Origin of the sequence: Pseudonocardia sp. EC080619-01, assembly GCF_001420995.1 — a bacterium.
Lineage (GTDB): Bacteria > Actinomycetota > Actinomycetes > Mycobacteriales > Pseudonocardiaceae > Pseudonocardia.
In genome coordinates this window covers 347843-405513 of record NZ_CP012184.1, presented here as the reverse complement: position 1 = coordinate 405513, position 57671 = coordinate 347843, and the positions used below count along the sequence as shown (strand labels likewise).

General features: G+C 73.6%; 52 protein-coding genes, 1 pseudogene and 2 riboswitches (2 of these 55 running past the window's edge). Of the genes and pseudogenes, 37 read left to right on the top strand and 16 right to left on the bottom strand.

Annotation, left to right across the window (positions count from 1 at the left end; genetic code table 11):
* Nucleotides 1–1188: the 5' portion of a choline dehydrogenase gene (locus AD017_RS01820; RefSeq protein ID WP_060572485.1), read on the bottom strand. Its footprint begins 516 nt before the window's first position; the window shows 1188 of its 1704 coding nt (coding positions 1–1188); its start codon is at nt 1186–1188; the stop codon falls past the left edge of the window.
* 122 nt (nt 1189–1310) lie between these two features.
* On the opposite strand from AD017_RS01820, the gene AD017_RS01815 reads away from it, so the two are divergent.
* A complete protein-coding gene (locus AD017_RS01815; protein ID WP_145984091.1) occupies nt 1311–1910 on the top strand; it encodes a hypothetical protein in 600 nt (199 codons plus the stop codon).
* An 86-nt stretch (nt 1911–1996) separates the two neighbouring features.
* Here the strand turns inward: AD017_RS01815 and AD017_RS01810 are convergent, their stop codons facing one another.
* Nucleotides 1997–3334, bottom strand: coding sequence for a hypothetical protein (locus AD017_RS01810; protein WP_145984090.1), 1338 nt, complete (start codon nt 3332–3334; stop codon nt 1997–1999).
* A 254-nt stretch (nt 3335–3588) separates the two neighbouring features.
* A riboswitch (TPP riboswitch) is annotated at nt 3589–3701 on the top strand.
* Between AD017_RS01810 and AD017_RS01805 the strand changes: the two genes are divergently transcribed.
* The 3 genes from AD017_RS01805 (at nt 3695) to AD017_RS01795 (ending at nt 6197) form a co-directional block, all read left to right on the top strand.
* Entirely contained in the window at nt 3695–4714 is a 1020-nt protein-coding gene (locus tag AD017_RS01805) for an ABC transporter substrate-binding protein (protein WP_060572479.1), read from the top strand. It overlaps the preceding riboswitch by 7 nt.
* Nucleotides 4714–5463, top strand: coding sequence for an ABC transporter permease (locus AD017_RS01800; protein ID WP_082399462.1), 750 nt, complete (start codon nt 4714–4716; stop codon nt 5461–5463). Before AD017_RS01805 ends, AD017_RS01800 begins: the two co-directional genes overlap by 1 nt.
* Nucleotides 5460–6197, top strand: a complete 738-nt coding sequence (locus AD017_RS01795; protein ID WP_010233159.1) for an ABC transporter ATP-binding protein — start codon at nt 5460–5462, stop codon at nt 6195–6197. The genes AD017_RS01800 and AD017_RS01795 overlap by 4 nt, the downstream gene beginning before the upstream one ends.
* Before the next feature lie 3 nt (nt 6198–6200).
* Here the strand turns inward: AD017_RS01795 and AD017_RS01790 are convergent, their stop codons facing one another.
* Entirely contained in the window at nt 6201–6833 is a 633-nt protein-coding gene (locus AD017_RS01790) for a bifunctional 2-polyprenyl-6-hydroxyphenol methylase/3-demethylubiquinol 3-O-methyltransferase UbiG (RefSeq protein ID WP_060572477.1), read from the bottom strand.
* A gap of 261 nt (nt 6834–7094) precedes the next feature.
* Here AD017_RS01790 and AD017_RS01785 point away from each other — a divergent pair, with 261 nt between their 5' ends.
* Genes AD017_RS01785 through AD017_RS01770 form a run of 4 tightly spaced genes read left to right on the top strand, consistent with a single transcriptional unit; the run spans nt 7095 to nt 11726 of the window.
* Nucleotides 7095–8240 carry a sugar ABC transporter substrate-binding protein gene (locus AD017_RS01785; protein WP_050802351.1) on the top strand — a complete coding sequence of 382 codons (1146 nt, stop codon included), beginning with the start codon at nt 7095–7097 and terminating at the stop codon, nt 8238–8240.
* 24 nt (nt 8241–8264) lie between these two features.
* On the top strand, nt 8265–9041 hold the full coding sequence (locus tag AD017_RS01780) for an ATP-binding cassette domain-containing protein (protein WP_010229405.1): 777 nt from the start codon (nt 8265–8267) through the stop codon (nt 9039–9041).
* Between the two features lie 44 nt (nt 9042–9085).
* Nucleotides 9086–10543 (top strand): sugar ABC transporter permease, encoded by a 1458-nt coding sequence (locus AD017_RS01775; RefSeq protein ID WP_369821657.1) that lies wholly within the window; start codon nt 9086–9088, stop codon nt 10541–10543.
* A 13-nt stretch (nt 10544–10556) separates the two neighbouring features.
* Nucleotides 10557–11726, top strand: a complete 1170-nt coding sequence (locus AD017_RS01770; protein ID WP_010229399.1) for an ROK family protein — start codon at nt 10557–10559, stop codon at nt 11724–11726.
* Between the two features lie 19 nt (nt 11727–11745).
* Here AD017_RS01770 and AD017_RS01765 read toward each other — a convergent pair whose 3' ends face one another.
* Nucleotides 11746–12408 (bottom strand): haloacid dehalogenase type II, encoded by a 663-nt coding sequence (locus tag AD017_RS01765; RefSeq protein ID WP_060572476.1) that lies wholly within the window; start codon nt 12406–12408, stop codon nt 11746–11748.
* 18 nt (nt 12409–12426) lie between these two features.
* Here AD017_RS01765 and AD017_RS01760 point away from each other — a divergent pair, with 18 nt between their 5' ends.
* The 5 genes from AD017_RS01760 (at nt 12427) to AD017_RS35950 (ending at nt 18728) form a co-directional block, all read left to right on the top strand.
* On the top strand, nt 12427–13197 hold the full coding sequence (locus tag AD017_RS01760) for a cobalt-precorrin-6A reductase (protein WP_060572474.1): 771 nt from the start codon (nt 12427–12429) through the stop codon (nt 13195–13197).
* Nucleotides 13198–15086: 1889 nt separating this feature from the next.
* Complete coding sequence (locus AD017_RS01755) at nt 15087–16094, top strand: iron-containing redox enzyme family protein (protein ID WP_082399001.1); 1008 nt, start codon at nt 15087–15089, stop codon at nt 16092–16094.
* Complete coding sequence (locus AD017_RS01750) at nt 16091–17074, top strand: iron-containing redox enzyme family protein (RefSeq protein WP_060572471.1); 984 nt, start codon at nt 16091–16093, stop codon at nt 17072–17074. The genes AD017_RS01755 and AD017_RS01750 overlap by 4 nt, the downstream gene beginning before the upstream one ends.
* Entirely contained in the window at nt 17068–18306 is a 1239-nt protein-coding gene (locus AD017_RS35955) for an MFS transporter (protein WP_145982621.1), read from the top strand. The genes AD017_RS01750 and AD017_RS35955 overlap by 7 nt, the downstream gene beginning before the upstream one ends.
* A complete protein-coding gene (locus AD017_RS35950; protein ID WP_227012634.1) occupies nt 18303–18728 on the top strand; it encodes a GNAT family N-acetyltransferase in 426 nt (141 codons plus the stop codon). Before AD017_RS35955 ends, AD017_RS35950 begins: the two co-directional genes overlap by 4 nt.
* A 156-nt stretch (nt 18729–18884) precedes the next feature.
* Here the strand turns inward: AD017_RS35950 and AD017_RS01735 are convergent, their stop codons facing one another.
* Nucleotides 18885–19904 (bottom strand): alcohol dehydrogenase catalytic domain-containing protein, encoded by a 1020-nt coding sequence (locus AD017_RS01735; protein ID WP_060572467.1) that lies wholly within the window; start codon nt 19902–19904, stop codon nt 18885–18887.
* Nucleotides 19901–20368, bottom strand: coding sequence for a GNAT family N-acetyltransferase (locus AD017_RS01730; protein ID WP_157179014.1), 468 nt, complete (start codon nt 20366–20368; stop codon nt 19901–19903). The genes AD017_RS01735 and AD017_RS01730 overlap by 4 nt, the downstream gene beginning before the upstream one ends.
* Nucleotides 20369–20393: 25 nt before the next feature.
* On the opposite strand from AD017_RS01730, the gene AD017_RS01725 reads away from it, so the two are divergent.
* On the top strand, nt 20394–21080 hold the full coding sequence (locus tag AD017_RS01725; RefSeq protein WP_060572465.1) for a Pr6Pr family membrane protein: 687 nt from the start codon (nt 20394–20396) through the stop codon (nt 21078–21080).
* On the opposite strand, the gene AD017_RS01720 is transcribed toward AD017_RS01725, so the two are convergent.
* The 4 genes from AD017_RS01720 to AD017_RS01705 all read right to left on the bottom strand — a co-directional run bounded on the left by AD017_RS01720 (nt 21037) and on the right by AD017_RS01705 (nt 25695).
* Nucleotides 21037–22599 (bottom strand): precorrin-2 C(20)-methyltransferase, encoded by a 1563-nt coding sequence (locus AD017_RS01720; protein WP_060572463.1) that lies wholly within the window; start codon nt 22597–22599, stop codon nt 21037–21039. The two genes, AD017_RS01725 and AD017_RS01720, sit on opposite strands and share 44 nt — an antisense overlap.
* Nucleotides 22596–23234 (bottom strand): precorrin-8X methylmutase, encoded by a 639-nt coding sequence (locus AD017_RS01715; RefSeq protein ID WP_060576179.1) that lies wholly within the window; start codon nt 23232–23234, stop codon nt 22596–22598. Before AD017_RS01715 ends, AD017_RS01720 begins: the two co-directional genes overlap by 4 nt.
* Nucleotides 23231–24583, bottom strand: a complete 1353-nt coding sequence (locus tag AD017_RS01710) for a hypothetical protein (RefSeq protein WP_082539096.1) — start codon at nt 24581–24583, stop codon at nt 23231–23233. Before AD017_RS01710 ends, AD017_RS01715 begins: the two co-directional genes overlap by 4 nt.
* A gap of 92 nt (nt 24584–24675) precedes the next feature.
* Nucleotides 24676–25695, bottom strand: coding sequence for an NlpC/P60 family protein (locus AD017_RS01705; RefSeq protein ID WP_060572461.1), 1020 nt, complete (start codon nt 25693–25695; stop codon nt 24676–24678).
* Nucleotides 25696–25927: 232 nt separating this feature from the next.
* Here AD017_RS01705 and hisD (AD017_RS01700) point away from each other — a divergent pair, with 232 nt between their 5' ends.
* From hisD (AD017_RS01700) to AD017_RS01680, 5 genes are read left to right on the top strand one after another with little or no spacing between them, the layout of a single operon-like run.
* Complete coding sequence (gene hisD / locus AD017_RS01700) at nt 25928–27247, top strand: histidinol dehydrogenase (protein WP_060572459.1); 1320 nt, start codon at nt 25928–25930, stop codon at nt 27245–27247.
* Nucleotides 27248–27289: 42 nt separating this feature from the next.
* Nucleotides 27290–28606 carry an ABC transporter substrate-binding protein gene (locus tag AD017_RS01695; protein WP_060572457.1) on the top strand — a complete coding sequence of 439 codons (1317 nt, stop codon included), beginning with the start codon at nt 27290–27292 and terminating at the stop codon, nt 28604–28606.
* A gap of 52 nt (nt 28607–28658) precedes the next feature.
* Nucleotides 28659–29525, top strand: coding sequence for a carbohydrate ABC transporter permease (locus tag AD017_RS01690; protein WP_010236306.1), 867 nt, complete (start codon nt 28659–28661; stop codon nt 29523–29525).
* Nucleotides 29522–30418, top strand: coding sequence for a carbohydrate ABC transporter permease (locus AD017_RS01685; protein WP_060572455.1), 897 nt, complete (start codon nt 29522–29524; stop codon nt 30416–30418). The genes AD017_RS01690 and AD017_RS01685 overlap by 4 nt, the downstream gene beginning before the upstream one ends.
* Nucleotides 30419–30444: 26 nt before the next feature.
* Nucleotides 30445–31125, top strand: a complete 681-nt coding sequence (locus tag AD017_RS01680) for an alpha/beta fold hydrolase (protein WP_060572453.1) — start codon at nt 30445–30447, stop codon at nt 31123–31125.
* Between the two features lie 603 nt (nt 31126–31728).
* Here the strand turns inward: AD017_RS01680 and AD017_RS01675 are convergent.
* Genes AD017_RS01675 through hisD (AD017_RS01665) form a run of 3 tightly spaced genes read right to left on the bottom strand, consistent with a single transcriptional unit; the run spans nt 31729 to nt 34678 of the window.
* Nucleotides 31729–32592 (bottom strand): HpcH/HpaI aldolase/citrate lyase family protein, encoded by an 864-nt coding sequence (locus AD017_RS01675; protein WP_060572451.1) that lies wholly within the window; start codon nt 32590–32592, stop codon nt 31729–31731.
* A complete protein-coding gene (locus AD017_RS01670) occupies nt 32589–33350 on the bottom strand; it encodes an SDR family NAD(P)-dependent oxidoreductase (protein WP_060572449.1) in 762 nt (253 codons plus the stop codon). Before AD017_RS01670 ends, AD017_RS01675 begins: the two co-directional genes overlap by 4 nt.
* A complete protein-coding gene (gene hisD / locus AD017_RS01665) occupies nt 33347–34678 on the bottom strand; it encodes a histidinol dehydrogenase (RefSeq protein ID WP_060572447.1) in 1332 nt (443 codons plus the stop codon). The genes AD017_RS01670 and hisD (AD017_RS01665) overlap by 4 nt, the downstream gene beginning before the upstream one ends.
* A gap of 159 nt (nt 34679–34837) precedes the next feature.
* On the opposite strand from hisD (AD017_RS01665), the gene AD017_RS01660 reads away from it, so the two are divergent.
* The 7 genes from AD017_RS01660 (at nt 34838) to AD017_RS35115 (ending at nt 41712) form a co-directional block, all read left to right on the top strand.
* Complete coding sequence (locus AD017_RS01660) at nt 34838–35797, top strand: LacI family DNA-binding transcriptional regulator (RefSeq protein WP_168172837.1); 960 nt, start codon at nt 34838–34840, stop codon at nt 35795–35797.
* 94 nt (nt 35798–35891) lie between these two features.
* Entirely contained in the window at nt 35892–36887 is a 996-nt protein-coding gene (locus AD017_RS01655) for an ester cyclase (protein WP_010223863.1), read from the top strand.
* Nucleotides 36888–36914: 27 nt separating this feature from the next.
* Nucleotides 36915–38081, top strand: a complete 1167-nt coding sequence (locus AD017_RS01650) for a hypothetical protein (RefSeq protein WP_010223865.1) — start codon at nt 36915–36917, stop codon at nt 38079–38081.
* Nucleotides 38082–38094: 13 nt separating this feature from the next.
* On the top strand, nt 38095–38982 hold the full coding sequence (locus AD017_RS01645) for a nitrilase-related carbon-nitrogen hydrolase (RefSeq protein WP_060572445.1): 888 nt from the start codon (nt 38095–38097) through the stop codon (nt 38980–38982).
* Nucleotides 38970–40037: an ABC transporter ATP-binding protein gene (locus AD017_RS01640; protein ID WP_060572443.1), complete on the top strand. Its 1068-nt coding sequence runs from the start codon at nt 38970–38972 to the stop codon at nt 40035–40037. The genes AD017_RS01645 and AD017_RS01640 overlap by 13 nt, the downstream gene beginning before the upstream one ends.
* A 97-nt stretch (nt 40038–40134) precedes the next feature.
* Nucleotides 40135–41400, top strand: a complete 1266-nt coding sequence (locus tag AD017_RS01635) for an HNH endonuclease signature motif containing protein (protein WP_060572441.1) — start codon at nt 40135–40137, stop codon at nt 41398–41400.
* Nucleotides 41401–41541: 141 nt separating this feature from the next.
* Entirely contained in the window at nt 41542–41712 is a 171-nt protein-coding gene (locus tag AD017_RS35115; RefSeq protein WP_168170485.1) for a hypothetical protein, read from the top strand.
* Here the strand turns inward: AD017_RS35115 and AD017_RS01630 are convergent.
* Both AD017_RS01630 and speB read right to left on the bottom strand, forming a co-directional pair.
* Nucleotides 41694–43121, bottom strand: coding sequence for a sodium:solute symporter (locus AD017_RS01630; RefSeq protein ID WP_060572439.1), 1428 nt, complete (start codon nt 43119–43121; stop codon nt 41694–41696). The genes AD017_RS35115 and AD017_RS01630 overlap by 19 nt on opposite strands.
* Before the next feature lie 8 nt (nt 43122–43129).
* Nucleotides 43130–44071, bottom strand: coding sequence for an agmatinase (gene speB / locus AD017_RS01625; RefSeq protein ID WP_060572437.1), 942 nt, complete (start codon nt 44069–44071; stop codon nt 43130–43132).
* Nucleotides 44072–44150: 79 nt separating this feature from the next.
* Between speB and AD017_RS37305 the strand changes: the two are divergent.
* Both AD017_RS37305 and AD017_RS34275 read left to right on the top strand, forming a co-directional pair.
* A pseudogene (locus AD017_RS37305) lies at nt 44151–44486 on the top strand (PucR family transcriptional regulator ligand-binding domain-containing protein); the annotation flags it as partial.
* A 466-nt stretch (nt 44487–44952) separates the two neighbouring features.
* A complete protein-coding gene (locus AD017_RS34275; protein ID WP_060572433.1) occupies nt 44953–45720 on the top strand; it encodes a CdaR family transcriptional regulator in 768 nt (255 codons plus the stop codon).
* 13 nt (nt 45721–45733) lie between these two features.
* Here the strand turns inward: AD017_RS34275 and AD017_RS01610 are convergent, their stop codons facing one another.
* Nucleotides 45734–46504, bottom strand: a complete 771-nt coding sequence (locus AD017_RS01610) for an IclR family transcriptional regulator (protein ID WP_227012633.1) — start codon at nt 46502–46504, stop codon at nt 45734–45736.
* A 154-nt stretch (nt 46505–46658) separates the two neighbouring features.
* Here AD017_RS01610 and AD017_RS01605 point away from each other — a divergent pair, with 154 nt between their 5' ends.
* From AD017_RS01605 to AD017_RS01565, 9 genes are all read left to right on the top strand, one after another.
* Complete coding sequence (locus AD017_RS01605; protein ID WP_202968821.1) at nt 46659–47510, top strand: oxaloacetate decarboxylase; 852 nt, start codon at nt 46659–46661, stop codon at nt 47508–47510.
* A gap of 2 nt (nt 47511–47512) precedes the next feature.
* Nucleotides 47513–48781 carry an aconitase family protein gene (locus AD017_RS01600; protein ID WP_170918152.1) on the top strand — a complete coding sequence of 423 codons (1269 nt, stop codon included), beginning with the start codon at nt 47513–47515 and terminating at the stop codon, nt 48779–48781.
* On the top strand, nt 48778–49308 hold the full coding sequence (locus tag AD017_RS01595) for a 3-isopropylmalate dehydratase (RefSeq protein ID WP_060572431.1): 531 nt from the start codon (nt 48778–48780) through the stop codon (nt 49306–49308). Before AD017_RS01600 ends, AD017_RS01595 begins: the two co-directional genes overlap by 4 nt.
* A 38-nt stretch (nt 49309–49346) precedes the next feature.
* Nucleotides 49347–50666, top strand: coding sequence for an MFS transporter (locus tag AD017_RS01590; RefSeq protein WP_010225973.1), 1320 nt, complete (start codon nt 49347–49349; stop codon nt 50664–50666).
* A gap of 16 nt (nt 50667–50682) precedes the next feature.
* The gene (locus AD017_RS01585; RefSeq protein ID WP_060572429.1) at nt 50683–51288 is read left to right on the top strand and encodes a hypothetical protein; all 606 of its coding nucleotides are present in this window, start codon (nt 50683–50685) and stop codon (nt 51286–51288) included.
* A gap of 53 nt (nt 51289–51341) precedes the next feature.
* Nucleotides 51342–51417: riboswitch (cobalamin riboswitch) on the top strand.
* 91 nt (nt 51418–51508) lie between these two features.
* Nucleotides 51509–55102: a cobaltochelatase subunit CobN gene (cobN, locus tag AD017_RS01580; RefSeq protein WP_060572427.1), complete on the top strand. Its 3594-nt coding sequence runs from the start codon at nt 51509–51511 to the stop codon at nt 55100–55102.
* A 239-nt stretch (nt 55103–55341) separates the two neighbouring features.
* Nucleotides 55342–55728, top strand: a complete 387-nt coding sequence (locus AD017_RS34270) for a hypothetical protein (RefSeq protein WP_010225979.1) — start codon at nt 55342–55344, stop codon at nt 55726–55728.
* A gap of 2 nt (nt 55729–55730) precedes the next feature.
* The gene (locus AD017_RS01570) at nt 55731–57302 is read left to right on the top strand and encodes a GMC family oxidoreductase (RefSeq protein WP_060572425.1); all 1572 of its coding nucleotides are present in this window, start codon (nt 55731–55733) and stop codon (nt 57300–57302) included.
* Nucleotides 57299–57671, top strand: the 5' portion of a protein-coding gene (locus AD017_RS01565) for a YbhB/YbcL family Raf kinase inhibitor-like protein (protein WP_010225983.1). 173 nt of this gene lie beyond the right edge of the window; the window shows 373 of its 546 coding nt (coding positions 1–373); its start codon is at nt 57299–57301; its stop codon lies off the right edge, out of view. Before AD017_RS01570 ends, AD017_RS01565 begins: the two co-directional genes overlap by 4 nt.

Sequence of the window (57671 nt, the reverse complement as noted above, 5' to 3'; positions counted from 1 at the left end):
CCGCGCGTCCGAGGCCATGACGCTCACGTGCATCTCGAACCCGTGCCCGACCGGCCGGATGTCCGGCGCGAAGCGCATCGCGACCGGGGCGAACAGCATCATGACGTCCGGCACGCCCGCGGCGAGCGAGGTCGAGCCGAACCCGCCGATCTCGAAGTGGTTGCTCGCGCCGATCCCGGTGCCCGAGACGAGCCAGCGGGCCGCCGCGCCCGGGAGCCGGTGCGCCCGGCGCTGACCGGCCAGCGAGACCGGCCGGAGGCACGTGTGCTGCAGGTGGATGGCCAGGTGGTCCTGCAGGTTCGCCCCGACCCCCGGCAGCGCGGCCCGGACGTCGATCCCGAGCGTCGCGAGGTGGGCGGGGTCCCCGATCCCGGAGACCTGCATGAGCTGGGGGGTGGCGACCGCACCGGCGCACAGGATCGTCTCGCCGGCGTCGACGTCGTGGGTGAGCCCGTCCGGGGTGCTGTAGCGGACGCCGATCACGCGGGACCCGCCGGCGTCGAACCGCAGCTGGCGCACCTGCACCCCGGTCCGGACCCGCAGGTTCGGGCGGGACGCCGAGACCGGGTGCAGGTAGGCGTCGGTGGCGGAGTACCGCCGGCCACGGAAGATCGTCCGCTCGGTGCGGGAGAAGCCTTCCTGGCGGGGGCCGTTGACGTTGTCGAGCACCGCGTGCCCGGCCTGCCCGGCGGCGATCAGGAAGGCGTCGTTGAGCGGGCCGGACGCCGGTGCGCGCTCGAGGACCTGCGGCCCGGCGCCGTCGGCGTCGAGGGCGATGCGGTGCTCGGAGAGCCGCCGCTCCAGGCGCCGGAAGTAGGGCAGGCAGTGCGCCGAGCTCCACCCGGACAGGCCCGGCCCGGTGGCCCAGCGGTCGTAGTCACCGGGGTTGCCCCGCTGGTAGACCATCCCGTTGATGCTGCTGCTCCCGCCGAGCACCTTCCCGCGCGGGACGGCGATCCGGCGGCCGGCGAGACCGTCCTCGGGGTCGGTCGTGTAGCACCAGTCGTACCGCGGGTTCCCCCACGCCTGGGACAGCGCCGCGGGCATCCGGATCACCGGGTCCCACCGGTGGTCGGGCCGGCCCGCCTCCAGGACGAGTACCGTACGATCGGTGTCGGCGCTGAGCCTGTTGGCCAGCACGGCACCGGCCGAGCCCCCGCCGACGATGACGACGTCGTACCGCGCCATCCCGCTCCTCCTGTCCGACCGGTAGGTCGGTGATAGCCCGTTCGAGGGAGCAACCCCCCTTGCGTTGGTCGAGACTACGCGGCGAGCCAGGGTGGGTGACACCGGGCCGTACGCTCGGAAGGGTGACGATGGTGGGGGACGGATCCGGCGCTGCCGGTGCGGGCGACGCGGACACCGCGGACTCCGCGGACTCCGCGGACTCCGCGCTGGCCGCACTCGGTGCCGAGCTGGACGCGTCGATCGCGGACCTGGAGTCGGCCCGGCAGCGCGTGCTGGAGCTGCAGGAGCTGCGGTCCCGCGGCCTCGGCTGGCGGGAGATCGTGCCGCAGGAGAACCGCCCGCTGATCGTCGAGAGCGTCACCCGCGCGCTGGACGGCCTCGGCGCCGTCGGCGGCCGCTTCCGCCGGGAGGAGGCGGTGGCGCTGCACGGCGAGGGGGAGACGATCGCCGGGATCGGACGGCTGTTCGGGGTCAGCCGCCAGCGGGTGTCGGCCTACCTGCAGGAACACGCCCAGGTCGAGGCCGGACGGGCGGCCGGGCAGGCCGGTGCCGAGGACGTGGCCGGGGCCGAGGACGTGGCCGGGGCGGGAGACGTGGCCGGTGCCGGGGACGCGGCGTCGCCGAGCACGTCCGCGGAGCGCACGCCGTCGGAGCACGTGCCCTCGTCCTCGGGGCACCCGTCCGCGGAGCACACGCCCACCGGAGCCGGACCGCCGGTGTGACGGCGGTCCGGGCGGCCGTGGCCGGCACCGGTCGACCGGGCGGGCCGGACCCGGTGCGGCCGTCCGCCGCCTGGGCGGCGACGCCCTCAGTCGGACCGGCGACGGTGCCGGGCCCGGCGCTGCGCGGGGACCTGCGGGCCGGACCCGGTCCCGCCCGACCGGCGCGCCACCGGGATGAGGGCCGTCCGGTCGGCGCGCGGCGGCACGTCGTCGTCGTGACCGTCCGCCCCGTGGTCCTCCCGGTCGCCGGCCGCGTCGGCCGCGGGATCGGCCCGGGAGCCGATCCACCGGTCGGCCGGTGTCCGCGGGAGCGGTCCGTCACCCTCGCGGGGCCCGGGGGCCTGCGGTCGTCCGCCGAGCGGGCCGGACTGCCGGCCGCCGTCGCGACCCGGCTCCGCGGTGCGGCCGGAGCCGTTCCGCGGACCGTCCGCGCGTCCGATCCGGGTGCCACCGCTGATCGGGTCGCGCGGGGACGGCAGCCGGGCGGGGACCGGGCCCGCCTGCCCCGCCGCGGACGGATCCGCCGATCGGGGCGCCGGAGGGCCGGACGGTCGTGCGGGCGCATCGCCCGCCGGTGCGGGCCACGGGTCGCGCGGCCGGGCGCGGTCGTCGTCCGGTCCGTCGGTGCGCGTGCGCGGGTCCCCCGCCCGGGTGGAGTCCGATCCGGCGGCCCGGCCGCGACCGGGGCCCGGCGAACCGGGGCCCGACGGAGCCGACCGGCCCGGCGGACCCGTGACCGGGGACCGCCCGGCCCACGGGCTCGCGGCACCGTCCCGTGGGCCGCCGGGCCGGGCAGTCCCGCGCAGCTCGGCTCCCGGGGGCACCCCCGGGAGTGCGGACGGCGCACCGGGGAGCGAGGACGTGCCCGTCCCCGCCTCGCGGGCCGCCGCCTGCTCCAGCCTGGCGATCTCCCGGACGTCGGCGATGCGGGCCGCCAGCGCCGTCACGACCGCGCGCAGCGCGTCGGCCAGGTCCTCGGTGAGCCGGTCCTTCGGGCCGCCCCGGGCGAACAGCTGCAGGACCCCGCCGGTGCGGCCGGCGATCGGTACCGGGACGGCGAGCGACCGGACCAGCCCGCAGTCCGCTGCCGCGGCGGCGAGCTCGGGCGGCCCGGACCGGGTCAGGTCGGGGGTGAGCAGCACCCGGTCGCCGCGCTCGGCGGCCGGGCCCGGCCCGGCGTCGGCACGGCGCTGGAGCTCCCCGAGCCGGGTCGCGGCGGTGTCCGAGCCGAACACCCGCCGGCCCTTCGGGTCACGGGGGTCGGCCGGCTCACGGAGCAGCAGGGCGGCACCGCCGACACCTGCGGCGGGGACGAGCGCCACGCAGAGACCGGACAGCATCGCGGCCACGTCGACGTGGGCGACCGAGGTCGACCCGGCCTGCAGCGCCACCCGCACGAGGGCGGGCGCAGGATCGGGTGTCACGCGGCCGGCCGTTCCGGAGATCCACGGGGAGGCCGCCATCTCGTCCCTTCCGCGCCGCGTCGGACGGGTCCGCGGATTCGGATCCGGCCGGTCACGCAGCGTCGCTCTCGCGGAGCCCGAGGATAACGATCGAGCGGCGACTCGGTGACACCGGCTCGCGTCTCGCGCTCGGACGTGACGCAGGGTGATGACGATCAACGGTTGGTGATCGACGGGCGCGGCTCGCCCGGGCCGGTGTACCCGCGTAGGCTGACCGGCCGTACCGCGGGAGCCCGCGCACCGAGGCTGAGAGGGCGGCAGGACCGGCCGCCGACCGTTCGAACCTGATCCGGGTGACACCGGCGTAGGGAGGCCGCTCTCGTGCTCTCACGTGCCCGTCCGATCGTCCTGCTGCTCGCGCTCGTCCTCGCGCTGTCCGGCTGTGCCGGCGGCGACGGCGGGGGAGCGGACCGGGACCAGCCGATCCGCGTCGCGCTGGACTGGACGCCCAACACCAACCACATCGGCCTGTTCGCCGCCCAGCAGGCCGGGTACTTCCGCGACGCCGGACTGGACGTCGAGTTCCTGCCCTACAACCAGACGTCGCCGGACACGCTCGTCGGCAGCGGCGCCGCGGACTTCGGCATCAGCTTCCAGAGCTCCTTCACCTACTCCCGGGCCGCAGGGGCCGACATCACCTCGGTGATGGCGGTCCTGCAGCACTGGGCCACCGAGATCGCGGTCCGCGCCGACCGGGCCGACATCCGGTCGCCGCGCGACCTCGACGGCAAGGTCTACGCCGGGTTCGGCGAGCCCGGCGAGGTCGCGAAGATGCAGGCGGTGATCCGCAACGACGGCGGGCGCGGCGACATCCGCACCGAGGTGCTGAACACCGCGGCCTACGAGGCGCTCTACGCCGGGCAGGCCGACTTCACCGAGCCGTTCGTCAACGTCGAGGGCATCGAGGCGCAGCTGCGGGGCGAGCCGCTGAAGACGTTCCGGTACACCGACTGCGGCTTCCCGGACGCCTACAACGTGCTCCTCGTCGGCAACTCGACCTGGCTGCAGCAGAACCCGGACCGGGCGCGCGCCTTCGTGCAGGCCGCCCAGCGCGGCTACGCCCTCGCCGCGCAGGACCCGGCCGGTGCGGCCCGGATGCTGTCCGAGGCCAACCCGGGCGCCTTCACCGACGACCAGCTCGTCGACCGGGGCGCGACGATGCTCGCCGACGGCTACCTGCGCGACGAGCAGGGCCGCGTGGGCTTCCAGACGCCGGAGAAGTGGTCGGCGTTCTCCGGGTTCCTCTACGACACCGGGACGGTGGCCGGGCCCGACGGCGCCCCGGTCCGCGAGAAGCCCGACTTCTCCACCTGGTTCACCAACGACTACCTGACACCGTGATGCGCCGGCTCGCCCCCGCCGCGCTGCTGGTCGTGGCGCTGCTGGCCGTCTGGCAGGCGGCCGTCGCGGTCACCGGGGTCCGGCCGCAGGTGCTGCCCTCGCCGCTGCGCGTCGTCGAGCAGGGCTGGGCGTTCCGGTCGGTGCTGTGGGAGAACACGCTGCCGACGGTGCAGGTGACGGTCGTCGGGTTCACCGTGTCGCTGCTGGTCGCGTGGGCCATCGCGGTCGGCGTGGACTTCTCCCCGTGGCTGCGCCGGGCGCTGACCCCGCTGCTGGTGGCGTCCCAGACGCTCCCGGTCGTCGCGATCGCGCCGCTGCTGATCATCTGGTTCGGGTTCGGGCTGCTGCCGAAGGTGCTGGTCATCGCGCTGGTGACGTTCTTCCCGGTGACCGTCGGCCTGATCGAGGGGTTCGCCGCGACGGACCGGTCGGCCACGGCGCTGCTGCGGTCGATGGGGGCGAGCCGCTGGCAGCGGTTCCGCTACGTCCGGCTGCCCGGGGCGATGCCGTCGTTCTTCACGTCGTTGCGGATCGCGATCACCTACGCCGTCACCGGGGCGATCTTCGCCGAGTACGTCGGTGCCCGTGCCGGGCTGGGGATCTTCATGCAGCTGCAGAAGAACCAGTTCCGCACCGACCTGGTGCTCGCCGCCGTCGCGGTGACGGCGGTGCTCTCGGTCGCGCTGTTCGGGCTGACCCACGTCGTGCAGCGCCTGGTGACGCCCTGGTACCGGGGTGATCACCGATGAAGGTGGCGGTGCGGGACCTGTCGGTGTCCTACGGCGGCCTGGCCGTCCTCGACGACGTGTCGCTCGACGTCGCGCCGGGGGAGTTCGTCTCCATCGTCGGCCCCTCCGGGTGCGGGAAGTCCACGCTGTTCGCCGCGATGGCGGGGATCCTCGACGGCGCCACGGTGACCGGGGCGACCACGGTCGACGGCGATCCGGTGGACGGCGCCCCGTTCGGGCTGATGCCCCAGCAGGACCTGCTCTTCCCGTGGCGGACGGTCCTCGACAACACCACCCTCGGCCTCGAGGTCGCGGGCGTGTCGCGCCGCGAGGCCCGCGAGCGCGCGCGGGCGCTGTTCGCCCCGTTCGGGCTCGACGGGTTCGAGGGGGCGCGCCCGTCCGAGCTCTCCGGGGGGATGCGGCAGCGGGCCGCGCTGCTGCGGACCGTCGTCGGCGGGCGGGAGGTGCTGCTCCTCGACGAGCCCTTCGGCGCCCTCGACGCGCTCACCCGCACCGGGATGCAGGAGTGGCTGGAGTCGATGCGCGAGCGCTACGGCTGGACGACCCTGCTGATCACGCACGACGTCCGCGAGGCCGCCTTCCTCTCCGACCGGGTGATCGTGTTCTCCCCGCGGCCGGCGACGGTGGTGCGGGAGGTCGCCGTCGACCTCCCGCGGCCGCGGACCCGGGACGTCCTCACCGACCCGCGGCTCGCGGCGGTCGAGGCGGAGCTGCTGGACACCCTGCGCGCCTGAGCGTCACCCGTCCCGGCGCAGCACCAGGACGTGGTCGACGACGTCGGCGGTCTGCCCGCCGGGCCCGGTCGCCCGCCGCACCGGACGGTCGGCCCGCTCGACGACGACGGGTGCCGGCCCGATCCCGTCGAGCACCTCCTCCGGGGTGGGGAAGTGCGTGTCCGGGTCCTGGTTCCACGACCACGGCGCGGTCGAGCCGTGGTCGACGACGACCAGTCGTCCGCCGGGGCGCAGCGCGTCGACCGCCGTGCGCAGCACCCGGGCGCGGGGCAGGGCGAACGGTGTCTGGAAGTACTGGGCCGAGACCAGGTCGAACCGGCCGTCCGGGAAGGTGTCGGCCAGGTCGTGCCGCTCGGCGGTGATGCGGTCGCCGAGGCCGGCGGCGGCCGCGCGCTGTGCCAGCGCGGTGGTCGCCGCCCCGGCGATGTCGACCGCGGTGACCCGCCAGCCGCGGCGGGCGAGCCACAGCGCGTCGCCGCCGCCCCCGCAGCCGAGGTCCAGCGCGTCGCCGGGGGTGAGGGCCGCGGCGATCTCGTCGAGGCGCGCGTTCACCCGTGGCTCCACGGTGGTGTCGCGGCCGGCGTAGAGGGCCTCCCAGAAGGCAGCGGGGTCGTCGTGGTCGGGCATCGTGCTCATGGCGCTCCTCGTGTCGGTGTCGCCAGGGTCCCGGCACCCTGCGCCGGCCGGCAAGAAAACTTGCCGGAGCGGCAAGAGCGGCTGGGCCGGGGCGGCAACAAATGACGCCCGTCGTGATCCGATCGTGACCGTCCGGCACATACTTTCTCGATTCACCCGGCTGTCGATCACGACCTCCGGGCGAATATGTTGGCGCTCGCAACATTCACTCGGCCGTGCAGTGCGGCCGGTGATCCACAACGTCGTGGAGGGGATGTGCCGATGAAGGTGCGGGAGACGGGGCGTGGGTCCCGGTTGCGGCGGGCGGTGACGGCGGCGGGTCTCGGCCTGCTGCTCGTGGTGGCGGGCTGCGGTCAGAACAGCGCGGGCGGCGGCCAGGAGGACGCCGGCGGCGGCGACGCGGGGGCCGGCGGGACGAAGGTCGGGGTGATCCTCCCGGAGACCGACACGTCGGCCCGGTGGGAGGGCTTCGACAAGCCGATGCTGGACAAGGCCCTGCGCGCGCAGGGCCTCGACCCGGACATCCAGAACGCGCAGGGCGACGAGCAGAAGTTCTCGACGCTGGCCGACGGGATGATCTCCAGCGGGGTCAAGGTGCTGATCATCGCCTCGATCAGCGGCGACGGCGGCAACGCCGTCGCGCAGAAGGCGAAGGCACAGGGCATCCCGGTCATCGACTACGACCGGCTCAACCTGGGCGGCACCAGCGACTACTACGTGTCCTTCGACAACGAGAAGGTCGGCGAGCTCCAGGGGCAGGGCCTGGTCCAGGGGATCGGGGCGAAGCCGGGCGCGCAGATCATCCAGATCGAGGGCGCCCCGACCGACAACAACGCGACGCTCTACAAGAACGGGCAGCTGAAGGCCCTGCAGCCGAAGTACGACTCCGGCGAGTTCGTGCTGGCCGGTGACCAGGCGATCGACAAGTGGGACAACCAGGTCGCCGGGACCACCTTCGAGCAGCTGCTCACCGCCAACGGCGGCAAGGTCGACGGCGTCGCCGTCGCCAACGACGGCATGGCCGGATCGATCATCACGGTGCTCGCCAAGTACGGCCTCAACGGCACCGTCCCGGTCACCGGCCAGGACGCCACCGCCGACGGGCTCGCCGCCATCCTGCGCGGTGACCAGTACATGACGGTGTTCAAGCCGATCCAGGAGGAGGCCGACGCGGCGGCGAAGCTGGCCGGGGCGCTGGCGACGGGCGACACCGCGGGCGCCGACGCCGTCGCCACCCAGACGGTGAACGACCCGAAGGGCAACCGGGACGTGAAGTCCGTGCTGCTCACCCCGCAGCTGATCACCAAGGACAACGTCAAGACGGTCACCGACGCCGGCTACATCCAGCCGTCGGAGATCTGCACCGGTCCGGTCACGGCCGAGTGCGGCCGCCTCGGCATCCAGTAGCCACCACCACCCGGAGGTACGGCCATGGCCGAACCGATCCTGTCCCTGCGCGGGGTGACGAAGAGCTTCGGCGCGGTGCGGGTCCTGCACGACGTCGACCTCGCGGTCCGCGCCGGGGAGGTCACCGCCCTCGTCGGCGACAACGGCGCCGGCAAGTCCACGCTGGTCAAGTGCGTCGCCGGCATCCACCCGATCGACGGCGGCGAGATCGTCTTCGACGGCGATCCGGTGTCGCTGGACGCGCCGTCGGACGCGGCCCGGCTCGGCATCGAGGTCGTCTACCAGGACCTCGCGCTGGCCGACAACCTCGACATCGTCCAGAACATGTTCCTCGGCCGGGAGCGCGGCCGCTCCTGGATGCTCGACGAGGCGTCCATGGAGCAGGCGGCCCGGGACACGCTGGCATCGCTGTCGGTCCGCACGGTCACCTCGGTCCGGACACCGGTCGCGTCGCTGTCCGGCGGGCAGCGGCAGACCGTCGCCATCGCCAAGTCCGTGCTGTGGGACTCCCGGGTCGTGCTGCTCGACGAGCCGACCGCGGCGCTCGGCGTCGCCCAGACCCGGCAGGTGCTCGACCTGGTGCGGCGGCTGGCCGAGCAGGGCCTCGCCGTCGTCCTGATCAGCCACAACATGGCCGACGTCTTCGAGGTCTCGGACCGGATCGCCTGCCTCTACCTCGGCCGGATGGTCGCCGAGGTCCCGACGTCGGAGGTCGACCACTCCCAGGTCGTCCAGCTGATCACCGCCGGCCGGTCCGGCGAGCTGGGCCTGGCCCGGCCCGAGTCGGCGGCCGCGCAGTGACCCGCGGCGACGGCCCCACCCCCGACCCGGAAGGAGGAGACACGGTGACCCGGACGACCCGGACGACCAGGACCGACGAGCCGCCGAACGCCGCCCGGCGGGCGAACCCCGGCAACCGGGCCGCCGACTTCGGCATCGACACGACCGCGCACAGCACCGGCGAGGCGATCACCGGCTACCTGCGGGGACTGCGCTCCGGCGAGCTCGGCTCGCTGCCGGCCCTGCTGGGGCTCGCCGCGCTGTTCGTGCTGTTCACCGTGCTCGACACCGGCGGCACCTTCGGCAGCCTGCTGAACCTGGCGAACCTCCTGCAGCAGGGCGCCGGGCCGACCATCATCGCGATGGGCCTGGTGTTCGTCCTGCTCACCGGCGAGATCGACCTGGCGGCGGGCACCGCGTCCGGGCTGGCGGCGGCGCTGATGGCGCTGCCCCTGGTGAACGACGGCAACGTCCTCGGCGCGACCGGCACCGTCGTGTTCGTGCTGCTCGTGATCGTGATGGTGGTCGCGGCCGGGCTGGCCGCGCTGGTCCGGGTGTGGGCCGGGACGGCGATCAGCCTGCTGACCGCGGCGCTGCTGGTGATCGGCGTCCCGGCGACGGCGTGGACGGTGATGGGCCTCGCGCTCGGCGTCGGCGTCGTCATCGGCTGCCTGACCGGGTTCCTGGTGGCCCGGGTCGGGATGCCCTCGTTCGTCGTCACCCTGGCCCTGTTCATCACCTGGCAGGGCGTGATCCTGCAGCTGATCGGCGACGGCGGCACCCTGGCCCTGCGCGACCCGCTGATCAACGCGGTGGCGAACGGCAACCTGTCCGTCACGGGGTCCTGGGTACTGTTCGTCGTGGCCGCGGGCGGCTACGCGGTGGTCCAGCTGGTCCGGCAGCGGTCCCGGCTGCGGAGCGGCCTGGTGGCCCGGCCGACCGGGCTGGTGATGATCAAGATCGGGGCGGTGGTCGTGCTGGGCGGGCTCGCCACGTTCCTGCTCGTGCAGGACCGCTCACCGGGGACGGTCGCGATCGCCGGCGTGCCCTACGTGGTGCCGATCGTGCTGGTGCTGCTCGTGCTGGGCACCTGGGTGCTGGACCGGACCCGGTTCGGCCGGCACGTCTACGCCGTCGGCGGGAACCGGGAGGCCGCACGCCGGGCCGGCATCGACGTCGTCCGGATCCGGGCGTCGGTGTTCGTGATCTCGACGGCGTTCGCCGCGATCGGCGCCATCGTCTACTCCTCGAAGATCGGCTCGGTGAACCCGGCGGCGGGCGGCGGGAACACCCTGCTGTTCGCGGTCGGTGCCGCGGTGATCGGCGGGACGTCGCTCTTCGGCGGGCGCGGGCGGATCTCCAACGCCGTGATCGGCGGCACCGTGCTGGCGACCGTGCAGAACGGCCTGGGCCTGCTCAAGCAGCCCGCCGCCGTCGTGTTCGTCGTGACCGGGCTGGTGCTGCTGCTGGCCGCGGCCGTCGACGTGCTCTCCCGGCGGCGCTCGGCGGCCACCGGACGGTGACGGCGGCCATCCGGTGAGCACCCCGACGGGAACCCGGCCCGACGACGCGCGCCGGCACAACAGGACCGCCCTGCTGCGCCGGCTGCACGTCGACGGGCCCTGCACCCGCGCCACCCTCGCCGGCGAGCTCGGCCTCAACCGCAGCACGATCAAGTCGGTGGTGGACGGGCTCGCCGGGGCGGGGGTGGTCAGCGAGGCGGTCCCCGCCCGGCGGTCCGGGGCGGGACGGCCGTCGCTGCTGGTGCTGCCCGACCCGCAGGCGGCGGTCGTGCTCGCCGTCGACGTGCGGGTGGACCAGGTCGCGCTGGCGATGGTCGGGATCGGCGGGCAGATCCTGGGCCGGCACAGCTGGAACCTGCACCGCACCACCCGGCTGCCCGGCGAGGTGATCACCCACCTCGCCGAGTCCGCCGAGCTGCTGCGCGACGAGCTGGGGGTGCGCGAACGCGGTGCCGGGGTGTCGGTGCCCGGCGTGGTCCGGCGCGCGGACGGGTTCGTGCACGAGGCACCGAACCTGGGCTGGCGCGACGTCGGGCTGGGGAGCCGGCTGTCGTCGGTGCTGGGCACGCCCGTCCAGGTCGCGAACGACGCCGAGCTGGGCGCGCTGGCCGAGCACGTCCGTGGCGTCGGGCGGGACGTGGCCGACATGGTCTACCTGTCGGCCGACGTCGGCGTCGGTGGCGGCGTCGTGTCCGGCGGGCGTCCGTTGCGCGGCACCGGCGGCTACGTCGGCGAGCTCGGCCACCTGCTCGTCCGGCCCGACGGCCGGGAGTGCTTCTGCGGCTCCCGGGGCTGCTGGGAGACCGAGGTCGGCGAGCCCGCGCTGTGCCGGGCCCTCGGCCTGCCCGAGGACACCGCGCGCGGGGTGCTCGTCGCCGAGCTGCGCGCGCTCGCCGCCGTCCCCGGCCGCGCCGAGCACCTCCTCGGCGGCTACGCCGGCTGGATGGCGGCCGGCCTGGTGACGATCGTGAACATGCTGGCACCGGAGCTCGTCGTGCTCGGCGACCTGTTCGGGGCACTGCCCGCGCCGGTGGTCGACCGGGTGCGCGCGGAGGTCGAGCGGCGCAGCCTGGTCAGCCGCGCGGTCGGCGGGACCCGGATCGCGGTCTCGCCGCTCGGCCGCGACGGCGCCCTGGTCGGCGCGGCCGAGCTGGCGTTCGAGCCGGTGCTCGAGGTCGTCTGAGCCGGTCCGGTCGCCGGGATCAGGCCAGCCGGCCCGCCAGCTCGGGCAGCGCCCGGACGGTGAAGGTCGGTGGCGTGAGGTGGCCGGGCCATGGCTCGCCGGTGCGGTTCAGCCACGCCGTCGCCATCCCGGTCCGGGCGGCCCCGTGCAGGTCCCACGGGTGCACCGCGACCATCACCGCCTCGGACGCGTCGATCCCGCAGGTGCGCAGCGCGTAGGTGTAGGCGGCGGGGGCGGGCTTCCAGATCCCGGCGTCCTCGACCGACAGCACCCGGTCGAACTGCTCACGCAGCCCGTGGCCGCCGAGGAGCCGCTCGGCGACGGCCGCGGCGCCGTTCGACAGTGTGACCAGCCGCAGGCCCGCGGCCCGCAGTGCGGCGACGCCGTCGTGGACGTCGGGGTGCACCGGCAGTTCCAGGAACCCGTCCAGGACCTCCCCGGCCCGGACGTCGGCCCAGCGCACGCCGTGCCGGCGCAGCAGCCGGGCCGCGGTGTCGGTCCCGATCTCGGAGAAGGTCCGGAGCTCCCCGCCCGCGGCCAGCGCGATGCCCTCCCGCAGGGTGGAGGCGAACCAGTAGGGGCCGAGCCAGCCGGGCACGCCGAGATCGGAGAACTTCTTCCCGAGCGGCGTGAGGTCGGAGAGGGTCTCGTTGACGTCGAACACCACGGTCGTGAGCGCCATCCACCTACCCTGGCGGTTGTGAGTCCTCTCCGCACGGTGCTCGTCCTCGGCGGTACGACCGAGGGGCGGGCGGCGGCCGCCGACCTGTCCACGCGGGACGGCGTCCGGGTGGTGTCGTCGCTGGCCGGGGCGGTGCGCAGCCCCCGCCTGCCCGACGGCGAGGTGCGGGTCGGCGGGTTCGGCGGAGCCGGGGGACTCGCGCGTCACCTGCGCGTCGAGGGCGTCGACGCCGTCCTCGACGCGACCCACCCGTTCGCCGCCGGGATGACGGCGAACGCCGCGTCGGCCTGCGCGACCGCCGGGGTGCCGCTGGTGGTGCTGCGCAGGCCCGGCTGGACCCCCGGGCCGGGGGACCGCTGGCACCGGGTCGCGTCGGTCGCGGACGCGGCGGCGGCGCTGCCCGGCCTGCTGCCCGGCCCGGACGGCCGGGTGCTCCTCACGACGGGTCGCGGTGGGCTCGCGAGCTTCGCCCCGGTGGCGGCCCGGTTCTGGATCCGGGCCGTCGACCCGCCCGGCCCGCCGCTGCCCGCGGCGCACACGCTGCTGCTCGACCGCGGTCCGTTCGACCTCGACGCCGAGCGGGCCCTGTTCGACGACGTGTGCCCGCACGTGCTGGTCACGAAGGACTCCGGTGGCGCGGCGACGGCGCCGAAGCTGACCGCCGCCCGGGAACGCGGGGTCCCGGTCGTGGTCGTCGACCGGCCGGCGCTCCCCGCCGGGGTGACGTGCGTGCCGGACGTCGCGGCCGCCGTCGGGGCGGTCCTCGCGGCGCCGGTCACGGCTCGATGACCACGACCTCGCCGGGTTCCGGGCGTGCGGCCAGCGCGGCGGGGGCTTCGTCCAGGGTGATTCGGCGAGACGACGGGCGCGGCGGCCAGCAGCCCCACCTGTACGAGGGTGCCCTGCCGGCACAGCGCCCGGACGCCCGGCGCGAGCGACTCGTAGCCAGTCCCTGATGGGGGGATCCCGCTGTGGCCCGGAACCGATCAGCTGCGGTCTTCGAATGCGGTGCGACCCTCAAGTGGCGGCACCGCTGCCGAGCGGGAAGGCAAGGGGCCACGCCCCGGCACTCACGGCACATCCGTAGTCTCGGAATCCTGGATCCGTCCGGCGGTGCGGAGCGGAATGGCATCCGGTCGCCAAGACCGCTTGGTCAACTCCGGCGTTCTGAGCAGGTGGCGCGGTATACCGGTGCGATGCGGAAGCTATCTGTCGAATACACGCCGCAGGGTCGGCTGCGTGATCAAGAATTCCCTGAGACATTTCGGTACGGCGGGATCGAGTTGGTCAAGCGCCGCAACCGGCTAGCGCAGGCGTCCGGGCCGCAGAGCAGACTTGCCGAGAGCATCAACGCAATACGGGACGGAGATCAGGCGTCGGTGTGCGATTCACCTGCCCGAAGTGCACGCGGTGTCGGAGTTCATGGACTGCACCACGCTCGTGGACTCGGAGCCTGCGCCAAGGTCCACCTATGGGCGACTATACCTGCATCGAGCGGGAACGCCGTCGGGCTCGGCCGCCGGGTCGGTGCGGATAGGCGCTGCTGTGCGGCCAGGGCGGGGTGGCCAGCATCGCGCGCATCAATGCAGGCCGCCAACGGGGGGCGGCTTCGAGTGGGTCGAAGTCAGCGTAGCGCCGCGCACGATGGTCAGGTTTCCGGATGTGTCCGGTACGGCAGGACAACGGTCGTACCGCGGGCGTCCTGGTCTGTCTTGGAACGCTGGATCCGCACGGGCAGTCCGTCGGTCGGATGGACGATCTCATTCGGCGAGGGGGAGGGCTGCGAGCTCGGAGTGGCGCCCTGGCGAATCTGGCCAGCAGCATGAAGACGTCGCGTGCGGCGGTCAGGCCGTCCGGTCAGGTCCCGACCTCCATCCGTGACAGCAGGTGCAGAGGTCGGCGAGGAGCGGCGGGTGCATCCGGTGCCAGATGTGGGCGCGGGCCTGCTTGATCCCGGCCAGCTCCGCCCCGATCGTCGGATCCAATGTCGGGGACGGAGGGCCCCAGAGCGGTGAGGTGGGGCTGGGCCGTGTCCACCGCTGCCGGCAGCTCCTGCATGCTTCCGGATCTGGTCGAAACCTGCCGATGAAGTACTTGGGTCGACCCCGGATGTGTTGTTCGGAAGTAGGACGGGCGGATTTCGAGGTGACGACTCCTGGGTCGTCGGCGATATGTGGATCTTAGTTGCTCTGGATCGCCTCAGCTCGCGGAGTCATGGATCCGGCACCGTCTTGTTTTCGATCTGGGATCGACCTTGACGTCACGCCGCCTGCCCTGTTTGCTCAACCCGCAAGCTAGCAGGTTCGAGCAGGTACAGGGTCGACCGCAATCTGGCTCGTCATCCTCATTCCTGTGTGGTGTCTAAGCAATGGTTCCGGCTTGAATTCGGTCAAGAGTCTCGTCCGACGCCTCGGAGTGTCGACGTCGCCAGGCCGGTCAAGCCCTCTACGTCACGCCAACGAGGTCCGGCGTGCGACGCCTGTCGTGTCCATCGGCGGGTGTGTGTCAATTCGAAATCGGTAGAAGGGGGTGAGCATTCGTGACCATCCGTTCGAAGAAGAAGGTCATCGTGGCCGTGGCCGTGCACCTCTGACGGCAGTGGTTGTCCCGGGGCGGCGATCGGCCGCTCCGGGGCAACCCGGCCTGCTACCGACCACGGGCAAACCCGGAGCGAGGACATGACAACACTCCCCACCCTTCCCCTACTCGCGGCTGCGCCGCCGCGGATCGTGGACGGCCACATCGAAATGACGCTGGGCGAGAACGTCTTCGTCGTGGAGCACGAACACCCTGACCAGCTGATGGCGCTACTCTTAGTCCTGGACGGACGACACCGCGTCGATGACCTGCCCGCCGCGAGCGGCCTCGATCGGGACGAGGTAGTGCAGGTACTGACCCAGCTCGACGCAGGCGGTTTCCTGGACGACCCGACCACACCCAGCCTCGAGTCCGCCTCTGGCGTCGGCTTCACGATCGAGGACGATCTGAACCGCCTGTTCGCCGATCAGATCGAGACGTCGCGGTTCTGGACAGAACTCAGCGAGTGCCCAGAGGCCGTGCCGCACAACGTCTACTACGGCATGGCGATCGAGAACTGGCACTTCTTATACCGGGAGCACCTGTTCGACTCAGCTGTGCTGAGCTTCCCCAACAGCCGTGAGGTGCGCGCCGCGCTGAACGAGTTCTACATCGAGGAGCACCGCCACGACGACATCGTGCTCAAGGCGTTCGGGGCGCTCGGCATCAAGCCGGACCAGATGCGGGCCGGGCGCCCGCTGCCGTCCACGATGGCGCTGGTCAACGGCCTGGCGTTCTGGGCACGCACGGATCCCCTGTTCTTCCTCGCCACGGTCAGCGTGCTGGAGGGCGGCCCCGGCGCGGGCGAGGACGGCACAGACAGCTTCCTCGAGGCTGCCGACCGCGCCGGGTTACCGGAGTCATTCCTGGGCCCCCTGCGTGAGCATGCGCGGATCAACGCCGGGCACGGGCACGGGCGGGTGAGCAGGGAGCTGTTCGACCTGCTGCCGGCCGTGAATCAGGCCGAGGAGGTGCGTATGCGGGCCCAATGCCCGCTGTTTATGGAGCTCTACCGCAACTTCTACGACGGGATCTGGGAGTACTGGTCGGACCCAGCCCGACCGCTGCTGCGCTGCCACTCCTACTTGACCCCGAAGGTGACGACATGACCGCCACGCTGCCACGACGCCCGGTGCTGCGCTCCGGCGTCGTACTCGAGATCGACGACGCACGGGCCGACCTGAGCTACCACAACGGCGGTTGCATCATCGATCTGGACGCCTCCACCGCGGACCAAGCCCGGCGGTTCCTGGAGGCGCTTCGCTCCGGAGAGAAGACCCGCGACGAACTCGGTGCAGCGTATCCGGCCCTGCCGGTCGGCGACGTGCTGGACCAGCTGGACGTGCACGGCCTGCTGACCGACGCCCCGCGCGCCGCGCCCGCCGGGCTGACCGGAGCGCAGGCCTATCGGCGTGCCAGGCGCTGCTACCTCGCGACGATGGCCGCCGCCGGTGAGCTGTGGCCGCGCCAGCTCTCCGCACAGTTGTTCGACGGCACTGTGACACGCGCCCAGTTGATCGGCTACGCAATCGAGTACTACCAGGTCGTGGCCTACTGCCCACGGGTGCTCGCCCCGGCCCTCGCCCAGGCCGACGACCACACGAGCATGATGCTGCTACGCCGGTTCTACCAGTCGGAGATGAACCACGACCGGATGTTGCTGCGCTCGCTGGACGCCGTCGGGATCGACCCGGTGGCGCGTCCGTTGCAGCCGTTGCCGTCGACCTTCGCCATGATGGCCTCGCTCGGAGTGCTTGCGTCGACGTTTCCGCTCGGGCTCAAGGCCGTTCTGTTCGTACTGGAGGAGCCGCAGCCGGAGTTCAACGAAGCGTTCGTCGCCGCGAGCAGACAACACGGTCTGCCCGAGGCGTTCGTCGCTCCGATCGCCCAGCATTCCGACGTGAACGAGGGCGAATCGCACGACGACATCAGTGCGGACCTGTTCGATCGCATCGGTTACGTCAGTCAGGAGGAGACGCTCGAGATCGAGAAGGCCGTCGCCGACATGGCGGAGCAGCTTGCCGTGGCCGGGCAGGAGATGGCGGGCTGGTACGGGGAAGTCGACGAACCGCGGTTGCGGACGTGGTGACACCCGACCCAGAGCCGCCCACCGTGACTTATCGGGCGCTGTTCGGGGTCGGCGAGTTCCGGGCGATCGGCGCGGCGCACGCGCTCTCGATCCTCGGCGACGTGGTCGGCGCGCTCGCCGTCACAGTGCTCGTGTTCCAGCAGACGGCGGCCCCGCTACTCGCGGCGCTTGCGTTCAGCCTGGTGTTCCTGCCGCACTTGCTCGGCGGCGCGCTCGTCCCGGTCGTGATGCGATTCCGGCCACGGCCTCTCGCCGTGGTCTGCAATGTCGTAAGTGCCGGTCTCGTCGGAGTACTCTCCCTGCCCGGGATCCCGGCCTGGGTGCTGCTCGCCGTAATGTTCGTGGTCGGGTTGCTCGCCCCGGTCTCAGTCGGCGTCCGCTCGGCGATGCTGCCGGACATCCTCGGTGAAGGACCGCTGTTCGTGCTCGGGCGCGGGGCGATTCGGCTGACATCGCAGTCGTCGATGGTCGTAGGCAACCTGCTCGGTGGCGCGTCGCTGCTGTTCCTGACGCCGCAGGGCGCCCTGCTGGCGGACGCGCTGACGTTCGTGGCTGCGGCCCTGCTGTTGCGGTTCGGCACCCGCGACCGCGGCTGGGTGGGCGCGCCGACTCCCGGCGACGACCGCGGTCTTGGAACGTTCCGTGAGATCTGGAGCTACCCGCCGGTCCGGCGGTTGTTGCTGATCGGTTGGCTGACGCCGTCGTTCGCGATCGCGTCGGAAGCTCTGGCCGCGCCGTACGTGGCCGCAGTGGGCCGCCCGGAGAGGGAGCTGGCTCTCATGCTGTCGGCGTCCGCTGCCGGGATGGTCGTCTCCGATCTGGCAGCGAGCCGGATGCTCAGACCCGTGGCGCAACGTCGGCTGATCGCTCCGGGGGCGGTGCTGCTATGTGCACCGCTGCTGCTGTTCGTGTTCTCGCCGCCCTTGCCGGTCGCGGTCGGGCTGATGTTCCTGTCCGGATTGGGCCTTGCCTACAACGCCGGGTTGGACTCGCTGCTCGCCGAACGCACGCCGTCACGGCTGCTCCCCCGCACGCTTGCCTACCAGTACGTGTTCCTGCTCGGTGTGCAGGGCGCGATCGCAGTCGGCTGGGGCGGGCTCGGCGAGCTGGTGGAGCCTGGAGCCGCCATCGCCATGGCCGGACTGGCAGGCGTCGTGGTGGTGTCCTTGCTGACCTTCCGGGTCGCGCGCCCGCAGCGGGCTCCCGCTGCCGCCGGACGGGAGTCGACGTGATCAAACTTCAACACGGCTACGAGATCGACGACGATCCCGCCCGGCTCGACCTCGACGCGATCTGTGGCTACCTGCTCACCGACGCATACTGGCACCGTTGGCGAACGAAAGATGACGTCGCCGAGCAGATTCGGTGCTCGTGGCGCTGCGTCGGCCTCTACGCGGCCGGAGCCGGCCAGGTGGGCTTCGCTCGCGCGATCTCCGACGGCGTCGCCCTCGGCTATCTCGCCGACGTCTACGTCCTCGCCCTGCACCGTGGACGAGGGCTGGGCCGCGCACTCGTAGCCGAGCTCGTCGACGGTCCGCCTGGCCGGCGGATGCGGTGGCTTCTGCACACCGCGGACATGCATAGCCTCTACGCCGGGCTCGGATTCGGCTCGCCACCAGCCACCGTCATGGAGCGGGAGGCAGTCCGGGAGTGACTGGCACGAGGTCCGTTGCTCGGGGTCTCGACGATCACCTCGTCAATCTCACACGTCACCCAACAGCCACATTCGCACCGGACTGACTCGCTTTGGGCTCGGTGGAGGTTCCAGGGCGGTCGTGACGTCCGGCACGGGCTGTTCTCGCGGCGCCGGTCACGGCTCGATGACTACGACCTCGCCGGGTTCCGGGCGTGCGGCCAGCGCGGCGGGGGCCTCGTCCAGGGTGATCCGGCTGGTGACCAGCCGGGATGGGTCGAGCCGGCCGTCGGCGACGAGCTCCATCAGCCGCGGGTAGCCGGCGGCGGCCATCCCGTGGCTGCCGCGCAGCGTCAGCTCCTTCGCGATCATCTCCGGTACCGGGACGACGGGCTCGGCGGCCAGCAGCCCCACCTGCACGAGGGTGCCCTGCCGGCGCAACGCCCGGACGCCCAGCGCGAGCGACTCCGCCCGCCCGGCCGCCTCGACGGCGAGCACGGCGCCCCCGTCGCCGACGGCGTCGCGCACCGCGTCGGGCCCGGCGGACGGGTCGACCGTCGCCACCGCGCCGAGCGCCTCGGCCCGCGCGCGGGCCGCGGGTGCCGGATCGGCGACGACGGCCCCGGCGCCGAGCGCGCCGGCGATCAGCACGGCCGACAGCCCCACCCCGCCGGCGCCGAGCACGAGCACCCGGTCGCCCGGCCGGATCCCGCCCCGGTCGACGAGTGCCCGGTACGCCGTCGCGACCCGGCAGCCGAGCAGTGCCGCGCCGGCGGCGTCGACGTCGTCGGGGACGCGCACCAGGTTGTGGTCGGCGTGGTGCAGCTGGACGAGCTCCGCGAACGAGCCGGGGTGGGTGAACCCGGGCTGCTCCTGGTCGGGGCACACCTGGGTCTGCCCGGCCGCGCAGTGGGCGCAGGTCCCGCAGCCGCAGACGAACGGCGTCGTCACGCGGTCACCGGCCCGGAACCGGGTCACCGCGGACCCGGTCTCCACGATCCGTCCGACCAGCTCGTGGCCCGGCACGATCGGCAGCTCGACGTCGTCGTCGTGGCCGGCCCAGGCGAACCGGTCGCTCGCGCACAGGCCCGTCGCCTCCACCCGGACGACGACGGAGGTCGGCCGCACCCGGACGTCCGCGAACGACTCGACGGTCGGTTCGACACCGAACCCGGTGACCAGCACGGCGCGGCTCACCGTGCCGCCCCCAGGTCGAGGCTCATCAGGACGAGCCCGGGCCCGTCGCCGTCCCCGCTCTCCCGGAACCCGGTGCGGGTGTAGAACGCCCGGGCCCGTGCGTTGTCCGGCTCGACCTTCAGCGTCAGGCTCCGGGAGCCGTGCTCGCGCGCCACGGCGACGACGGCGTCGACCAGCTCAGTCGCCAGGCCGGTGCCGCGGGCGTCCGGGCGGACCCACATGCCGTAGAGCAGGCCGTCGTCGTCGCCGGTGCGCCGCCAGCCGACGGTCCCGGCCGGCGTCCCGCCGAGGTGGGCGCCGAAGCGGACGTGCTCGGTGAGCACCTTCCGCCAGGCGGCCTCGGCGAGCCCGGCCTGCTCCCGGAAGAACTCGCTGGCCTCGCCGAACGCGTCCCGCAGGGAGGCGAGCCGGACCTCCCGGGCGAGCTCCCAGTCGTCCGGCCCGAAGCGGCGCACCCTCGTCACCGGCGAGACGTTAGCGTCACCGGGCGTGAGTACGCCCCGCGACGCCGTCGCCCGGACCTGGTACCTCGTCCTCGCCGTCCTGGTCGCGATCGCCCTGGTCACGCAGATCGTCCTGATCGTCCAGGGCGGACCCGACGTGAACACCGGGGAGGCGGCCCCGCTCGCCCCGGTGGGCACCCGGCTGGTGCGGCTGTTCAGCTTCTTCACGATCCAGTCGAACCTCCTCGTGCTGGCACTGGCGGTCGGACTCGCGCTCGACCCGGCCCGCGACGGCCGCGGCTTCCGGGTACTGCAGCTCGACGCACTCCTCGGGATCACGGTGACCGGGGTGGTCTTCGCCGCGCTGCTCTCCTCGGTCGTCACCGTCACCGGGGTCGCCTGGGCGGTGGACCTCGTGTTCCACCGGATCGCGCCGGTCGCGGTGCTGGCGGGCTGGCTGGTGTTCGGCCCGCGCCCGCGGATCGACGGCCGCACCGTGGCCTGGGCCTGCGTGTGGCCGGTGGCCTGGCTGGTCTACACCTTCGTCCGCGGCGCGATCGTCGACTGGTACCCGTACCCGTTCCTGGACCTGCGGGTGATCGACGCCGGCACCGCCGCGACGACCGTCGGGGGCGTGGTCGCCGGGGCGGTGCTGCTGGCACTGCTGCTGTGGTGGGCCGACCGGCGGCTCAGCCGGTCGTCGTCCCACCCGGTCCGTAGTGACGTGGGGTGAAGACGACCGGCTCCCCGCCCCGCTCGACGACCCGGGTCGTCGACGACCCGACGACGACGAGTGTCCGCATGTCGACCAGCTCGGGGTCCAGCTCGCCCAGCGTCGTGACGACGATCCGCTGGCCCGCGCCGCCGACGTCGCGGCCCAGCACGACCGGGGTGCCGGGGGAGCGGTGCTCCAGCAGCACGTCCCGGGCCGCCCCGACCTGCCACGGGCGGGCCTTCGAGCGCGGGTTGTAGATCGCGATCGCGAGGTCGGCCGCGGCGGCCGCCCGGAGCCGGTCGGCGACGACGTCCCACGGCTTGAGCCGGTCCGACAGCGAGATCATCGCGTGGTCGTGGCCGAGCGGCGCGCCGACGGCCGCCGACACCGCCTGCGCGGCGGACAGCCCGGGCAGCACCCGGACCGGGACGTCGGCGTACTTCTCCTGGGCGGCGACCTCCAGCACGGCGGTGGCCATCGCGAAGATCCCCGGGTCACCCGCGGAGACGACGGCGACCCGCCGCCCGGACGCGGCCAGGTCCAGCGCGTGCGCGGCCCGGTCGGCCTCGACCCGGTTGTCGGACGCGTGCCGGGTCTGCCGCGGGTTCGACGGGACCCGGTCCAGGTAGGGCCCGTACCCGACGAGATCGTCGGCCCCGGCCAGCGCGGCGGCGACCTGCGGGGTCAGCCAGTCCCGCCCGGCCGGCCCGGTCCCGACGACGACGACCTCCCCCGGCCCGAGCCCGGCGGCCGCGGCCGTGTCCGTGCCCGCGACCGGTTCCGGCCCGTCCGGCACCGAGGCCGCGACCTCGCCCGGCACCAGCGCGATCGCGAAGTACGGCACGTCACCGGGGTCCACGTCGGACAGGGCGCCGGTGCGCTGGCCGTCCATCGTGGCCCGCTCGACGTAGCGGGCACGGTCGAGCTTCCCGGCGTCGGCGAGCGCGTCGCGGACGGTGCCGAAGGTCCGCCCCAGCTTCATGACGGCCGCGGAGTCGGTGTCCGCGAGCCGGCGCGCCAGCTCCTCGCGGGGCAGCGTGCCGGGCAGCACGGTGAGCACCTCGTCGCGCTCGACGAGCGGCTGCCCGAGCGCGGCCGAGGCACCGCCGATCGAAGTGACGCCCGGGACGACCTCGGCGCGGAAGCGGCCGGCGAGCCGCTTGTGCATGTGCATGTAGGAGCCGTAGAAGAGGGGGTCGCCCTCGGCGAGCAGGACGACGTCGCGGCCGGCCTCGAGGTGGGCGGCCAGCCGGGCCGCGGCCTCCGTGTAGAACTCGTCGATGGCGCCCTGGTAGCCGCCGGGGTGGTCGGTGGTCTCGGTCGTGACCGGGTAGACCAGCGCCTCCTCGACGGCGGTGCCCGACAGGTGCGGCTCGGCGATCCGCCGCGCGATCGAGCGGCCGTGCCGGGCCGAGTGGTAGGCGACGACGTCGGCCTCCCGGATCAGCCGGGCCGCCTTGATGGTCGTCAGCTCGGGGTCGCCGGGGCCGAGGCCGACGCCGTAGAGGGTGCCGGAGCCGGGGCGCACGTCGCTCACGGGATGATCTCCTGCTCGTGGGCCAGCGCGTTCAGCGCGGCCGCGGTGATCGCCGAGCCGCCGCGGCGGCCGTGCACGACGAGGTGCTCCAGGTCGGTGCGCTCGGCGAGGGCCTGCTTGGACTCGGCCGCGCCGATGAACCCGACCGGGATGCCGACCACGGCGGCCGGTCGCGGCGCGCCCCGGTCGATGAGGTCGAGGAGGTGGAACAGGGCCGTCGGGGCGTTCCCGACGGCGACGACGGCACCGTCGAACCGGTCCGCCAGGAGCTCCAGCGCGGCGGCCGACCGCGTGTTGCCGATCTCGGCCGCGAGGCCGGGCACGCGCTCGTCGCGCAGCAGGCAGAGCACCTCGTTGCCGGCCGGGAGCCGGGCCGCTGTGACGCCCGAGGCGACCATCATCGCGTCGCAGATGATCGGGCCGCCTGCCTTCAGCGCGCTCCGGGCGGCGTCGACGACGCCCGCCGACGCGGCGATGTCCGCCGCGAGATCGACCTGCCCGCAGGCGTGGATCATCCGGACGGCGACGTCCTCCGTCCCGGGCGGCAGCCCGGACAGGTCCGCCTCGGCGCGGATCGTCGCGAACGAGCGCCGGTAGATCTCGGCGCCGTCGGTGATGTAGTCGTAGCCGCTCAGCGGTGGCTCCTCGGTCGGTCGTGCGGGGTCGGGGGTGCGGGATCCGCGGGCGGGCAGCCGCACGGTGGGGTGGCTGCGCGGGGCAGCGGGGGTGGCGTGGGCCCGTCCGGCCCGTCGTGGCGGGTGATCAGCGGGAGCGGGTGTGCGGATCCCGTGCCGTCGCGCAGGTAGGCCCCTGGCCCGGTGGCGACGGCGTCGGTGTGCGGGGTGTGCGGGGCGCCGCAGCGGCGGGCACAGCCGGAGACGTGCACGGTGGCCGTGTCCCCGGCCCGGAGCAGGGCGCGGGCGTCGCCGCGGACGTCGGCCAGCGACTTCGCGCACCCGGGGGTGCCGGCGCAGGCGCTGACCCGCAGGGCCGGGTGCCCGGGATCGACGACGAGCCCCGCGTCCCGCAGTGCCGTCCGTGCCGTCCGTGCCGTCCGTGCCGTCCGTGCGTCCGGGTGCGGGCCGGGGAGGACGAGGGTCCGCCACGGCGTCACGAGCAGCTCCGGGGCGTGCCCGGCGAGCACCTCCAGCTGGGCCACCGACAGCTCACCGAGCACCGGCGCCACCCCCAGCGCACCACCACCGAGCTCCCCGACCCGGCCGTGCCCGTGCTCGCCCACCCCGGTGCCGTCGCGCGTGGCGTCCGGGTGCCGCGCACCGCCCGTACGGGACGCCCGGTGGGGCCCGGACAGGGTGTCCGCGAGACGGCGGGCGGCGTCGGGGAGCTCGGCGGCGCGCCAGGCGCGGGCGGCGGGATCGGCGGTGTGGGTGTCGCGCAGCTCCAGGAACGCGGCCGCGGCGTCCAGCAGCAGGTCCGGGGCGTCGCCGGGGGCGCAGTGCAGGCCGGTACCGGTCCCGGCGACGACGAGCTCGCCCGCCGTGACCGAGACGGCGACCCAGCACAGGTCGGGGCGTTCCCCGGCGACGTCGCCGCGGCCGTCGTCGAACGCGATCAGGAACCGCCCGGGCAGCGCGGCGAGCTCCGGCCGGGCGCACAGGCCACGATCGAGGGCGGCGGCCAGCCCGCGGACGTCGGCGAGCCCGCCGGTGATCCCCGACAGCGGCGAGGCGAGGACGTTCCGGACGCGTTCGTGGGTGACCGACGGCAGCAGTCCGGCCGCGGCGAGCTCCCGCACCGGGCGCGGGTCACCGGGGTCGAGGCCGCGCAGCTGCAGGTTCCCGCGGGAGGTCAGGTGCACCGCACCGTCGCCCGCGGCGCCGGCCAGCGCGGCGACGGCCCGCAGCGCCGCGGCCGTGATCCGCCCGCCGGGCAGCCGGACGCGGGCCAGCGCGCCGTCCGCCGCGAGGTGCGGCGACACGACGCCCGGACAGGCGTCGGCGCGGGTGCGGGCGGTCGTCGGCACGCCGGTCACTGTAGGCACACCGGGCGGTCGCGGGCGCCCGCGCGCGGCGGCGGGATGGGTCACATGCCGCGCGGACGGCGGAGCCGACCCGCTCAGCGACCGTCGGGCAGGTAGCGGCGGGCGCCGGAGTACGCGTCGTCGAACCGGACCGGGGTGACCCGCACCGGCGTCGCGGCGTCGAAGGCCTCGATCATCCGGCCGTCACCCGCGTAGATCGCCACGTGTGTCGCGGGGGAGCCCCAGAACAGCAGGTCACCGGGCTGCAGGTCGTCCTTCGCGACGGCGCGGCCGCCGCGCTGCTGGTCGGAGGCGTCCCGACCGATCGTGATGCCGTGCAGGGCGTGCACCAGCCCGGTCAGGCCCGAGCAGTCCGGGGCGAATCCGGAGCGCCCGCCCCACAGGTAGGGGCGGTCGAGGAACAGGCGTGCGGTCCGCACCAGGTCCTCACCGGTCGGCGGGGCGGGGTCGCCGATCCGGACGTGCCGGGCGTCGGCCCACGCGGTACCCCCGTCGGGCAGCGCGAGCTGCACGCTCCCGGCCCTGCCCGCCAGGACGGGGAGCCGGGTCCCGGCGCTGATCTCGAGCTGCCGGCCGGCGCGGGCCACGTCGTCGTACAGCCAGGTCGTGGCGACGCCGTCGACGGTCCCGGCCGGCATCGCCGACGCGAGCCCGGCGAACGCCGCCCCGCCGGTCAGCTGCGCCGCGGGGATCCAGCCGGGGTAGCCTCGGCCGTCCTTGGCGCCGGGCTGGTCGGGCACCACGACCCGCGCCCACCCGGTCCGCCGCTCCAGCACCCGGACCGGGGTGCCGTAGAGGACCTGGGTCTGGGTGCGCGACGCGGTGGTGAGCTCGCGGCGGTCCTCGACGGTCATCGACGCCAGCCAGCCCGCCGGGTCGGCCGGCGCGGACACCGCGGCCCGGTCCCGTGTGCGGGGGCTGGTGGGGGAGGTCCACACCGTCGCCACCGAGACGCCGACGACGGCGCGGTCGCCGGTGACGGGAGCGGCGGGCCCGGCGACCGCCGCGGGGGCGGTGACCGTCGTGACGACGACCGCGGCGAGCACGGCCAGCGCCGTGCCGAGGACACGGGACGGCGACGGGTGCACGGACACGGGGCCTCCTCCGCTGGACCTGGCACGCCGGGGCCACGGGGATCGCGGCCGGACCGGTCCGGCGTCCGCGACATGTCCCGGACGCTGCCGACCAGGGTCCGGCGGCGGGCACGCCGCGACGGGGAGGCACTCCGGTGGCTCACCCGGTCGGTCCCTCCGATTCGCCCGGGGTGGTGACGGCGGGCACGATCCGCTCTTGTCAATCCCGGCCCGTGCCACTTAGTGTATGCGTATGCACTTGAGCGAATCGGACTTCCGGCGTATCGGCTCCCCGGTCCGGGTGGTCAAGGCGCCGGGCACGGTGGAGACCGCCGACCGTCGCGACCCGGCCGTGGTCGCGACCGTCTCGGAGATGCTGAGCGCCATCGAGTCGGGCGGGATGGACGCCGTGCTGCGGTACGCCCGCGACCTGGACGGGTTCACCGGTGACGACCTCCTGGTCGGCCCCGCCGAGCTCGCCCGGTCCGGTGACGAGCTCCCGGCCGACCTGCGCGAGGCGCTCGACGCCGGTTCCGAGCGGACCCGCCGGTTCGCCTCGATGCAGCGCGCGCACCTGCAGGACTTCGAGTCCGAGGTGCTGCCCGGTGTCGTCTGCGGCCAGCGCTTCGTCCCCGTCGAGAACGTCGGCGCGTACCTGCCCGCCGGTCGCTTCCCGCTGCTGGCCAGCGCGTTCATGACCGTCGGGGTGGCCGGCGTCGCGGGTGTGCCGAACGTCGTCGCCGCCACCCCGCCGTCGCGGAACGGCCGCCCGCACCCGGCCGTGCTCTACGCGGCGCGGATCAGCGGCGCCGAGTCGGTGTACGCGGTCGGCGGTGTCCAGGCGCTCGCCGCGATGGCGTTCGGCCTGCTCGACGGGACGCCGTCGGACATGATCGTCGGCGCCGGCAACGCCTATGTCGCCGAGGCGAAGCGCCAGCTCTACGGGCGGGTCGGCATCGACGTGCTGGCCGGCCCGTCGGAGGTCGCGGTGATCGCCGACGACACCGCCGACGCCGCCACCGTCGCCTCGGACCTGCTCGCCCAGGCCGAGCACGGGCCGACGTCGCCCGCGTCGCTGGCCACCACGTCCGAACGGCTCGCCGAGGAGGTGCCGCGGGAGATCGAGAAGCAGCTCGCGGGGCTGGCCACCGCCGAGATCGCCGGGGCGGCCTGGCGCGACCACGGCACCGTCTACCTCGCCGAGGACTGCGAGACGGTCGCCGCGATCATGGACACGCTGGCCCCCGAGCACCTCGAGGTGATCGCCGACGACCTCGACTGGTGGCTGGAGCGGCTGCGCAACTACGGCTCGCTGTTCCTCGGCCCCTGGTCGACCGTGGTCTACGCGGACAAGGGGATGTCCGGGACCAACCACGTCCTGCCCACCACCCGGGGCGCCCGGTACGCCGGCGGACTGTCGGTGGCAGGCTTCCTCAAGCAGTTGACCTACCAGCGCGCGACGCGGGACGCGACGCGCACCCAGGCGGAGCCGACGGTGACCGTGTCCGACTTCGAGCAGCTGGTCGGCCACCGGGACAGCGCCCGGATCCGGCTGGACGCGTTGCGTGACTGAGGTCGGCGCATGCGTATGTACCTCAACGGAGAGGAAGGCGTGATGCGTGCACGACGCCCGGTCGTGGCCGTCGTCGCGGTCGTGACGGCCCTGCTCCTGGCCGGCTGCGGCGCCGGATCGCGGACCCCGGCCGCCACGGCGACGGTGGTGCCCTGTGACTTCCCGCCGCCGCCGTCGAGCGTCGACGTGAACGTCCTGGCCTACAACTCGTCGGCCATCGACCCGTTCACCAACTCGATGGTGCGCAGCTGCTCGAAGGACGGTGTCGAGCTGCACCACGAGCCCATCGACTACGCGGGCCAGTCGCAGAAGACGATCGCGACGCTCGCCGGTCGGTACGGCACGTACGACATCCTGGAGACCTACGGCCAGGTCGTCCCGCAGCACGCGGCGAGCGGCAAGATCCACCCGCTGGACGGGCTCGCCGAGAAGTACGGCGAGCAGTACGACCTGGACCGGCTGAACCCCGCGATGCGCGAGGCCATGTCCTACGAGGGGAAGCTCTACGCGGTCCCGATGCAGGCCCAGGTGTACGTCACGGCCTACCGCAAGGACGTGTTCGACCGGCTCGGCCTGCAGCCGCCGCGGACCTTCGCCGAGCTGCGCGACGTCGCCGCGACGATCCAGCGAGAGGGCGGGATCCGCTATCCGCTGGCGCTGCCCCTGCTGGCCAGCTCGGACATCGCGACCGCCTACGACTCGGCGCTCGGCTCGCTGGGCATGGACTACGTGGACCGGCGGACCGGCCGCCCCAACTTCGACACGCCGCAGGCGGCGGAGGCGTTCGAGCAGCTGCGCTCGCTGATGCCCTACATGGACCCGCAGGTGACGACGTTCGCGCAGCCGGCCGTCCAGCAGCAGATGTACAACGGCTCCGCCGCCATGGCGATCATGTTCAGCGGCCGCATGAAGGACCTCACCGAGCCGGAGAACAGCCGGTTCGCCGGTGACTTCGCGTTCGCACCGCCGCCGTCCGTGGCGGGCGGGCCCGTCCTCTACAACACGCTGTCGGTCGACGGGTGGGCGATCCCGGAGAACACCGACGTCGACAAGGACCTGCTGTTCCACATGGTTGCGGCCGCGGTCGGGCCGGAGTCGTCGAAGGCCGCGGTGCCGGGTGCCTTCCCGGCGCGCGAGGGCATGGTCACCCCGGACAGCAGCCCGTTCGCGGAGGCCCAGCTGGACGCGATCGACCGCGCCCCGCCGCCGGAACCGTTCCCGTGGACGCCGCGGATCGCCACCGCCATCCCCTCGATCGTGGCCGACGTGGTGTCCGGCCGGACGTCGATCCCGGACGGCCAGGCGCAGATGCAGGACGTCGCCACGAAGATCGTCGCCGAGTACCGCCCCATCGGCTGAGCAGTCCCGTTCCCGAACCGATCCCACCCCACGAGAGCGAGGTGAGGCGATCATGCGGAGGCGCGAGTTCCTCGGTCTGGTCTCCCCGAGCCTGCTGGTGATGCTCGGCCTGCTGCTGTTCCCGCTCTACAAGACCGTGGAGTGGAGCCTGCAGCGGGTGAACTACGGCGAGCCCGGCACGTTCCTCGGCCTGGACAACTACGCCCAGGCCCTGTCCGACCCCCGGCTCGGCCGGGCGGTGCTGTTCACCGTCGGCCTCACTGCGGCGGTGATCGCGGTGCTGCTCGTCGGCGGCTACCTGCTCGCCGTCCTGGTGAACGGGCTCGGCCGCTCGCGCCCGTGGGTGCTGGGCGTGCTGCTGGTGTCCTACGTGGTCCCGAACGTCGTCGGCGCCACGATGTTCTCCTGGCTGTTCGACTCCAACTTCGGTGGCGTCGTCAACTACCTGATCACCGAGCTCACCGGGCAGGAGATCCTCTGGTTCACCGATCCCTGGGCGAACCGGGTCATGGTCGGACTCAACACCGTCTGGTTCATGCTCCCGTTCGCGATGCTGGTGATCCTCGCCGGGCTCCAGGGGGTCCCGCCGGAGGTCGTCGAGGCCGCCCGGATCGACGGTGCCACCGGCTGGCGGGTGCACTGGCACGTCATCGTCCCGAGCATCCGGGGCGTGCTCACGTTCGTCTCGATCATCTCGATCATGGACGTGCTGCGGACGTTCGACCAGCTGATACCGCTCTCCCCGCAGGCACCGCAGATCGGCAACGAGTCGATCATGCTCTACATCTACAACATCGCGTTCCAGGACGGCGGCCAGCAGCTGGGGCTCGGGAGCGCGATCAACGTGCTGCTGATCCTCCTGATCGTGCTGCTGCTCTCGCCCTTCATCCGGGACATGGCCAAGGAGGCGCGCCAGTGAGCACCGTGCAGACCGCCCCGCCTGCGACACCCTCCGGGCCGATCGCCGACCCCGGTCCCGAACCCGTCCGGCGCCGCCCCCGCGGGCGCGCCGTCCTGGTCGGGGGCATGGTGCTCCTGATCTGCTGGGTGATGCTCAGCCCGGTGATCTGGACGGCGATGTCGGTCACCAAGCCGACCGACGTCGCGTTCCTGGATCCGCCGGTGTTCACCTGGGCGCCGACGTTCACCGCGTTCGTCGACCTGTGGCAGACCACCGAGTTCCACAAGTACCTGCTGAACACCGTGGTCGTCGCCGTGATCAGCACGGTGATCGCGCTGGTCATCGGCATCCCGGCGGCCTACGCGCTGTCCCGGTTCCCCGGCTGGGTCTCGGTGGCGCTGCTGATCGCGGCCCTGATCTTCCGGGCGCTGCCGCGGTTCGCCGTGGTGCTCCCGATGTACGACCTCTCCCGGGCGCTCGGCATCTACGACACCACGTTCGCGGTCGCCGCGGCGCTGGTGGCGATCAACCAGCCGTTCTCGATCTGGTTGCTGCGCAACTTCTTCGCCGAGATCCCGAAGGAGCTCGACGAGGCGGCGATGCTGGACGGCTGCAGCCGCTTCCAGATCCTCTGGCGGGTGATGGTGCCGCTGATGGGGCCGGGGATCCTGACCGCGGGGATCTTCATGTTCCTGTTCGCCTTCCAGGAGTACCTGACGGCGAACGTGCTGACCGACGTCGCGGCCAGAACGGTGCCGGTCTTCATCGCCACCCAGCTCGGGCAGACGCTGCCGATGCTCCAGCAGGCCGGTGCCGCCGCGGTCCTGCTGACGCTCCCGGTGATCGGCTTCGCCTTCATCGCCCAGCGCTACCTGGTCGCCGGCCTCGGCGCCGGGTCGGTGAAGGGCTGAGCGTGCCGGGATCACCGTCGCCGGCCGTGCCGCTCGTCCTGCTGCCGGGCATGAACTGCTCGGCCGGGATGTGGGGCCCGGCCGGCGCCGGTGCCGTGCACGCGGAGCTCGACCGGACCGGCATCGACGCCCAGGTCGACGCGCTGCTCGACGTCCTCCCGGACCGGTTCGCCCTCGCCGGCCTGAGCCTCGGCGGGATCGTCGCGATGGCGCTGACCCGGCGGGCCCCGGAGCGGGTCGCCGGGCTCTGCCTGCTCGCGACGAACGCGGGCCCGCCGACCGACGGGCAGCGCGCCGCCTGGGCCGCCCAGCTCACGCGTCTCGACGACGGCGCCACCGCCCGGGAGCTCCAGCTGCTCGACCTCCTGCTGGCGGACCGCACCCTGGACGACCGTGCCCTGCAGATGGCCGACGAGGTCGGGGAGCGCGCGCTCGCGGCCCAGCTCCGGTTGCAGGGCACCCGGATCGACGAGCGCCCGGGGCTCCGGTCGGTGGCGGTCCCCACCCTGGTGCTGGCGGGGGAGCGGGACCGGCTCTGCCCGGTCGAGCGGCACACCGAGATCGCGTCGCTGGTCCCCGGGGCGGACCTGCACGTGGTGCCCGGCGCCGGGCACCTGCTGCCGATGGAGGAGCCGGACACCGTCGCGGGCCTGATGGGCGGGTGGCTGGACGAGGTGCGGGCGCAGGCCGGCGCCGGGGCACACTGAGCCCGCCGCGCCCACCCGGTGCTGTGGGCTCGCCCAGCGCAGGCCGGCGCGGCGACTCGGGACGAAGCGGGACGTGTCAACGAGGCGCACGAGCGGGTCGTCGCCGCCCGGCGCAGGGCCATGGACGTGGCCACGAGTCGCACGGCCGCGGAACGGGCCACGAGTCGCACGGGCCGAGCCGTCGTCAGGTCCCTTTCGGGAGATCGCTGCCCAGGTAAGCGACTTTCCCGGATGCACCAGTCGGGAGCACCCGGTACGTGACGGGCGGTGACAGTCCCGACCGGCTCGTCGACGTGCCGGTCGTGGCGGTGCCGGTCACGGCGGTGCCGGATCGCGCCGGTGCCGGATCGTGGAGGCGCCGATGCCCGTTCCCGTCGCGACGCCCGTGCATGAGGCGCGCCAGGCCCACGACCGTCCCCGCCGACCCGGCTGACCCGGCCGACCCGCCGACCCGGAGCCCCGCCGCGTTCCGCGGAACGCGGCGCGAGCCGGACGTCGATGCGCCGACGCACCCCGTCACCGGGCCGCGCACCCCACGCGACGGGTGCGTCGACCCGGCACGGGGTGCGCCGGCCGGGCACGGGGTGCCGGGACGTGGGCTGGTCAGTCCTTTGCTGCGGCGAGTCCGCGGAACGACGCCATCATCACCGCGGTCAGGTTGTAGGCGACGAGCTGCGCCCCGTCGGCGAACGACTGCGCCGCCGCCTCCGCCGAGCCCGCCAGATCGGCGCGGACCGCACCACGCCCGGATTCCCGGACCGTGCCTCGCTCCGAGCCCTGCTCCGAGCCCTGCCCTGAGCCCTGCCCCGAGCCTCGCTCCGAGTCCCCGGCCGCGCCACGCTCCGGTGCGGGGGCCCCGGCAGTGCCCGCGGAGCCGTGGACCGCCGGATCGCCGTTGACCGTCGCGAGCAGCTCGGCGACCGTCGGATCCGCGTCGGTCCGGGACGCCCCCAGGTCGGCGACGCCGACCAGGTAACCGTCGATCCCGTCCACCCCGACGATCTCGCCGGCCCGGCTGATCGCGCCCGGTGACTCGAGCATCGCCAGGACCAGGACGTCGTCGGCGGACGCCCGGTGCTCGTCGGGGGTCACGCTGCCGAACCGGCCCGCCCGCGGGTACGTCGCGAAGCCACGCGTCCCGTGCGGCGGGTACCGCAGCGCGCCGGCGAGCGCGGTCGCCTGCGCGACGTCCTCGACGTGCGGTGCGACGATCCCCCGGGCGCCCTGGTCGAGTGCCCGCTGGGCGAGGTGGTGCTCGTCCTCCCCGGGCCGGACGAGCACGGGGAGACCGTGCGCGTCGGCGAAGGCGATGTGCGTGCGCAGCATCCCGACGTCGGCCGGGCCGTGCTCGCAGTCGATCAGCACGAAGTCCAGGCCGGCGACGGCGAGCATCTCGACGATCTCCTCGCACGGCATCCGGACCAGGGCGCCGGTGAGCCGTTCCCCGGCAGCGACCCGGGCCCTCACGCGATCATCCCCGCGGACAGGTCGACGTCGGCGCCGGACAGGCCCGGCATCCCGAGCATCGCGACGACCGACGCACCGACCTCGTCCTCGGTGATCATCCGGCCGAGCGCGGCGCGCCCGACGAACGCCTGCCGGGCCGTCTCGACGTCGGTCCCGGTCCGCTCCGCCTCGAGGGCGAAGTTGCGGTCCATCCGATCGCCCTCGACCGGCCCGGGGGACAGTGCGTTCACCCGGACCCCGGCCGGACCGGCCTCGAAGGCGAGCGTCGAGGTCAGGCCGAGCACCGCCGTCTTCGACGCGCAGTACGGCGTCCGCCGGGTCAGCGGCCGCTTGCCCGACACCGACGCCACGTTGATCACGTCGCCGTCGCCCCGGTCGAGCATCGCGGGCAGGAACGCGCGGCAGACGAGGTAGGTGCCGCGGACGTTGACGGCGAACACCTCGTCCCACTCCTCGGGCGTGACCTCGACCAGCGGCGCGACCGGCCCGGCGATCCCGGCGTTGTTCACGACGATCGAGATCTCCTCGCCGGCCAGCCGGGCGGCGAGGTCCTCGACCGACGCAGGGTCGGCGACGTCGCACACCTCCGCCCGCGCGGCGGGACCGATCCGGGCCGCGGTGGCCTCCAGGACGTCCGCGCGCCGCCCGGCCAGCACGACCCGGGCGCCGGCCCGGGCCAGGTGCGACGCGATCGCCGCACCCAGCCCGCTGCCGCCGCCGGTCACCAGCGCGGTGCGCCCCGTGACCGGCCCGCTCACGACCCGGCCACCGGGGACGGGGTGGCGGTGACCTCGTCGAGCCAGGCGAACCGGTCGCCGCCGTGACGCCAGGCGCGCAGGTCACCGGAGCGGGCGTGGCCCTCGAACAGCTCGACCCGCGACGCCCGCCCGCACACCCGGCCGAGGTCGGCGCTCGCCGCCGGGTCGCGGACCTCCTGGTAGGTGCAGGTCTTCAGGTACTTCCCGACCCACAGCCCGCCGGTGTAGCGGGCCGCACCGAGGGTGGGCAGCACGTGGTTGGTGCCGATCACCTTGTCGCCGTAGGAGACGCAGGTGTTCTCGCCGAGGAACAGCGCACCGTAGTTCCGCATCCGGTCCAGCGCCTCGCGCGGCTCGGCGGTGAACACCTGCACGTGCTCGGACGCCAGGTCGTCGGCGACCCGCCACATCTCGTCGGCGTCGTCGCAGACCACGATCCGGCCGTGGTCGCGCCAGGCGGGCCCGGCCATGTCGTTCGTGGGCATCCCCGGCAGGATCCTCCCGACGAGGTCGAGGACCTCGCGGCCGAGCCGCTCGGAGGTCGTGACCAGCACGGCGGGGGAGTCCGGGCCGTGCTCGGCCTGCGAGAGCAGGTCGACGGCGACGGTCAGCGGGTCCGCGGTGTCGTCGGCGATCACCAGGATCTCCGTCGGGCCGGCGAACAGGTCGATGCCGACCTCGCCGAAGAGCTGCCGCTTGGCCTCCGCGACGTAGGCGTTGCCCGGTCCGGCCAGCATGTCCACCCCGGACACGGACTTCGTGCCCAGCGCCATCGCGGCCACCGCCTGCACCCCGCCGAGGAGGTGGATCTCGTCGGCACCGGCGAGGTGCATCGCCGCGACCGTGGCCGCCGGGATCTCACCGCGGATCGGCGGGGTGGCGGCGACGACGTTCGGCACCCCGGCGGCCTTGGCGGTCACGATCGTCATGTGGGCCGACGCGGTCAGCGGGTAGCGCCCGCCGGGCACGTAGGCGCCCGCCGAGGCGACCGGCACGTGCCGGTGCCCGAGGACGACGCCGGGCAGCGTCTCGACCTCGACGTCGTGCATCGAGTCCCGCTGGGCGCGGGCGAAGCCCCGCACCTGGTCCTGCACGAACCGGATGTCGTCGACGACCTGCCCCGGGAGCGAGGCGATCAGCTCGTCGACCCGCTCCGGCGAGAGCCGGAACGACTCGGGCTCCCAGCCGTCGAACCGGGCCGAGTACTCCCGCACGGCCTCGTCCCCGCGGTCCCGGACGTCGGCGATGATCGCCCGGACCCGCTCCGCGACACCGTCGTCGCTGCGCCTCGTGACCGATCCCGACGCGCTCTTGAGTTCCTGCGACATACCGCCCTCTCTTGGTAGCATACGTATGCGCTGTGATTCCGCAGTGAACGGTGGCGGCGCGCCGCTGTCAAGGGGGCGGGTCGCCGGGCACTAGGCTCGACGGCCGGCGCAGGAAGGGCGGAGATGGTCACCAGTCGCGACGTGGCGAGGCTCGCAGGGGTGTCGCAACCGACGGTGTCGCGGGCACTGACCGACCATCCGCGGGTCTCGGCGGCGACCAAGCGCAAGGTCCGCGAGGCGGCGCTCGCGCTCGGGTACTCGACGAACGCGATCGGCCGGGCACTGTCGGTGGGCCGGTCGAACCGGATCGGCCTGGTCGTGGCGGACCTGGACAACCAGTTCTACGCCAACATGATCGGCCCGCTGCACGACGAGCTGGAGCGGCTCGACCGCGAGCTCGTGCTGATCACCGAGTCGGCGGGCAGTGCCCCGCTGGCGGAGCGGGTGTCGGCGCACGGGCTGGCCGGCGTCGTCCTGTCCACGACGACCGTCGACTCGATCCAGCCCGCCCGGCTGCGGGACCGCGAGGTGCCGTTCGTCTACCTCAACCGCACGGCGCCGAGCGTCCCGGCCGACGCCGTGACCGTCGACCCGGAGCCCGGGGTGCGCGCGGTCGTCGCCGAGGCCGTGCGGCTCGGGCACACCCGGATCGGCGCGATCTTCGGCCCGCGCAACACCAGTACCGGTGAGCTGCGCGAACAGGTCGTCCGCACCGTTCTCGACGAGCACGGGCTGGCGCTGGCCCAGCGCGACGTCCTGCACGGCCCGTTCGACTTCGCCACCGGCCGGGAGGGCTTCCGCACGCTGCACGAGCGGGCGGGCGGGCCGACCCTCCTGCTGTGCGGCAACGACGTCGTCGCGCACGGCGTGCTCGACGCGGCCGCCGGGGCCGGCGTCCCGGTGCCCGGGCACGTCTCGGTCGTCGGGTTCGACGACCTGCCCGTCTCCGGCTGGGCGATGGTCCGGCTGAGCACCATCGCCTACGACATGGACGAGGTCGCCCGCGAGTCGGCGCGGCTGCTGGTGTCCCGGCTGCGCGCCCCGGGTGCGGAGCCGGCGCACGTCGTCTACCCGACGCACTACGTCGCCCGCTCCACGGTGGCCGAGCCCCGGGCCTGAGCGATCCCCGCGGAAATCCCCGCGGAGCCCTTGCCCGGCGTTGTGCATACGCATACAGTCGATCGGGAACGGACTCCAGCGAGGAAGGACGACCATGGCGCTCGACCCGGTCGCGTACCAGCCCTACAACGACCCGGACGACTTCATCCGGGAGGTGACCGACCGGATCTGGGTCCAGCGCGACGTGTCCTACATCGTCGACAACTACGAGCCGGACTCGATCGTCCACGGCGGTCTCGGCACCGTCATCGGCCGCGACGGCGTCATCGACGGCAGCCTGATGCGGATCGCGGGCACCCCGCAGCACATCGGCGTCGCCGAGGACGTCGTGTGGGAGGCGCGCGGCGACGACGCGTTCCTCAGCTCCCACCTGATCTTCTCGGCCGACGAGATCCTCGTCGACGGCGTCGTGAAGCGGATCCGCAAGCGCAACATCGCCAACTGCCTCTACCGGCGCGGCCGGATGGTGGAGGAGTGGGTGGTGCGCGACGAGCTCGCGAACTGCCTGCAGATGGGGATCGACCCGGCCGAGGCGGCGCTCGCGCAGCGCTTCCGCGGATTTCAGGGCTCGATGACCGAGGAGCCCCCGAAGGACGTGCTCGCGGTCGGGGACAGCGGCCCGCGCCCGGACGACTTCCGGCCGGAGTGCGAGATGGTGCTGGAGTTCATCGACGAGGTCTGGAACTCCCGGCGCTACCAGAAGGTCGCCGACTACGCGCACCGCGACCTGTTCCTGCACACCGTCGGCGACCAGACCGTGCTGCGCCCGGACGGCTACCAGCGCGACCTGCTCTCCCTCGTCGCCCCGTTCCCGGACGCCCGGTTCGAGATCCGCGACGTGCAGACCAACCACACCGAGCGCTACGCCGGCCTGAGGGTCGCCGTGACCTGGGTGATGCGCGGGACCTACCGCGGCACCCCCGACTTCGGCCCGCTCACCGGCGAGGAGACCGAGCTGCTCGGCATCTCGCAGTTCCTGGTCCAGGACGGCCGGATCGTCAAGGAGTTCCGGGTCTACGACGAGATCGCGCTGCGCGCCCAGATCAACGCCGGCCGCACCGACGAGTTCACCGACACCAACATCTACTGACCACACGTCACGATCGGGAGCACTGACATGCACGACACGGTGGTCGGCCCGGACGAGATCGTCCGGCGCACCGTCCGGCACGCCGACTGGGTCCCGTGCAAGGCAGCCTTCATCGACTGCCGCACGCCCGGGTCCGACCGGAAGGACAACTACTCCTTCATCGGCCCCGGCGTCACCCAGAACGCGTCGCAGCACGTGAACCTGCGCGAGCCGCACGGGTTCAACCTCGGTGCCGCGGGCATGCCGAACGGCACCACGAACAGCCTGCACCTGCACTTCACGGCCGAGGTGTTCATCAACTTCGGTGGCGACTACCTGCTGCGGTGGGGGCCGGACGGCACCCAGGGCGAGTACCGCAGCGTCGACGGCGACATCGTCTCGGTGCCGCCGTGGATCTTCCGCGGCTTCACCAACGAGGGCCCGGACGAGGGCATCCTGCTCACCGTCCTGGGCCGCGACGACACCGGCGGCATCATCTGGGGCCCGACCGTCCTGGAGAACGCGGCCGGGCACGGGCTCTACCTCACCGCCGACAACCGGCTGATCGACACGGTGGCGGGCGACGAGGTCCCCGACGACGTCGCGCTGATCCGGCCGATGGCCCAGGCCGAGATCGACAAGCTCGACGTCTACACCGCGGAGCAGTTCCGCGGCCGCGTCGTGCACGAGGCCGACCGCACCTGGGTCGACGAGCCCTACCTCTGCTCGCGGGTGCCGGGCGGGGCCGCCGAGCTCAGCCCGGTGATCGGGTACGGCACGGTCGAGAGCCGCACCGCCGTGCCCCGGCTCGCCGAGCCGCACGGCTTCAGCCTGGCCTGGCTGCGCGCCGAGCCGGGGGAGGGCGTGCTCACCCACCGGCACGACGCGACCCAGGTCCTCACCGCGAAGGCCGGGCGCTGGGCCGTCACCCTCAACACCGGTGACGACGAGCGCACCGTCGAGATCGGACCGCTGGACACCGTGTCGGTCCCGCCCGGTGCGTGGCGCTCGGTCCGCCTGCTCGACGCCGGCCCGGGCCGGTCCGCGACGTCCGGCACCGGCGAGCTGCTGGTCGTCACCGGTGGCGACGGGCGGGTCCGTCCGGAGTGGAGCGACGACGTCGTCGCCGGCGCGCGGGAGCGCGGCCGGATGCTCGACGCCGACGGCTACCTCGCCCCCGCGGCCGTCCTCGCGTTCGCGACCGAGGACGACTGAGGGCCCGGCACCGATGGACGCGGCGACCACGGAGCGACCGACCGGCCCGGTCACGGTCGCCGCGTGCCGGATCCCGGCCCGGATCGACCGCCCCGACCCTGCGATCGCCGAGCGCCGCGTGCGCGAGGCGGTCGCGGGCGGGACCCGGCTCGTCGTGCTGCCGGAGCTCGCGGTCTGCGGCTACGCCTTCACCGACGCGGCCGAGGCGCGCGCGGCCGCCGAACCGCTGGACGGGCCCACCGTCGGACGGTTCGCGCGGCTGACCGCGGAGCTGGGCTGCGTGCTCGTCGCCGGGCTGGCCGAGCTCGCACCGGACGGGCGGGTGTACTCGAGCGCCGTCGTCGTCGAGGGGGGTGAGCTGCGCGCCGCCTACCGGAAGGTCCACCTGTGGGACCGGGAGGCGGAGCTGTTCTCGCCCGGCGACGCCCCGCCGCCGGTGGTCGCGACCGCGGCCGGGCGGATCGCCCCGATGGTCTGCTACGACCTGGAGTTCCCGGAGTGGGTGCGGGCCGCGGCCGAGGCCGGCGCCGAGATCGTCGCCGCACCGGTGAACTGGCCGTGGCGGCCCACCCCGGACGGCCAGCACCCGCTGGAGGTCGCCAAGGTCCGGGCGGCCGCCGGGGCCTACCGGGTGCACGTCGTCGCCGCCGACCGCTGCGGCACCGAACGCGGCGTCGCCTGGTTCGGCGCCGGCGTCGTCTGCGGGGCCGACGGCCACCTGCTCGCCGGACCCGGCGGACCACCGCCGGGGGAGCCCGGCGTGCTGTACGCCCGGCTCGACCCGGCCGGGGCGCGGGACAAGCGCCTCGGCCCGCACAACCACGCCCTGCGCGACCGCAGGCCCGAGCTGTACCGCGAGACCGTCCCCCCTCCGGAAGGAGCACCACCATGGCCGGCGTGACCTACGACGCGGTGACCCGTCGGTACCCGGGATCCCCCCGGGCTGCCGTCGACGCCCTCGACCTCGAGATCGCCGACGGCGAGTTCCTGGTACTCGTCGGGCCGTCCGGCTGCGGCAAGACCACCTCGCTGCGGATGCTCGCCGGCCTGGAGGACATCGACGGCGGCCGGATCCGGATCGGGGACCGCGACGTCACCGGTGTCGCACCCAAGGAACGCGACATCGCGATGGTGTTCCAGAACTACGCGCTGTATCCGCACATGTCGGTCGCCGACAACATGGGGTTCGCGCTGAAGATCGCGGGGACGCCGAAGGCGGAGATCGCCCGCCGGGTCGCCGAGGCGGCGCGGATCCTCGATCTCGAGCAGTACCTCGACCGCAAGCCGAAGGCGCTGTCCGGCGGCCAGCGCCAGCGGGTCGCCATGGGCCGCGCGATCGTGCGCCAGCCGCAGGTGTTCCTGATGGACGAGCCGCTGTCCAACCTGGACGCCAAGCTGCGCGTCCAGACCCGCACCCAGATCGCGTCGCTGCAGCGGCGGCTCGGCGTCACCACCGTCTACGTCACCCACGACCAGGTCGAGGCCATGACGATGGGGGACCGGGTCGCCGTCCTGAAGGACGGGCTGCTGCACCAGTGCGCCCCGCCCGGTGAGCTCTACGACCGCCCGGCGGACGTGTTCGTCGCCGGCTTCATCGGGTCTCCGGCGATGAACCTGCTGACCGTGCCGGTGACGGGCGACGGGATCCGGCTCGGCGACGTTCCGGTGCCGGTGGAGCGGGACCTGCTGGCCGGGGCCGGGGAGCGTGTGACCGTCGGTGTCCGGCCGGAGGACCTGAAGCTCGCCGACGAGGGCCTCCCGCTGGAGGTCGACCTCGTCGAGGAGCTCGGTGCCGACGCCTACGTCTACGGCCGCACGCGGATCGACGGCGCCGAGCACGAGCTGGTGACCCGGGTCGACGGGCGCCGTCCCCCGGCCCGGGGTGGCACCGTGCACCTGGTGCCGGATCCTGAGCGCACGCACCTGTTCGGCGCGGACGGGCTGCGGCTGGGCTGATCCCGCCGCGTGCACCGGGCCGGCCCGCCGTCGTCGGTGGGATGGGGGGCGAACGACTACTAGCGATTCGAACATGTGTTCGAGTACGATCGACGACATGACCGCGGTCCAGGAACCTCCACGCACCGGCCTCCCTGCCGGGGATCCGGGGTTCCCGCAGGTCGATCTGGCGCTGGTCCAGTTGGCCGCGGAGCAGGCCGCGCACGACGACTTGTCCGGTGTCTCCGAAGCGGAGTTGATCGACCAGATCCAGCAGCTGGAGTCGGTGCAGCACTCCCTCGCGGCGTTGCAGGCGACCCGGGTGCGGGCGTTCGCCCGGCTCCATGTGGAGAACGGCATCACGGCCGGGCGGACGGATCCGGATCGGCTGCAGCGGGGTGTGGTCGCGCAGGTCGGGTTGGCCTGCCGGGTCTCACCGACCGAGGCGCGGCGCCGGGTAAGTACAGCTCGGGACCTGCACGACGGTCTCGATCATGTGCGTGGGCTGTTCGGCGCCGGTGAGTTGAGCGCGGCGAAGGTGACGGCGGTGGTGACCGCCTGTTCGGATCTGGACCGCGCCGAACGCGCCGCAGTGGATATCCGCCTGGCCGCCCACGATCTGACCCGGCTCGGGATCCGGCGGTTGCAGGACCTCGTACGCAAGTTCGCCGCCGAGGTGGCGCCGGGGAAGTTCCTCGCCCGGGTCGAGTCCGCCCGCGCCGAGCGGCGGGTGACGCTGCGCCCGGCACCGGATGCGATGACGTATCTGACCGCGTACCTGCCGGTCGAGCAGGGCGTGGCATGTCTGGCCGCCCTGAACAAGGCCTTCACCGAGGTGTCGGTGAACCCCGCACCACTGACCCGGACCCGCGGGCAGGTCATGGCCGACACGCTCGTCGAGCGCCTCACCGGACAGGCGATCGCGACCGATGTGGACGTCGAGGTCCAGGTCGTCGTCCCGATCGAGGCGCTGCTGGACCCGGACTCGCCACTCCCGGCGGAGGTCCCCGGCCACGGCCCGGTCCCGGTCGACCTCCTGGCCACGAGCGAGGGGAGGAAGACCCTGCGCCGCCTGGTCACCTCCGACGGAGTCGTGATCGGCGGGGACTCCCGCCAGCGCACCTTCACCGGGCTCCTCGCCCGGCTGGTGCGGGCGCGGGCGGGGAACCGGTGCACCGAGCCGTACTGCGACGCCCCGGTACGCCACATCGACCACATCCACCGGGATGCCGAGGGCGGGGCGACCGAGCTCGACAACGGGCGCGGGGTGTGCGAGTTCCACAACCACGTCCGCGAACAAGCCGGCTGGCGCGTCGCCCGCGGGCCGGACGGCGGGGTGCGGACCACGACCCCGACCGGGCACACCTACCTCGCACCCGGTTGAAGGACGACGGGGGAGTCGGTCGTGCCGGTTCTACCGATCTCGCCATGTCAGTGGCGACAGCGTCACCGCCGCTTCCGCGACACGTCGCGTGGTCCCGGTGGTCAATGCCGCTCGCCACCCCGAGTTCGTACTCGCCGGCGGATGCACGACGACGGGCGACTCCCGCACCTGCGGGCAGGTGACGCCGTCGAGCGTGCGTGCGAACGGTGGACCGGACTCGGCCGGCCGGACCACGGCTCGGTCGAGCTCCTCGCCACCCCGGACGGGCTGACGATCGACGACGGGCGTCCGCGTCATCCCGAGTCCGGCTGACCCACCCGCGTCCGCCCGCTGCGGCGCTCCCACTCGGCCCGGACGTCGTCGCCGGTCGGCCGGGTCAGCAGGGACACCACGACGAACACGACCAGCCCCGACCCGATCCCGGCGAACACCGGCTCGTTCGCGTAGAGATCGCCGAGGGCCAGCATCGTCCCGAGTGTCGCGACGGTCCCGGTCGCCATCGCGGCCAGTGCCCCGGCGCGGGTGGCGCGCCGCCACACGAGCCCGCCGAGCACCGGCACCAGCAGACCGCCGACGAGGATCCCGTAGGCGAGGGTGAGTGCAGCGACGACTTCCTGGAGCAGGCAGGACACCGCGATCATCACCACCCCGAACCCGGCGACCGCCCACCGGTTCCCGGCGAGTTCGTCGTCGCCGGACGGGCGGCGGAACCGGCCGACCAGGTCCTGGTTGAACACGGTCGCGGTCGCCAGCAGCGCGCCGCTGGAGGTCGACATGACCGCGGACAGCGCCGCGGCGAGCACCAGGCCGGCGGCGACCGGGGGCATCGCTGCCTCGACGATCGCGGCGAACGCGTCGTCCCGCTCGGCGAGGCCGGGGACGATCACCTGCGCGGCCGTCCCGATCAGCGCGCCCGCGACGCCGTAGGCCAGGCAGTACAGGCCCGCCCCGGTCCCGGCCCAGTGGGCGACGGCGGGGGAGCGGGCGGTGAACACGCGCTGCCAGATGTCCTGGCCGATCAGCAGCCCGAAGCCGTAGGTGACGAAGTAGGTGACGATGGTGCCGCCGCCGATGGAGGTGAGCGACAGGGCGTCGGCCGGGACCGCGGCGGCGAGGCCGTCCCACCCGCCTGCCCGCCACAGCACCACCGGCAGCAGGACCAGGAAGATCCCGACCGTCTTGATCAGGAACTGGACGAAGTCGGTGAGCGTCACCGACCACATCCCGCCGAGCGTGGAGTAGACCACCACCACGGCCCCGCCGATCAGGATCGACGGCACCCGCGGCAGGTCCAGCAGCACCCCGAAGATCGTCGCGTAGGCGATCGTCGACGTCACCGCCAGCATCAGGGTGTACGCCCACATCACGATCCCGGCGGGCGCGCCCAGGCCGGAGCCGTAGCGGAGCTCCAGCATCTGGCCGACGGTGAACACGCCCAGCCGCTGGATCCGCGCCGAGAACAGCAGCGACAGCACCAGGATCCCGCTGCCGATGGCGACGACCAGCCACATCCCGGAGATCCCGTACTCGTAACCGAGCCCGACCCCGCCGATGGTGGAAGCTCCACCGAGGACGACGGCGGCCATCGTCCCCGAGTACAGCCACGGCCCGAGCCGCCGGCCCGCGACGAGGAAGTCGCTGCGGTCCCGGGTGCGGCGCCGCCCCCAGAACCCGAAGGCGATCATCGCGGCCAGGTAGAGGACGACGACGGCGATGTCCATGTCCCGGATCAGCCCTTCCGGTTGGCGGCCAGCACGGACAGCAGCTCGTAGGCGACGTGCGCCGCGGCGATCCCGGTGATCTCGGCGTGGTCGTACGCCGGGGCGACCTCGACGACGTCGGCCCCGACGACGTCCACCCCGACCAGGGACCGCAGCACGTGCAGCAGCTCCCGGGTGGTCAGACCACCCGCCTCCGGGGTGCCGGTGCCGGGCGCGTGCGCCGGGTCGAGGACGTCGACGTCGACCGAGACGTAGACCGGGCCGGTGCCCAGCCGCCGTCGCATCCGCTCGACGACGGCCGGGACGCCGTCGGTCTGGAACGCGTCGGTGCCGATCACCTGGAAGCCGAGGACCTCGTCGTCGGTGAGGTCGTGCTCGCCGTAGAGCGGCCCGCGGATCCCGACGTGCAGGCAGCGCTGCGGGTCGAGCAGGCCCTCCTCGGCCGCGTTGCGGAACGGCGTCCCGTGGGTGATGTCCGCGCCGAAGTAGGTGTCCCAGGTGTCGAGGTGCGCGTCGAAGTGCACGACGGCGACCGGGCCGTGGGTGCGGGCCACCGAGCGCAGCAGGGGGAGCGCGACGGTGTGGTCCCCGCCGAGGGCGAGCAGCGTGGAGCCGCCGGCACGCAGCCGGTCGGCGGCCTGCTCGATCGTCGCGATCGCCTCGCCGATGTCGAACGGGTTGATCCCCAGGTCGCCGGCGTCGGCGACCTGCTGCGCCGCGAACGGGGAGACCCGCAGCGGCGGGTGGTAGGGCCGCAGCAGCTTCGACGACGCCCGCACGTGCGCGGGGCCGAACCGGGCACCCGGCCGGTAGGAGACGCCGGTGTCGAACGGCAGTCCCAGCACGGTCACGTCGGCGCGCTCCACCTCGTCGATCCGGGGGAGCCGGGCGAAGGTGGTGGGGCCTGCGAAACGGGGGACGGCGCTGGCGTCCACGGGGCCGACGGGCATCGGACCTCCTCGGGTTCCGCACACCGTCCTCCCCGGACCGGCCCGGCAGAAGTGACAGAACGTCGAACCCGGCGCGATCATGCTCGACATGACGTCCATGCCTCCGGCCGGGGTGACCCTGCTGGACGATCCGGCCCTGCGGCTGGGCCGGGCGGCGGTCGAGGAGACCGACCTCGATCTGGCGGTGTCCGCGGCGGCGGTGTCGGAGCTGGTCGAACCGGGCGTCTGGCTGGAGGGCGGGGAGCTGCTGCTGACCGTCGGGTTCCTGCTGCCGACGAGCGCCGACGACCTCACCACCTACGCGCGGCACCTGCGGGCGCACGGCGTCGTCGCGCTGGCGGTCGGTCTCGGCACCGGCCTGCCGCACCGGCGGACGCCGCCCGCGCTGGTCACGGCGGCGCGCCGCACCGGGCTGCCGCTGCTGTCCGTCCCCGACGGCGTCCCCTTCGTCGCCGTCACCAAGGCGGTGTTCGCGCACCGGGACGCGGCCGAGCGCACCCGCCTCCAGTGGGCGCTCCGCACCCAGCGGGCGCTGACCGCCGCGGCCGTCAGCCCGGGCGGGGCGGAGCCGGTGCTGGCGGTGCACGCGGCGACGACCGGACGGTCGGCGGTGGTGGTGGACCTCCTCGGCCGGGTGCTCGCCGCCGCGCCGGTGGAGGGTGCGGCGGAGCTGGCCGCCGAGCTGGGACCGACGATCGGCACCGTCCGCCGGCAGGGGCTGCTCGGCGCCGCGGTCGAGGTCGGCCCGGTCCCCGGCGCCGACGACGTGCGCCGGCGCGAGGTGCACCCGCTGGGTTCCCGCCGGATCCGGGCGCTGCTGCTGATCGACGGCCCGGCCACCGGCCCGCACTCCCACCAAGGTCACCGGCGACCTCGTCTCGTTGCTGTCCCTGGAACTGGAACGGCGGCTCGGCCTGGACGCGGCCGCCCGCCGGGGCCGGGAACGGCTGCTCGCCACCCTGGACCGCGGCGTGGTCGACGACGACGTCGCCGGACGCCGGCTCGCCGCCGCCGGGCTGCCCGAGACGCCGCTGCGTGCCGCGGTCGTCGCCGCCCCACGGCCGGGCGAGCTCGCCGCCGACCTCGCGGCCGTCCTGCCGGACGCCCTGGTCAGGGTCGTCCCCGGCCCCGCCGACCCCGGGGACGCCGACGGGCGGGTGGAGCTCGCGGCGCCGGCCGGCGTGGACCTGGTCGCCGTGCTCGGCGCGCTCGCCGCGCACCGCCCGGCCGGGATCGGGATCGCCGTGCGGCCCGGGGCGCTGGCGGTGTCGCTGCGGCAGGCCCGCTCGGCGCTGCCGGTCGCCCGGCTGACGGGGCGGCCGGCGCACGCCGACGACGTCGCGTCCAGCCGGATGCTGCTCGCCCTGCTCGACCACGACCGGCTGCGCGCGTTCGCCGACGCCGTCCTCGGTCCGTTCGACGCCGACCCGCGGGGTGCGGAGCTCCTGCGGGCGGTCGCCGCGTTCGTCGAGCACAACGGGCACTGGGCGGCCACCGCGTCGGCGCTGGGCGTGCACCGGCACACCGTGCGGAACCGGATCGAGACCGCCGAGGGGGTGAGCGGGCGGCGGCTCGGGTCCGCGCAGGACCGGCACGAGCTGTGGCTGGCGCTGCGGGCCCGCGACCTCGGCCGTGCCGGGGCCCCCTGACCGAGCCCGCGGATCAGGCCGGCCGGGCGCCGATCGTCGTGCTGAGCCCCCGCCCGGCCTCCGCGACCGCGGCGGCCCGCGCCTCGCCGTCGGGGCCGGTGAAGTCCTCGCTGCGCCCGCCGAGGCTGACGGTCGCGACGAGCGCGCCGTCCGCCCCGAGGATCGGCGCGGCGACCGCCGACACCCCGCCCAGGTAGTCGTCCCGGCTCACCGCGATCCCGCTCGCCCGGGCCTCGTCGAGGTGCGCGGCCAGCTCCGCCGGGTCGACGTGCGTGGAACCGGTGAAGGCCCGTAGCTCGCCACCGAGCACCCGCTCGCGCAGCGCCGGATCGAACGCCGCCATCACGACCGGCGCCGCCGCCGCGTGGTACGGCAGCACCGTCCCGATCCCGATACCGGCAACGACCAGCGGCTTCCCGCCCTCGACGCGGTCGATGCAGACCGCTCCCGCGTCGGCGGGCACCATCAGGAACGCGGTGTCACCGAACCGGGCGGCGAGCTCCTCCAGGGCGGGTCGCGCCTCGGTGCGCAGGTCGAACTCGGCCAGCGCGGCGGCGCCGACGGCGAAGACCGGCATCCGGATCCGGTAGGCCCCCGCCGCGTCGCGGTGCACCCACCCGGCCTCGACGAACGAGGTCATCAGCCGGTGCACGGTCGGCTTGTTCAGCCCGCTCGCGGCCGTCAGCTCGGCGAGGGTGATCACCGGGCGGTCGGCGCCGAAGTGTTCGAGCAGACGGCAGGCCCGCAGCACCGAGCCGACGGTCTCCCGGCTCTCACCGGCCACGGTCACCTCACTGGTCGTGTCGTCGGGGCCTCAGGTTATCGAGCGGCTCGTCGATCGGTGCTGCCCGCTCGCTGCCGACGTCTTGACACATCGCCTCTCCTCCGGCCACATTTTCGGAACGCGTATCGCATCACGATACACAGAGAGGTGATCAGTGGAACTGCGCGAGATGATCTCGACGGAACTCGTCCGGGCCCCCGGTGTCTGGGACGGGCTGACCGCACGGCTGGCCGAGCAGGCCGGCTTCGGAGCGCTGTGTGCGTCCGGCTTCGCGATCTCCGCGGCGCTCGGCTACCCGGACGCGGAGCTGTACACGATGTCGGAGAACCTGCAGGCCGTGCGCACCGTGCGGGAGGCCAGCACCCTGCCGGTGGTCGCCGACATCGACACCGGCTACGGCAACGCGGTCAACGCGGCCCGGACCGCGCGCCGGTTCGCCGACGCCGGGGTGGCCGCGGTGTTCATGGAGGACCAGCGCTCCCCGAAGCGCTGCCCGCTGATCCCGGGGGCCGCGGTCGATCTCGTCGACGTCGCGGAGGCCGCGGGCAAGGTCCGGGCGGTGAAGGACGCGGCCGGCGACATGATCGTCATCGCCCGCACCGACGCGCAGGGCGAGGACGCACTCCGGAGGGCCGAGGCGTACGTGGAGGCCGGTGCCGACATGATCATGCCGGTGACGAAGACGTTCTCCACGGTCGAGGAGTGGGCCCGCTGCCGGGAGGTCGCCGGCGTCCCGCTGACGGCGACCCTCACGGCCTCGGCGTGGACCGAGCGCGAGTTCACCCCGGAGGTCATGGAGCAGGTCGGGGTCCGGCTCGCGCTGCTGCCGACCCAGGTGCTGATGGCCGTCACCGGGGCCGCGCAGCGCTGCCTGCAGCGCCTGGCCGCGGGCGAGCCGCCGGCGTCGGTGAGCGCCGACGGCATGGGGCACCACGACTTCGTCGGCCTGATCGGGATGGACGAGATCGAGCGCCAGCAGCACGCCTACCTGCCCGCGGCGGTGTGACGATGGGATCGACGATCACCGAGAAGATCCTCGCCCGGGCCGCGGGGGTGGAGTCGGTGCGGGCCGGGGAGAACCTGCCGGTGCGCCCCGACCACATGATCGCGTACGACTTCCCCGGCTACACCGACGTGATGTTCCGGCAGATGCACGACGACTTCGGCATCCGCGAGCTCGCCGAGCCGGAGCGCTACGTCGTCTTCATCGACCACATGCTCACCCGCGGCGACGCCCGCGAGCAGGAGGTCCACCAGGTCACGCGGGACTGGTGCGAGTACTACGGGATCGCCCTGCACGAGGCCCGCGGGATCGGGCACCAGGTGATGGCCGAGCTCGGCTACGCCCGGCCCGGTAACTTCCTCGTCCACTTCGACGGGCACGTCTCCGGGGCGGGCGCGTTCGGCGCGCTCGGCTGGGGCGTGCGCCGCGACCTGCTGGAGGCGTGGGTCTCCGGGCAGATCTTCCTCGACGTCCCGGCCACGACCCGGTTCGAGCTGACCGGGGAGTTCCGGCCCGGCGTCGACAGCCGGGACCTGGTGCACCGCATCATCGGCGACCACGGCGCCGACGGCTGCGCGCACCAGGTGATGGAGTTCGGCGGGCCGGGCGCCCGGGCGATGCCGATCGACCAGCGGCAGGGCCTGTGCGGCATGGCGATGTTCACCGGCGCGGTGTCGGCGGTGTTCGAACCGGACGAGGCGGCACTGGAGTACGCCCGCCGGACCGGCGCCACGGATCTCGTGCCGCAGTCGCCGGACCCGGACGCGGAGTACCGGGCCGTCCACCACTACGACCTGTCGACGATCACACCGCAGGTGGTCCTGCCCGGCTCGGCCCGTTCCGCGCACACTCGCGACGCCGCCGACCTCGACGGGACCGCGGTGACCAAGGCGTTCATCGGCTCCTGCGCGTCGGGCCGGATCGAGGACATCCGGGCGGCCGCGCTCGTCCTCGACGGCCGCCGCGTCGCGCCCGGCGTCGAGCTGAACGTCGTCCCGACCTCGGAGGCGGTGCACCGGCAGGCCGAGGACGAGGGCCTGCTCGACGTGCTCCGCGCGGCCGGGGCACAGATCGCCCGGTCGAGCTGCGACTTCTGTTTCGGCTATCAGAAGCCGTTGCAGCCCGAGGAGAACTGCATCTCCACCGGCGTCCTCAACATCTCCGGCCGGATGGGCAGCACCGCCGCCAACATCTACATGGGATCGGCGTCGACGGTCGCCGCCAGCGCCGTCGCCGGCAGCATCACCGCCGCCGGGGAGGGGACGGACCGGTGAGCGCGAAGCGCGACTACCCGCCGCCGCCCGACGTGATCACCGGCCGCGTGGCCTGGGTGTTCGGCGACGACTTCGACATCGACCTCGTGACCGGCGTCGAGAACATCAAGTCCTACGACGCCGCGTTCCTCCGCGGCGTCGTCATGCAGGCCTACGACCCGGGCTTCGCCGACCGGGTCCGGCCCGGCGACGTGATCGTCGGCGGCCGGAACTTCGGCTACGGCCACCCGCACTACCCGCCGATGGTCGCGCTGCGCGACCTCGGCATCGCCGCGGTGCTCGCCGAGTCGTTCTCGCCCGGGTTCTGGCGCGGTGAGACCTACAACGGGATGCCGCTGATCACGGTCCCCGGCATCACCGCCGCCGTGGCCACCGGCGACGACCTGAGCCTCGACTGGCGTGCCGCCGCCGTCACCCTGGCCGGCGGCCGGACGCTGCAGGGCACCCCGCCCGCCGAGCGGGTCGCCCGGGTCATCGAGGCGGGCGGCTCGTTGAAGCTGCTGCTCGCCGAGCACGCGCGCACCTGACACCCCACCACCTCGATCACTGCCGATCTGGAGCACACGTGTCCGAGACGACCTCGCCGCCCGGCGCCGGGACCTCCGCGCCGCCGTCCACCCTCTCCGCCCGCCGGGCCGCCCTCGCCGGCGGCGTGGGAACGCTGATCGAGTACTACGACTTCAGCGTCTACGCCTTCCTCGCCGTCACCCTCGGCCCGCTGTTCTTCCCCAGCGACGAGCCCGGGGTCTCCATCCTGCTCACGCTCGCCGTGTTCGGGTCCGCCTACGTCATGCGCCCGATCGGCGGCTGGTTCTTCGGCCGCCTCGGCGACCGTCGCGGACGCAAGCACGCGCTCGTCGTCACCGTCGTCACGATGGGCGTCTTCTCCGGTGTCCTCGGCCTGCTGCCGGACTTCGCGACGGCCGGCGTCCTCGCCCCGGTCCTGCTCGTGCTGGTCCGCCTCGCGCAGGGGTTCTCCGCCGGTGGCGAGATCGGCGGCGCGGCGACCTACGTCGCCGAGTCCGCGCCACCCGGGAAGCGCGGCCTCTACGGCTCTCTCACCCCGGTCGGCTCGACGCTCGGGTTCTCGGTCGCCGCCGCCGTCGTCGGCCTGGTCACCGCGTTCACGACACCCGAGCAGATGTCCGCCTGGGGCTGGCGGATCCCGTTCCTGATCGCCGTCCCGCTCGCGGTCGTCTGCCTGTGGGTGCGGGTCAAGCTGGAGGACACCGCCGAGTTCGAGTCGATGGCCGAGCGCAAGGAGGTCGTGCGCAGCCCGCTGCTCAGCGTGGTCCGGGAGCGGCCCGGTGCGGTGCTGCGGGTGGTCGGCATCGCGATCGCGATGAACGGGACCGGCTACGTCGGCCTCACGTACTTCAGCACCTACCTGATCCAGACCCAGGGGTTCGACAAGCAGGCGGTGTACTGGGCATCGGCGATCGGCATCGCGCTGGCCTGCGCCACCTACCCGCTGGCGGGCATGCTCACCGACCGGTTCGGCCGCAAGCCCGTGCTGCTGTCGGCCTACGCGCTCTACCTGGTGATCGCCTGGCCGGCGTTCGCGCTGCTCGGGGCGACGTCGAGCATCGTGGTGGTGACGCTGGTCTACGTCGTCTACATGGCGGTCAACGGTCTCGCCCAGGTCCCGGCGTTCCCGCAGTTCACGGAGCTGTTCCCGCGTCGCGTCCGCTACACCGGCGTCGCGCTGGGCTTCAACATCGGCACGATCCTCGCCGGTGGCACGGCCCCGTACGTGTCCGCGCAGCTCGTGCAGAGCACCGGGAACCCGATGTCGCCCGCGTTCTGGGTGCTGGGCGTCGCGCTCGTCGGCGTCGTCACCGTCCTGACGCTGCGCGAGACCGGCCGGGAGCGCCTGCCGGTGTAGCGGGTACACCGGAGCCATGATCGACCGGTTCGACGGCTGGATCTCCGGACTCGGCACGCAGGAGGGGCGGCGGATCGTGGTCGGGCACTGGCCACGGTCCCCGCTCGGGTCCTTCACCGACGTGATGACGGAGGACGCCGGCGGCACCCGGACGCTGCTGGCGCCCTCCGGCGACGTCGCGGCGTTCGTGTCCGCCACCTACACGTTCGACGAGGTCCGGGTGGTCCCGGTGACCCACACCGTGCGTGGCGACCGGCGCCAGGTCGTCGCCGGCCCGCTGGAGGTCGCCTGGCGGGTCGGCCCGCGCCCGCCGCTCGGTCTGCTGCTGGCGGCCGTGCCCGGGCCGGTCGCCGTGAACCGGTACTGGCTGCGGGCGATCGACCCGCTGGCCCGCCGCGTCCAGCCGGGTGTGCGGACCGTCGGCAGCGCGGGTGGTGGGCGCCGCGAGTACTACGGAGCCCGCGACCTGCACCGGATCGCGGCCGCCGTCGTCCGCTGGGACGGCGTGGACCTCGGCGGCCTCGCACCCGTCGTCCCGGCGGTGCGGTTCGGGTTCGGTTCGGCGCCCGCCTGCCCGTCGCACGTGCGGATCACCACCCTGGTCGAGCGTGCCTTGACGTGACGTGAGCCCGCCCGTGAAGGTGATCCGACAACCGAAGACGGCGGACGGGTCCGCAGGAAGCCGGCGCGAGTCCGGCGCGGTCCCGCCACTGTGAGCCCTCGCCCTCCGGGGGAGGGGAGCCAGACACTGCGCCTGCCCGCCGCGCCCACCTCCACCCGGGACGAGGATCCCGAGGAAGGTCCTTTGCGATGACGCGCGCCACGACCGGGGACGACGCCCGGTGATCCTCCTTCTCTCGACCTCCGACACCGACCTGCTCTCCGCCCGGGCCTCGGGCGCCGACTACCGGCTCGCCAACCCGAACCGGGTGGTGCACGACGAGCTGGCGGCGATGGCCGACGAGGCCGACGTCGTGGTCGTCCGGGTGCTCGGTGGCTACCGGTACTTCGAGGAGGGCCTGGACCTGCTGCGGACCCGGTCCACCCCGCTGGTCTGCCTGGGCGGCGAGATGGCCCCGGACGCCGAGATGATGGAGCTGTCCTCCACCTCGGCCGGCATCGCGGCGGAGGCGCACACCTACCTCGCCCAGGGCGGTACCGGGAACCTGCGGCAGCTGCACGCGTTCCTCTCCGACACCGTGCTGCTCACCGGTGAGGGCTTCGAGCCCCCGGAGGAGCTGCCGGAGTGGGGGATCCTCGCGCGCGACGCCGCCGAGCTCGACGGCCCCACCGTCGCCGTCCTCTTCTACCGGGCCCAGTACCTGGCCGGGAACACCACCTACATCGAGGCGCTCTGCGACGCGATCGAGGCGAAGGGCGGGCGCCCGCTGCCGATCTGGTGCGCGTCGCTGCGCCAGGCGCCGTCCGCGCTGCTGGACACCCTGCGCGACGCCGACGCCATGGTCGTCACCGTCCTCGCCGCCGGCGGCACGAAGCCCGCCTCGGCGCAGGCCGGTGGCGAGGACGAGGAGTGGGACGTCACCGAGCTCGCCGCACTCGACGTCCCGATCCTGCAGGGGCTGTGCCTCACCTCCTCCCGCGCGACCTGGGAGGAGAACGACGACGGCCTGTCCCCGCTCGACGTCGCCACCCAGGTGGCGGTGCCGGAGTTCGACGGCCGCCTGATCACCGTCCCGTTCTCCTTCAAGGAGACCGACGACGACGGCCTCTCGGTCTACGCCCCCGACCACGAGCGGGCCGCCCGGGTCGCCGGGATCGCGGTGAACCACGCGAACCTGGGCCGCGTCCCGAACGCGGACAAGAAGATCGTGCTCATGATGTCGGCCTACCCGACCAAGCACGCCCGGATCGGCAACGCGGTCGGCCTGGACACCCCGGCGAGCGCGATCGCGCTGCTGCGGACGATGGCGGCCGCGGGGTACGACACCGGGGACTTCCCGGGTGTCGAGGCCGGTGACGGCGACGCGCTGATGCACGCGCTGATCGAGGCCGGCGGGCAGGACCCGGACTGGCTGACCGAGGAGAAGCTCGCCGGGAACCCGATCCGGATCTCCGGCGAGACCTACCGGTCCTGGTTCGAGACGCTGCCGGCGGACTTCCGCGACGGCGTCACCGGGCACTGGGGCGACGCGCCCGGCGAGCACTACGTGTCCGGGGGCGACATCGTCGTCGCGGCACTGCGCTCGGGCAACGTGACGCTGATGGTGCAGCCGCCCCGCGGGTTCGGCGAGAACCCGGTCGCGATCTACCACGACCCGGACCTGCCGCCGTCGCACCACTACCTGGCCGCCTACCGCTGGCTGGCGGCGCCGGTCCCGGACGGCGGGTTCGGCGCGCACGCGATCGTGCACATCGGCAAGCACGGCAACCTGGAGTGGCTGCCCGGCAAGACGCTCGGGATGTCGGCGTCGTGCGGCACCGACGCGGTGCTGGGCGACCTGCCCATGGTCTACCCGTTCCTGGTCAACGACCCGGGCGAGGGCACCCAGGCCAAGCGGCGCGCACACGCGACGCTGGTCGACCACCTCATCCCGCCGATGGCCCGCGCGGAGAGCTACGGCGACATCGCGCGGCTCGAGCAGCTGCTCGACGAGCACGCCAACATCTCCGCGCTCGACCCGGCCAAGCTGCCCGCGATCCGCCAGCAGATCTGGACGCTGATGACCGCGGCGAAGATGGACCACGACCTGGGCCTCGACGAGCGCCCGGACGAGGACGTCTTCGACGACATGCTCATGAACGTCGACGGCTGGCTGTGCGAGATCAAGGACGTCCAGATCCGGGACGGCCTGCACGTCCTCGCGCTGGCCCCGTCCGGCGAGCAGCGGGTCGACCTGGTGCTCGCGATGCTGCGCGCCCGCCAGATGTGGGGCGGCGAGCAGTCGGTGCCCGGCCTGCGGCAGGCACTCGGCCTGGTCGAGGACGGCTCCGAGACCGGCGCCCGCACCGACGCCGTCGAGACGGTGGCCCGCGCCCTGGTCGCCGGGATGGAGAACCGCGGCTGGGACGCCGTCGCCGCGCCGGAGGTCGTCGCCTCGGCGGACGAACTCCCCGGGGCGGATCTCGCCGCCGTGGAGACGATCCTGCGGTTCGCCGCCGACGAGGTCGTGCCCCGCCTCGACGCCACCGCGCACGAGCTGGACCGGGTGCTGCACGCCCTGAACGGCGGTTTCGTCCCGGCCGGGCCGTCCGGCTCGCCCCTGCGCGGGCTGATCAACGTGCTCCCGACCGGGCGGAACTTCTACTCGGTCGACCCGAAGGCCGTCCCGTCGAAGCTCGCCTGGGAGACCGGGCAGGCGATGGCCGAGTCGCTCGTCGAGCGCTACAAGGCCGACCACGGCGAGTACCCGAGCTCGGTCGGGCTGTCGGTGTGGGGGACCAGCGCCATGCGGACCTCCGGCGACGACGTCGCCGAGGTCTTCGCGCTGCTGGGCGTCCGCCCCGTCTGGGACGAGGCGTCGCGTCGCGTGCGGGATCTCGAGGCGATCGGGCTCGACGAGCTCGGCCGCCCCCGGATCGACGTGACCGTCCGCATCTCCGGGTTCTTCCGGGACGCGTTCCCGCACGTCCTCGCCCTGCTCGACGACGCAGTGAAGCTGGTGTCCGAGCTCGACGAGCCGGCCGAGCAGAACTACGTCCGCGCGCACGTGCTCGCCGACCGCGAGCGGCACGGCGACGACCGCCGTGCCCGCACCCGGATCTTCGGCTCCAAGCCGGGCACCTACGGCGCCGGCCTGCTCCAGCTGGTCGACTCGCGCGACTGGCGGGGCGACTCCGACCTGGCCGAGGTCTACTCGACCTGGGGCGGCTACGCCTACGGCCGCGGCCTCGACGGCGTCCCCGCGCGGGACGACATGGAGAACGCCTACCGGCGGATCGCGGTGGCGGCGAAGAACATCGACACCCGTGAGCACGACATCGCCGACTCCGACGACTACTACCAGTACCACGGCGGCATGGTCGCCACGGTGCGCGCGCTCACCGGCTCCGCGCCGGCCGCGTACGTCGGCGACTCCACGCGGCCCGAGTCGGTCCGCACCCGCAGCCTGCACGAGGAGACGTCCCGGGTGTTCCGTGCCCGGGTGGTCAACCCGCGCTGGATGGCCGCGATGCGCCGGCACGGCTACAAGGGCGCCTTCGAGATGGCCGCGACCGTCGACTACCTGTTCGGCTGGGACGCCACCACCGGCGTCATCGCCGACTGGCAGTACGAGACCCTGACCAGCGAGTACGTGCTGGACCCGGAGAACCGCAAGTTCCTCACCGAGTCCAACCCGTGGGCGCTGCACGGGATGGCGGAGCGGCTGCTGGAGGCCGTCGACCGCGGACTGTGGGAGTCGCCCGAGCCCGCCACGCTGGACGCGCTGCGCCAGGCGTACCTCGAGTCGGAGGGCGACCTCGAGGACGACGAGTAGGTCCCGGGGCAGAGCCTGTCTCAGAATGAGACAAGGATAGGCTGCCCTAAGCTGTTAGCTCTGTCACTGTCGAGCACGTCGCTCCGCGGCGTCGGATTCCGGCCGGATCTGCTCCGGCCGGAATCCGGAGATTCGTTCGGATTCCGGCCTGGGGACACGTGTGTCCGGAGCCGGAGGAGAGGATGACGGAGACAATGACGTATCTGTTGTCGAGACAGGACAGGCAGACGCTCACGAGGGTGGTCTACGCGGCCTTCCCGCACCGCACCTTCCCGGTCGGCCCCTACCAGCGGGCCGCGGACGCCGTGATCGAACAGGCGGCGACCGACCCCCGCATGCTGGCGCAGCTCGTGCAGGGCCTCGGCGAGCTCGACGCCCAGCGGGACGTCCCGTTCGCCGAGCTCGACCTCGACACCGCCGCCGCCGTGCTGCGCGGTGCCGACGGCAGCCCGTTCGTCACCGCGATCGTCGACAGCGCGATCGTGACGCTCTACAGCGACCCGGAGGTGTGGGAGCTGCTCGGCTACGAGGGCCCCTCCTTCGACAGGGGTGGCTACGTCGACCGCGGGTTCGACGACCTCGACTGGCTCCCGGAGCCGCGCATCGAGCACCGGGAAGGGGTGTGACCATGCCGAGGTTCGCCTACGACGACGCCGACGTGGTCGTCGTGATCGGGTCGGGTGCGGGCGGCGGGACCGTCGCGGCCGAGCTCTGCCGGCGCGGCATCAGGACGGTCGTCCTGGAGGCCGGTCCGCACCTGACCGGCGCCGACTACCACCAGGACGAGTGGCCCGCGTTCGCACAGATGGCCTGGACCGATCCGCGCACCACGTCCGGCAGCTGGCAGATCGCGCAGGACTTCCCGAACCTGCCGGCCTGGCTGGTGAAGGCGGTCGGAGGGACCACCACCCACTGGGCCGGCGCGTGCCCGCGGTTCAAGGCCCACGAGCTCGCCGCACGCAGCACGTACGGCGACATCGAGGGCGCGACCCTGCTCGACTGGCCGATCGCGCTGGCCGAGCTGGAGCCGTACTACGACCAGGCGGAGATCAGGATGGGGGTCAGCCACCGGCACGGACGGCCCCCGCTGCCCGCGAACAACAACTACAAGGTGTTCGCGAACGGCGCCGAGAAGCTGGGCTACCAGTACTACGCGACGGGCCCCTACGCCACGAACGCCGAGCCGTACGACGGCCGACCGGCCACCGTCCAGGACGGGTTCAACTTCCAGGGCGACAAGCAGGGATCCAAGTGGTCGACCCTGGTCGCGGAGCTGCCGAAGGCCGAGGCGACCGGCAACCTCGACCTGCGCCCGGACTCGCACGCCACCCAGATCCTGCACGACGCGTCGGGCCGCGCCACCGGCGTGCTCTACGTCGACCGCAACGGTGCCCTGCGCCGCCAGCGCGCCGCCGTGGTGTGCGTGGCGGGCAACGCGATCGAGACCGCCCGGCTCCTGCTGCTGTCGGAGTCGCCGCAGCACCCCGACGGGCTCGCCAACTCGTCGGGCCAGGTCGGACGCAACTACATGCGGCACACCACCGGGACGGTGTGGGGGCAGTTCGACAAGCCCGTCCACATGTACCGCGGCGAGACGATGGCCGGCGTGATCTCCGACGAGTCCCGGCACGACCCCTCGCGCGGGTTCGTCGGCGGCTACTACATGGAGACGATCTCGCTGGGCCCGGCGTTCCTCGCCAAGTTCGTCGCGCCCGGCAAGTGGGGCTCGCAGCTGACCGAGCTGCTCGACGGCTACCGGAACACCGCCGGCATGTGGATCGTCGGCGAGGACATGCCGCAGGCGGGGAACCGGATCACGCTCAGCGGGGAGACGGTCGACGGGCACAAGCTGCCCGTCGCCGACGTCCACTTCGACGACCACCCCAACGACGTCGCGATGCGCCGGCACGGCCAGACACAGGGCGCCGCGGTCTACCGGGCTGTCGGCGCGCACCGCACGATCGACACACCGCCCTACCCGTCGACGCACAACCTCGGGACGTGCCGGATGAGCCAGCGGCCCCGCGACGGCGTCGTCGACCGTTTCGGCCGGACCCACGACATACCGAACCTGTTCGTCTCCGACGGCAGCGTGTTCACCACCGGTGCCGCCGCGAACCCGACGCTGACGATCGTCGCGCTGGCCCTGCGGCAGGCCGAGTACATCGCGACCGAGCTGGACAAGGAGCTCTCAGCATGACCGCACCGACGAGCGCGCCACCCGACCCGTACGCGTTCCTGCCCGCCGTCCCGACCTTCACCGTGACCAGCACCGACGTCGCCGACGGCACCCCGCTCGCTGCGCCGCAGGTCAGCGGGATCATGGGCGCCGGCGGTGAGGACAGGTCGCCGGCGCTGAGCTGGCACGGCCATCCGAGCGCGACCCGCAGCTTCGCCGTCACCTGCTACGACCCGGACGCGCCGACGGCCGCCGGCTTCTGGCACTGGGCGGTGGCCGACATCCCGGCGTCGGTCACCGGACTCGAGGCCGGAGCCGGTTCCGACGACGGCTGGCTGCTGCCCGAGGGTGCGCTCGCGCTGCGCAACGACGCGGGTCTGCACCGGTACC

Bases quoted from the DNA above. Each gene is read 5' to 3' on its own strand.
- AD017_RS01655 (WP_010223863.1), top strand. From the start codon at position 35,892: ATGGCGCTCGACCCGGTCGCGTACCAGCCCTACAACGACCCGGACGAC.
- AD017_RS35115 (WP_168170485.1), top strand. From the start codon at position 41,542: ATGCACGACGACGGGCGACTCCCGCACCTGCGGGCAGGTGACGCCGTC.
- AD017_RS01695 (WP_060572457.1), top strand. From the start codon at position 27,290: ATGCGTGCACGACGCCCGGTCGTGGCCGTCGTCGCGGTCGTGACGGCC.
- AD017_RS01650 (WP_010223865.1), top strand. From the start codon at position 36,915: ATGCACGACACGGTGGTCGGCCCGGACGAGATCGTCCGGCGCACCGTC.
- AD017_RS01765 (WP_060572476.1), bottom strand. From the start codon at position 12,408: ATGGCGCTCACGACCGTGGTGTTCGACGTCAACGAGACCCTCTCCGAC.
- AD017_RS01690 (WP_010236306.1), top strand. From the start codon at position 28,659: ATGCGGAGGCGCGAGTTCCTCGGTCTGGTCTCCCCGAGCCTGCTGGTG.
- AD017_RS01630 (WP_060572439.1), bottom strand. From the start codon at position 43,121: ATGGACATCGCCGTCGTCGTCCTCTACCTGGCCGCGATGATCGCCTTC.
- hisD (WP_060572459.1), top strand. From the start codon at position 25,928: ATGCACTTGAGCGAATCGGACTTCCGGCGTATCGGCTCCCCGGTCCGG.
- AD017_RS01800 (WP_082399462.1), top strand. From the start codon at position 4,714: ATGCGCCGGCTCGCCCCCGCCGCGCTGCTGGTCGTGGCGCTGCTGGCC.
- AD017_RS01750 (WP_060572471.1), top strand. From the start codon at position 16,091: ATGACCGCCACGCTGCCACGACGCCCGGTGCTGCGCTCCGGCGTCGTA.
- AD017_RS01570 (WP_060572425.1), top strand. From the start codon at position 55,731: ATGCCGAGGTTCGCCTACGACGACGCCGACGTGGTCGTCGTGATCGGG.
- AD017_RS01585 (WP_060572429.1), top strand. From the start codon at position 50,683: ATGATCGACCGGTTCGACGGCTGGATCTCCGGACTCGGCACGCAGGAG.
- AD017_RS01790 (WP_060572477.1), bottom strand. From the start codon at position 6,833: ATGAGCACGATGCCCGACCACGACGACCCCGCTGCCTTCTGGGAGGCC.
- AD017_RS01795 (WP_010233159.1), top strand. From the start codon at position 5,460: ATGAAGGTGGCGGTGCGGGACCTGTCGGTGTCCTACGGCGGCCTGGCC.
- AD017_RS01645 (WP_060572445.1), top strand. From the start codon at position 38,095: ATGGACGCGGCGACCACGGAGCGACCGACCGGCCCGGTCACGGTCGCC.
- AD017_RS01635 (WP_060572441.1), top strand. From the start codon at position 40,135: ATGACCGCGGTCCAGGAACCTCCACGCACCGGCCTCCCTGCCGGGGAT.
- AD017_RS01600 (WP_170918152.1), top strand. From the start codon at position 47,513: ATGGGATCGACGATCACCGAGAAGATCCTCGCCCGGGCCGCGGGGGTG.
- AD017_RS01640 (WP_060572443.1), top strand. From the start codon at position 38,970: ATGGCCGGCGTGACCTACGACGCGGTGACCCGTCGGTACCCGGGATCC.
- speB (WP_060572437.1), bottom strand. From the start codon at position 44,071: ATGCCCGTCGGCCCCGTGGACGCCAGCGCCGTCCCCCGTTTCGCAGGC.
- hisD (WP_060572447.1), bottom strand. From the start codon at position 34,678: ATGTCGCAGGAACTCAAGAGCGCGTCGGGATCGGTCACGAGGCGCAGC.
- AD017_RS01755 (WP_082399001.1), top strand. From the start codon at position 15,087: ATGACAACACTCCCCACCCTTCCCCTACTCGCGGCTGCGCCGCCGCGG.
- AD017_RS01785 (WP_050802351.1), top strand. From the start codon at position 7,095: ATGAAGGTGCGGGAGACGGGGCGTGGGTCCCGGTTGCGGCGGGCGGTG.
- AD017_RS01780 (WP_010229405.1), top strand. From the start codon at position 8,265: ATGGCCGAACCGATCCTGTCCCTGCGCGGGGTGACGAAGAGCTTCGGC.